Origin of the sequence: Paramesorhizobium salinisoli (assembly GCF_003335045.1) — a bacterium.
Taxonomy (GTDB): domain Bacteria; phylum Pseudomonadota; class Alphaproteobacteria; order Rhizobiales; family Rhizobiaceae; genus Paramesorhizobium; species Paramesorhizobium salinisoli.
In genome coordinates this window covers 170,437-228,107 of the sequence record NZ_QOZG01000003.1, presented here as the reverse complement: position 1 = coordinate 228,107, position 57,671 = coordinate 170,437, and the positions used below count along the sequence as shown (strand labels likewise).

Annotated in this window: 47 protein-coding genes, 2 tRNA genes and 2 pseudogenes (2 of these 51 only partly in view); 21 read left to right on the top strand and 30 right to left on the bottom strand. The window is 60.7% G+C overall.

Annotation, left to right across the window (positions count from 1 at the left end):
- A protein-coding gene (gene gyrA / locus DUT91_RS08070; protein WP_114439870.1) for a DNA gyrase subunit A crosses the window boundary here: on the bottom strand, positions 1–2,694 show its 5' portion. Its footprint begins 105 nt before the window's first position; only the first 2,694 of its 2,799 coding nucleotides appear in the window; it begins with the start codon at positions 2,692–2,694; its stop codon lies beyond the left edge, outside the window.
- A gap of 385 nt (positions 2,695–3,079) precedes the next feature.
- On the opposite strand from gyrA, the gene DUT91_RS08065 reads away from it, so the two are divergent.
- Positions 3,080–3,709 carry a MarC family protein gene (locus tag DUT91_RS08065; RefSeq protein ID WP_114439869.1) on the top strand — a complete coding sequence of 210 codons (630 nt, stop codon included), beginning with the start codon at positions 3,080–3,082 and terminating at the stop codon, positions 3,707–3,709.
- A gap of 33 nt (positions 3,710–3,742) precedes the next feature.
- Here DUT91_RS08065 and DUT91_RS08060 read toward each other — a convergent pair whose 3' ends face one another.
- On the bottom strand, positions 3,743–4,273 hold the full coding sequence (locus DUT91_RS08060) for a single-stranded DNA-binding protein (protein WP_114439868.1): 531 nt from the start codon (positions 4,271–4,273) through the stop codon (positions 3,743–3,745).
- A gap of 876 nt (positions 4,274–5,149) precedes the next feature.
- On the opposite strand from DUT91_RS08060, the gene uvrA reads away from it, so the two are divergent.
- Positions 5,150–8,071, top strand: coding sequence for an excinuclease ABC subunit UvrA (uvrA, locus tag DUT91_RS08055; RefSeq protein ID WP_114439867.1), 2,922 nt, complete (start codon positions 5,150–5,152; stop codon positions 8,069–8,071).
- A 64-nt stretch (positions 8,072–8,135) separates the two neighbouring features.
- Positions 8,136–8,945 (top strand): DUF72 domain-containing protein, encoded by an 810-nt coding sequence (locus DUT91_RS08050; protein ID WP_114439866.1) that lies wholly within the window; start codon positions 8,136–8,138, stop codon positions 8,943–8,945.
- A 277-nt stretch (positions 8,946–9,222) separates the two neighbouring features.
- Here the strand turns inward: DUT91_RS08050 and DUT91_RS08040 are convergent, their stop codons facing one another.
- On the bottom strand, positions 9,223–10,725 hold the full coding sequence (locus DUT91_RS08040; protein WP_114439865.1) for an NAD(P)H-hydrate dehydratase: 1,503 nt from the start codon (positions 10,723–10,725) through the stop codon (positions 9,223–9,225).
- A gap of 302 nt (positions 10,726–11,027) precedes the next feature.
- Between DUT91_RS08040 and DUT91_RS08035 the strand changes: the two genes are divergently transcribed.
- Both DUT91_RS08035 and glnA read left to right on the top strand, forming a co-directional pair.
- Positions 11,028–11,366, top strand: coding sequence for a P-II family nitrogen regulator (locus DUT91_RS08035; RefSeq protein ID WP_105744332.1), 339 nt, complete (start codon positions 11,028–11,030; stop codon positions 11,364–11,366).
- Positions 11,367–11,422: 56 nt separating this feature from the next.
- Positions 11,423–12,832 (top strand): type I glutamate--ammonia ligase, encoded by a 1,410-nt coding sequence (gene glnA / locus DUT91_RS08030; RefSeq protein ID WP_114439864.1) that lies wholly within the window; start codon positions 11,423–11,425, stop codon positions 12,830–12,832.
- 149 nt (positions 12,833–12,981) lie between these two features.
- Here the strand turns inward: glnA and DUT91_RS08025 are convergent, their stop codons facing one another.
- The 13 genes from DUT91_RS08025 to DUT91_RS07965 form a co-directional block, all read right to left on the bottom strand.
- A complete protein-coding gene (locus tag DUT91_RS08025; protein WP_425373762.1) occupies positions 12,982–14,514 on the bottom strand; it encodes a peptidoglycan DD-metalloendopeptidase family protein in 1,533 nt (510 codons plus the stop codon).
- Between the two features lie 106 nt (positions 14,515–14,620).
- Positions 14,621–15,274 (bottom strand): protein-L-isoaspartate(D-aspartate) O-methyltransferase, encoded by a 654-nt coding sequence (locus tag DUT91_RS08020; protein WP_114439862.1) that lies wholly within the window; start codon positions 15,272–15,274, stop codon positions 14,621–14,623.
- The gene (gene surE / locus DUT91_RS08015) at positions 15,271–16,041 is read right to left on the bottom strand and encodes a 5'/3'-nucleotidase SurE (RefSeq protein ID WP_114439861.1); all 771 of its coding nucleotides are present in this window, start codon (positions 16,039–16,041) and stop codon (positions 15,271–15,273) included. The genes DUT91_RS08020 and surE overlap by 4 nt, the downstream gene beginning before the upstream one ends.
- Positions 16,042–16,074: 33 nt before the next feature.
- The gene (serS, locus tag DUT91_RS08010) at positions 16,075–17,358 is read right to left on the bottom strand and encodes a serine--tRNA ligase (RefSeq protein WP_114439860.1); all 1,284 of its coding nucleotides are present in this window, start codon (positions 17,356–17,358) and stop codon (positions 16,075–16,077) included.
- 78 nt (positions 17,359–17,436) lie between these two features.
- Positions 17,437–18,264: a twin-arginine translocase subunit TatC gene (gene tatC, locus DUT91_RS08005; protein WP_114439859.1), complete on the bottom strand. Its 828-nt coding sequence runs from the start codon at positions 18,262–18,264 to the stop codon at positions 17,437–17,439.
- The gene (gene tatB / locus DUT91_RS08000) at positions 18,261–18,854 is read right to left on the bottom strand and encodes a Sec-independent protein translocase protein TatB (protein WP_114439858.1); all 594 of its coding nucleotides are present in this window, start codon (positions 18,852–18,854) and stop codon (positions 18,261–18,263) included. Before tatB ends, tatC begins: the two co-directional genes overlap by 4 nt.
- Before the next feature lie 48 nt (positions 18,855–18,902).
- Positions 18,903–19,148, bottom strand: coding sequence for a twin-arginine translocase TatA/TatE family subunit (locus DUT91_RS07995; RefSeq protein WP_114440165.1), 246 nt, complete (start codon positions 19,146–19,148; stop codon positions 18,903–18,905).
- Positions 19,149–19,334: 186 nt separating this feature from the next.
- Positions 19,335–20,054: an SMC-Scp complex subunit ScpB gene (gene scpB / locus DUT91_RS07990; RefSeq protein WP_114439857.1), complete on the bottom strand. Its 720-nt coding sequence runs from the start codon at positions 20,052–20,054 to the stop codon at positions 19,335–19,337.
- Positions 20,047–20,913 (bottom strand): segregation and condensation protein A, encoded by an 867-nt coding sequence (locus DUT91_RS07985; RefSeq protein ID WP_425373761.1) that lies wholly within the window; start codon positions 20,911–20,913, stop codon positions 20,047–20,049. Before DUT91_RS07985 ends, scpB begins: the two co-directional genes overlap by 8 nt.
- A 22-nt stretch (positions 20,914–20,935) precedes the next feature.
- A complete protein-coding gene (gene nagZ, locus DUT91_RS07980; RefSeq protein WP_114440163.1) occupies positions 20,936–21,955 on the bottom strand; it encodes a beta-N-acetylhexosaminidase in 1,020 nt (339 codons plus the stop codon).
- A 127-nt stretch (positions 21,956–22,082) separates the two neighbouring features.
- On the bottom strand, positions 22,083–24,749 hold the full coding sequence (locus DUT91_RS07975; RefSeq protein ID WP_114439856.1) for an SPOR domain-containing protein: 2,667 nt from the start codon (positions 24,747–24,749) through the stop codon (positions 22,083–22,085).
- 101 nt (positions 24,750–24,850) lie between these two features.
- A complete protein-coding gene (gene argS, locus DUT91_RS07970) occupies positions 24,851–26,608 on the bottom strand; it encodes an arginine--tRNA ligase (RefSeq protein WP_114440162.1) in 1,758 nt (585 codons plus the stop codon).
- A gap of 30 nt (positions 26,609–26,638) precedes the next feature.
- Positions 26,639–27,841 carry a deoxyguanosinetriphosphate triphosphohydrolase gene (locus DUT91_RS07965; protein WP_114439855.1) on the bottom strand — a complete coding sequence of 401 codons (1,203 nt, stop codon included), beginning with the start codon at positions 27,839–27,841 and terminating at the stop codon, positions 26,639–26,641.
- A gap of 147 nt (positions 27,842–27,988) precedes the next feature.
- Here DUT91_RS07965 and erpA point away from each other — a divergent pair, with 147 nt between their 5' ends.
- Both erpA and xth read left to right on the top strand, forming a co-directional pair.
- The gene (gene erpA, locus DUT91_RS07960) at positions 27,989–28,324 is read left to right on the top strand and encodes an iron-sulfur cluster insertion protein ErpA (RefSeq protein ID WP_114440161.1); all 336 of its coding nucleotides are present in this window, start codon (positions 27,989–27,991) and stop codon (positions 28,322–28,324) included.
- A 66-nt stretch (positions 28,325–28,390) separates the two neighbouring features.
- Positions 28,391–29,173 (top strand): exodeoxyribonuclease III, encoded by a 783-nt coding sequence (xth, locus tag DUT91_RS07955; protein WP_114439854.1) that lies wholly within the window; start codon positions 28,391–28,393, stop codon positions 29,171–29,173.
- 136 nt (positions 29,174–29,309) lie between these two features.
- On the opposite strand, the gene DUT91_RS07950 is transcribed toward xth, so the two are convergent.
- The 9 genes from DUT91_RS07950 to DUT91_RS07915 form a co-directional block, all read right to left on the bottom strand.
- A complete protein-coding gene (locus DUT91_RS07950; protein ID WP_425373771.1) occupies positions 29,310–30,044 on the bottom strand; it encodes a tetratricopeptide repeat protein in 735 nt (244 codons plus the stop codon).
- A gap of 136 nt (positions 30,045–30,180) precedes the next feature.
- Positions 30,181–30,642 (bottom strand): hypothetical protein, encoded by a 462-nt coding sequence (locus tag DUT91_RS25765; RefSeq protein ID WP_160113634.1) that lies wholly within the window; start codon positions 30,640–30,642, stop codon positions 30,181–30,183.
- A gap of 16 nt (positions 30,643–30,658) precedes the next feature.
- The gene (locus tag DUT91_RS07945) at positions 30,659–31,915 is read right to left on the bottom strand and encodes an OmpP1/FadL family transporter (RefSeq protein ID WP_114439852.1); all 1,257 of its coding nucleotides are present in this window, start codon (positions 31,913–31,915) and stop codon (positions 30,659–30,661) included.
- A gap of 355 nt (positions 31,916–32,270) precedes the next feature.
- Positions 32,271–35,003 carry a valine--tRNA ligase gene (locus tag DUT91_RS07940; protein WP_114439851.1) on the bottom strand — a complete coding sequence of 911 codons (2,733 nt, stop codon included), beginning with the start codon at positions 35,001–35,003 and terminating at the stop codon, positions 32,271–32,273.
- 156 nt (positions 35,004–35,159) lie between these two features.
- Positions 35,160–36,098: a PopZ family protein gene (locus tag DUT91_RS27270; protein WP_114439850.1), complete on the bottom strand. Its 939-nt coding sequence runs from the start codon at positions 36,096–36,098 to the stop codon at positions 35,160–35,162.
- Between the two features lie 291 nt (positions 36,099–36,389).
- Positions 36,390–37,763 (bottom strand): TolC family outer membrane protein, encoded by a 1,374-nt coding sequence (locus DUT91_RS07930; protein WP_114439849.1) that lies wholly within the window; start codon positions 37,761–37,763, stop codon positions 36,390–36,392.
- A 142-nt stretch (positions 37,764–37,905) separates the two neighbouring features.
- Positions 37,906–38,580 carry a protein-L-isoaspartate O-methyltransferase family protein gene (locus DUT91_RS07925; protein WP_114439848.1) on the bottom strand — a complete coding sequence of 225 codons (675 nt, stop codon included), beginning with the start codon at positions 38,578–38,580 and terminating at the stop codon, positions 37,906–37,908.
- Positions 38,581–38,660: 80 nt separating this feature from the next.
- Positions 38,661–38,734, bottom strand: a tRNA-Cys gene (locus tag DUT91_RS07920).
- 162 nt (positions 38,735–38,896) lie between these two features.
- Positions 38,897–39,172: a hypothetical protein gene (locus tag DUT91_RS07915; protein ID WP_114439847.1), complete on the bottom strand. Its 276-nt coding sequence runs from the start codon at positions 39,170–39,172 to the stop codon at positions 38,897–38,899.
- Between the two features lie 187 nt (positions 39,173–39,359).
- Between DUT91_RS07915 and DUT91_RS07910 the strand changes: the two genes are divergently transcribed.
- Positions 39,360–39,434 (top strand) — tRNA-Asn (locus DUT91_RS07910).
- Positions 39,435–39,944: 510 nt separating this feature from the next.
- Here the strand turns inward: DUT91_RS07910 and DUT91_RS07900 are convergent.
- Complete coding sequence (locus tag DUT91_RS07900; protein ID WP_245419631.1) at positions 39,945–40,733, bottom strand: GIY-YIG nuclease family protein; 789 nt, start codon at positions 40,731–40,733, stop codon at positions 39,945–39,947.
- A gap of 260 nt (positions 40,734–40,993) precedes the next feature.
- Between DUT91_RS07900 and DUT91_RS07895 the strand changes: the two genes are divergently transcribed.
- From DUT91_RS07895 to DUT91_RS07850, 10 genes and pseudogenes are all read left to right on the top strand, one after another.
- A complete protein-coding gene (locus DUT91_RS07895; protein ID WP_114439845.1) occupies positions 40,994–41,761 on the top strand; it encodes an alpha/beta fold hydrolase in 768 nt (255 codons plus the stop codon).
- A gap of 90 nt (positions 41,762–41,851) precedes the next feature.
- Positions 41,852–42,103 (top strand): DUF1427 family protein, encoded by a 252-nt coding sequence (locus DUT91_RS07890; protein ID WP_114439844.1) that lies wholly within the window; start codon positions 41,852–41,854, stop codon positions 42,101–42,103.
- 43 nt (positions 42,104–42,146) lie between these two features.
- Positions 42,147–42,836: a hydrolase gene (locus tag DUT91_RS07885; protein ID WP_114439843.1), complete on the top strand. Its 690-nt coding sequence runs from the start codon at positions 42,147–42,149 to the stop codon at positions 42,834–42,836.
- A 51-nt stretch (positions 42,837–42,887) separates the two neighbouring features.
- Positions 42,888–44,856: pseudogene (locus DUT91_RS07880) on the top strand (amidohydrolase).
- Between the two features lie 109 nt (positions 44,857–44,965).
- A complete protein-coding gene (locus DUT91_RS07875; protein WP_114440159.1) occupies positions 44,966–46,558 on the top strand; it encodes an MFS transporter in 1,593 nt (530 codons plus the stop codon).
- 434 nt (positions 46,559–46,992) lie between these two features.
- Positions 46,993–47,559: a nuclear transport factor 2 family protein gene (locus DUT91_RS07870; RefSeq protein ID WP_245419629.1), complete on the top strand. Its 567-nt coding sequence runs from the start codon at positions 46,993–46,995 to the stop codon at positions 47,557–47,559.
- Positions 47,560–47,655: 96 nt separating this feature from the next.
- Complete coding sequence (locus DUT91_RS27400; protein ID WP_200834923.1) at positions 47,656–47,805, top strand: MFS transporter; 150 nt, start codon at positions 47,656–47,658, stop codon at positions 47,803–47,805.
- A gap of 241 nt (positions 47,806–48,046) precedes the next feature.
- Positions 48,047–48,877, top strand: a complete 831-nt coding sequence (locus DUT91_RS07860; RefSeq protein ID WP_114439841.1) for an alpha/beta fold hydrolase — start codon at positions 48,047–48,049, stop codon at positions 48,875–48,877.
- 195 nt (positions 48,878–49,072) lie between these two features.
- Complete coding sequence (locus DUT91_RS07855; protein ID WP_114439840.1) at positions 49,073–50,101, top strand: homoserine dehydrogenase; 1,029 nt, start codon at positions 49,073–49,075, stop codon at positions 50,099–50,101.
- A complete protein-coding gene (locus tag DUT91_RS07850; RefSeq protein WP_114439839.1) occupies positions 50,098–50,802 on the top strand; it encodes a glutamine amidotransferase in 705 nt (234 codons plus the stop codon). The genes DUT91_RS07855 and DUT91_RS07850 overlap by 4 nt, the downstream gene beginning before the upstream one ends.
- 43 nt (positions 50,803–50,845) lie before the next feature.
- Here the strand turns inward: DUT91_RS07850 and DUT91_RS07845 are convergent, their stop codons facing one another.
- The gene (locus DUT91_RS07845; RefSeq protein WP_114439838.1) at positions 50,846–51,757 is read right to left on the bottom strand and encodes an AraC family transcriptional regulator; all 912 of its coding nucleotides are present in this window, start codon (positions 51,755–51,757) and stop codon (positions 50,846–50,848) included.
- Complete coding sequence (locus tag DUT91_RS07840) at positions 51,754–52,596, bottom strand: helix-turn-helix domain-containing protein (protein ID WP_245419627.1); 843 nt, start codon at positions 52,594–52,596, stop codon at positions 51,754–51,756. Before DUT91_RS07840 ends, DUT91_RS07845 begins: the two co-directional genes overlap by 4 nt.
- A 342-nt stretch (positions 52,597–52,938) precedes the next feature.
- Here DUT91_RS07840 and DUT91_RS07835 point away from each other — a divergent pair, with 342 nt between their 5' ends.
- The 3 genes and pseudogenes from DUT91_RS07835 to DUT91_RS07825 all read left to right on the top strand — a co-directional run bounded on the left by DUT91_RS07835 (position 52,939) and on the right by DUT91_RS07825 (position 55,695).
- Positions 52,939–53,550 (top strand): TetR-like C-terminal domain-containing protein, encoded by a 612-nt coding sequence (locus tag DUT91_RS07835; RefSeq protein WP_114439836.1) that lies wholly within the window; start codon positions 52,939–52,941, stop codon positions 53,548–53,550.
- A gap of 190 nt (positions 53,551–53,740) precedes the next feature.
- A pseudogene (locus tag DUT91_RS07830) lies at positions 53,741–54,087 on the top strand (catalase-related domain-containing protein); the annotation flags it as partial.
- Between the two features lie 78 nt (positions 54,088–54,165).
- The gene (locus DUT91_RS07825) at positions 54,166–55,695 is read left to right on the top strand and encodes a VOC family protein (protein WP_114439835.1); all 1,530 of its coding nucleotides are present in this window, start codon (positions 54,166–54,168) and stop codon (positions 55,693–55,695) included.
- Positions 55,696–55,805: 110 nt separating this feature from the next.
- On the opposite strand, the gene DUT91_RS07820 is transcribed toward DUT91_RS07825, so the two are convergent.
- Both DUT91_RS07820 and DUT91_RS07815 read right to left on the bottom strand, forming a co-directional pair.
- Positions 55,806–57,188 carry an aldehyde dehydrogenase family protein gene (locus tag DUT91_RS07820; RefSeq protein ID WP_114439834.1) on the bottom strand — a complete coding sequence of 461 codons (1,383 nt, stop codon included), beginning with the start codon at positions 57,186–57,188 and terminating at the stop codon, positions 55,806–55,808.
- A gap of 22 nt (positions 57,189–57,210) precedes the next feature.
- Positions 57,211–57,671, bottom strand: the 3' portion of a protein-coding gene (locus DUT91_RS07815) for an acetolactate synthase large subunit (protein WP_114439833.1). The gene runs 1,195 nt beyond the window's last position; only the last 461 of its 1,656 coding nucleotides appear in the window; its start codon lies beyond the right edge, outside the window; it ends in the stop codon at positions 57,211–57,213.

Here is a 57,671-nt window from a genome sequence, read left to right as displayed (position 1 = left end):
GCGTTCGACGGAGACGACCTTCTCGCCCTCGGCAGTGTTGAAGATCGTCACGCCCTTGGTCGAACGGCCCGCAATGCGGATGCCGCCGACAGGCACGCGGATCAGTTGCCCGCCATCCGAGACCAGCAGGATCTGGTCCTTCGGCTCGACCGGGAACAGAGCGATGAGCTTGCCGATCTCATCGGTCTTCGACGTATCGGTCGCCCGGATACCCTTGCCGCCACGGCCGGAAATGCGGAACTCATAGGAGGATGATCGCTTGCCGTAGCCATATTCGCTGACGGTGAGAACAGTCTGCTCGAGCGCCTTCAGCTCCTGATAGCGCTCCTCCCGCAGCTCGGTTTCCGCGCCGACTTCCTCGCCGACCACGGTAATATCCTCGGCATCCTCCCCAAGTTGCATGCGCCGCTCGGCGATGGAACGCTTGAGGTAGGCGGCGCGCTCGGCCGGAGGCGCATCCACATGGCGCAGGATCGCCATGGAGATGATGCGATCGCCCTCGGCCAGATTGATGCCGCGCACACCGATCGAATTGCGCCCGGCGAACACGCGCACATCCGTCACGGGGAAGCGGATGCACTGACCGCCCGCCGCCGTCAGCAGAACGTCGTCATGCACGGTGCAGGTATCGACGGACAGGATCTCGTCGCCCTCCTCCTCGAGCTTCATCGCGATCTTGCCGTTGCGATTTACCTGAACGAAGTCGGAGAGCTTGTTTCGGCGCACCGTGCCGCGCGTCGTGGCGAACATGACGTCGAGTTCCGCCCAGCTCGCCTCATCCTCCGGCAATGGCATGATGGTGGTGATGCGCTCACCCTGTTCGAGCGGCAGCATGTTGATCAGCGCCTTGCCGCGCGACTGCGGCGTGCCAATGGGCAGGCGCCAGACCTTTTCCTTGTAGACGATGCCGCGCGAGGAAAAGAACAGGACCGGCGCATGCGTATTGGCCACGAACAGGCGGGTGACGAAATCCTCCTCCCGCGTGGCCATGCCGGATCGGCCCTTGCCGCCGCGACGCTGGGCGCGGTAGGTGGCAAGCGGCACGCGCTTGATATAGCCCGCATGGCTGACGGTGACGACCATGTCCTCACGGGCGATCAGGTCCTCGTCGTCCATATCCGGCCCGCCCTCGGCAAGCTCGGTGCGGCGCGGGGTGCCGAACTCGTCACGAATGGCTATGAGCTCATTCTTGACGATATCCATGATCCGGATGCGCGATCCCAGAATATCGAGATAATCGCGAATTTCCTCGCCGATCTTGTTCAATTCGTCGGCGATTTCGTCGCGTCCGAGCGCCGTCAGGCGCTGCAGGCGAAGATCGAGAATGGCGCGCGCCTGCTCCTCGGAGAGGTAATAGGTGTTATCGTCATTCAGCTTGTGGCGCGGATCGTCGATGAGGGCGATCAGGGGCGCCACATCCATTGCCGGCCAGCGGCGCTCCATCAACTGCTCGCGCGCCGTCGCCGGATCGGGAGCATGGCGGATGAGGTTGATGATCTCATCGATATTAGCGACGGCAATCGCCAGGCCGACCAAGACATGCGCCCTGTCGCGCGCCTTGCGCAGCAGGAACTTGGTGCGGCGGCTGACGACTTCCTCGCGGAAGGAGACGAACGCGCGCAGCATGTCGAGCAGCGTCATCTGCTCCGGCTTGCCGCCATTCAGCGCCACCATGTTGACGCCGAACGAGCTTTGAAGCGGGGTAAAGCGATAGAGCTGGTTGAGCACGACATCGGCGACCGCGTCGCGCTTCAGCTCGATCACGACGCGGTAGCCATCGCGGTCGGACTCATCGCGCAGATCGGAAATGCCCTCGATGCGCTTGTCGCGCACCAACTCGGCCATTTTTTCGATCATCGTCGCCTTGTTCACCTGGTACGGGACCTCAGTGATGACGATGGCCTCGCGATCGCCCCGCATGGGTTCGATGTTGACGCGACCACGCATGACGACCGAGCCGCGCCCGGTGCTATAGGCGGAATGGATGCCGGAGCGACCGAGCACGATACCGCCGGTCGGGAAATCCGGACCCGGGATGATCTCCATCAGTTCAGGCAGCTCGATCGCCGGATTGTCGATCAGCGCCATGCAGCCGTCGATGATCTCGCGCAAATTATGCGGCGGGATGTTCGTCGCCATGCCGACGGCGATACCGCCCGAGCCGTTGACCAGAAGGTTCGGGAAACGGGCCGGCAGAACCGTCGGCTCCATCTCGCGCCCATCATAATTTTCCTGGAAATCGACCGTATCCTTGTCGATATCCTCGAGCAGCGCCTCTGTTACCTTCTCAAGACGGCACTCGGTGTAACGCATGGCCGCCGGCGGATCGCCATCGATGGAGCCGAAATTGCCCTGCCCGTCGACCAGCGGATCACGCAGCGAGAAATCCTGCGCCATGCGCACGAGCGCGTCATAGATCGAGGCGTCGCCATGGGGATGGAATTTACCCATGACTTCACCGACGACACCGGCGGACTTACGGTAGGATCGGTTCCAGGCGAGGCCCATTTCGTTCATGGCGTGAAGGATACGCCGGTGAACCGGCTTGAGGCCGTCGCGCACATCGGGAAGCGCGCGGCTCACGATCACGCTCATCGCATAAGCGAGATAGGAGCTCTGCATCTCCTCGACAATGGAAATCGGCTCAATACCGGTAGGATCGCGGGGACCGGGCGGTGGAGTTTGATCTGACACTGTTCAAAGGTCTTTCATGCAAGAATCGATGCTGCCCTTATAGCGGAAACCACCCGAAAATGCCAATTTGGAGAGGCTTTAACGGGGGATAATTACCCTTACATTTCAATGCGATAGAAATATTGTTATAAAGCCGGCGAATCACAGGACACAATCACGCCACGATTGGGCAGGCGAGCAGCGGCGCAACTCCTCTCCGACACCTATCGGCGGACACCGGAAACGCTGGGCAGAGACCCCGGCACGTCACAAAGCTTGGCTGCGGTGCCGAGCATTCTTCAGGACGCCGCAAGCTGTTGAATCTGCATATCTGCTTTTGAAACCGATTCCGGTTTTCGGGCCGATGGCCTAAGATCACCCAACCCGACACGAGAAAGCGGCACCGATGAGCTTTTACGACAATCTCTCCAGCGCTTTCGTCACGCTGCTTGTCACCATCGACCCCCCGGGCCTCGCACCGCTGTTCCTGGCTCTGACGACCGGGATGGACCGGCAGGAGCGCGGCCAGGTGGCGATGCGCGCGAGCATCATAGCTTTCTGCGTGCTGACGTTGTTCGCCATCGCCGGCGCGCAGATACTGGGCGTATTCGGCATCACCATCGGCGCGTTCCGCGTCGCGGGCGGCATGCTGCTTTTCTGGATCGCCTTCGAGATGATCTTCGAGCGCCGTCAGGAACGGCACGAAAAAAGTGCGGAGGTAGCGATCACCCGGGATCATATCCGCAACATCGCGGCTTTTCCGCTGGCGATCCCGCTGATTGCCGGCCCCGGCGCGATTTCCGCCACGATCCTGCTCGGCGGCTCCTTCTACGATACGGGGCCGCGGCTGGTGCTGATTCTCATCATCCTTGCCTGTATCGTGCTTTCCTACCTGGTTTTCCTGCTTGCGGAGAGGATCGACAAGTTTCTCGGTGAAACCGGCCGCTCCATCCTCACCCGCCTCCTCGGCGTTATCCTGGCGGCTCTCGCCGTCCAGTTCGTCGCAGATGGCATAAAGGCGCTGATCACAGGCTGACCAGCGCCTTCATCTATCTCGAATAGGTTATGCTCAAAATGGAATCTCGTCATCGAGATCGCGGGAGAAGCCACCGCCGCCACCGCTGCTGCCACCGCCCGATGACGGGCTGGAGCGGCCGAAGTCGGAACCGTTGTCGGGATAATCGGACACCTGATTGCCCCCGCGTCCACCACCGCCCTCGAAGGACCGTCCGCTGCCGCCGCCTTCGCCACGGGTATCGAGCATCTGCAATTCGCCGCGGAACTTCTGCAGCACGATTTCAGTCGTGTAGCGTTCATTGCCGGTCTGGTCCTGCCACTTACGCGTCTGCAGCGAGCCTTCGATATAGACCTTGGCACCCTTCTTCAAATACTGCTCGGCCACCTTGGCCAGATTGTCGTTGAAGATGACGACACTATGCCATTCGGTCTTTTCCTTGCGCTCGCCGGACTGCTTGTCGCGCCAGGTTTCAGAGGTGGCGATGCGCAGATTGACGACCGGATCGCCGGAATTCAGGCGCCGGATTTCCGGGTCTGCTCCGAGATTGCCGACGAGAATGACCTTGTTGACGCTGCCTGCCATGAAACGCACTCCAAATTACTGTGTTGTCGGACACCATACAGAAGCGATGCGCATGGCGCGCATCCGTATGGGAAATTAGTCGCAACTATCCACAGGAGTTGTTGTTCTCTCTTTGTTCTAGATGATATCGGACAAATTGCAAGCGCAATATCCGTTGCGCGGCCGTAAGGCTCTCATTATGTGGATAAAACATGTGGCAATATGCTGATTTACCGACATGAAATAGCCCCGCCGCTCTTCAATCCGTGGCGCGCGGGGCTGGTTTGGGGATCACCCTTTTTGCCGGCATTGATTCACCGGCAAACAACAGGAAACCTTTGCGCATTCAGCGCTTGTTTCCTCGTGCGTAATATTCGAAATTTTCGGCAATCGGCTGACGACCGTCACTGACGATATACGACAACCGGTTGTGGCCTCACTCAGGAGGCCTCAGGCGAACTATCAGGTGGACTCATGCTCCTCTCCCTGCCAGTTGGCTGTTTCGTACGATCGGTGGGCTTCTTACGATGTTTGCTCGTCCGTACAATCATCCTTCGTTGCCCTACCGTCGGACAAGAAAATACTGCGCTTGTCAGGAGCATTCGTCAACAATCTTGTCATCACATTTACGATCGCTTATTTGAAGGGTGGTTGTTCGATGTTTGTTCCGGTGCTAAGAAGCGACATCTCCAAGATGGCGGCGACCCCGCTTCATCTGGCGATAGCGGTTTCCACTGGAACGTCATGTGCACAGGGACGTTGCGACAATAAGATTCATATATGATCCCGCGAAGAAATATTCTCCGTGTGGATCATGCCTCTATACGAAGCGGCTCCGGGGTTCGAACCGGATGCCGTGGTTGAATTTTTCGCCGATGACAGGATGGCAGGGCGCGAATGAGCGATCAGAAATATATTTCCATACGCGGTGCGCGCGAACACAACCTGAAAAATGTCGATCTCGACCTGCCCCGCGACAAGCTTATCGTCATGACGGGCCTGTCGGGTTCGGGCAAGTCCTCGCTCGCCTTCGACACGATCTATGCGGAGGGCCAGCGTCGTTATGTCGAAAGCCTTTCGGCCTATGCGCGCCAGTTCCTGGAGATGATGCAGAAGCCGGATGTCGACCAGATCGACGGGCTTTCTCCTGCCATATCCATCGAACAGAAGACCACAAGCCGCAATCCCCGCTCGACCGTCGGCACCGTCACCGAGATCTACGATTACATGCGCCTGCTTTTCGCGCGCGTGGGCATTCCCTATTCGCCGGCGACGGGCCTGCCTATCGAGAGCCAGACGATCAGCCAGATGGTCGATCGCGTCATGGCGGTCGAGGAAGGCACGCGGCTCTATATCACGGCACCGATGGTGCGCGGGCGCAAGGGCGAATACCGCAAGGAACTGGCGGAGCTTCAAAAGAAGGGCTTTCAGCGCGTCAAGGTGGACGGCGTCTTCTATGAGATCGGCGAGGTGCCGGCGCTCGACAAGAAATACAAGCATGACATCGACGTGGTGGTCGACCGCGTCGTGGTGCGCCCCGATCTCGCCTCGCGACTGGCTGACAGTCTGGAGACCTGCCTGAAGCTGGCCGATGGCCTGGCAATCGCCGAATTTGCCGACAAGCCGCTTCCCGCCAGCGAGACGGCGAGCGAATCCGCCAACAAGTCCAAGAACGAAACGCATGAGCGCCTGCTGTTCTCGGAGAAATTCGCCTGCCCCGTCTCAGGCTTCACGATTTCAGAGATCGAGCCGCGGCTGTTCTCCTTCAACAATCCCTTCGGCGCCTGCCCTACCTGCGACGGCCTCGGCACGCAGCAGGCGATCGATCCTAATCTGATCATCCCCGACGAAGGCGTGACGCTGCGCGAAGGCGCGATTGCGCCATGGGCTCGGTCAAGCTCACCCTATTACAATCAGACGCTGGAAGCGCTGGGCGCTACCTACGGCTTCAAGCTTGGCGACCGCTGGCGCGACTTGGCGGAGGATGCCCAGCAGGCAATCCTGCAGGGCACCGGCTCGAAGGAAATCGTCTTTTCCTATGATGACGGCTTGCGCGCCTACAAGACCACCAAGACGTTCGAGGGAGTCATTCCCAATCTGGAGCGGCGCTGGAAAGAGACAGACTCCGCATGGTCGCGCGAGGAAATCGAACGCTTCATGTCGTCGACGCCCTGCCCCGCCTGCAACGGCTACCGCCTCAAGCCCGAAGCGCTCGCCGTCAAGATCGGCGCGCTGCATATCGGGCAGATCACGGAGATGTCGATCCGCAAAGCGGATGCCTGGTTCCGTGATATCGACGCCACGCTCAACGACAAGCACCGGGAAATCGCAGCGCGCATTCTCAAGGAAATCCGCGAGCGCCTGCGCTTTCTCAACGATGTCGGCCTCGATTACCTGACCTTGTCACGTAATTCCGGCACGCTTTCGGGCGGCGAGAGCCAGCGCATCCGGCTTGCCTCGCAGATCGGCTCCGGGCTGACCGGCGTGCTCTACGTCCTGGACGAGCCGTCGATCGGCCTGCATCAGCGCGACAATGCGCGGCTTCTCGACACGTTGCGCCATCTGCGCGATCTCGGCAACACGGTCATTGTGGTCGAGCATGACGAGGATGCGATCCTGACGGCCGATTACGTGGTCGATATCGGACCGGCCGCCGGCATTCATGGTGGGCACATCATCGCCGAGGGCACGCCCGACGAAATCATGGCGAGCCCTAAATCGCTGACGGGGCAATATCTCTCAGGCGCGCGCGAAGTTGCCGTTCCTGCCGAGCGGCGCGCCATTTCCAAGTCAAAGCGTATCAAGGTGGTCGGCGCGCGCGGCAACAATCTGAAAAATGTCTCCGCCGATATCCCGCTCGGGACGTTTACCTGCGTGACCGGCGTTTCCGGCGGCGGCAAATCGACCTTCCTGATCGAGACGCTGTTCAAGGCCGCTTCACGCCGCATCATGGGTTCGCGCGAGCATGCCGCCGAGCACGACCGGATCGACGGGTTGGAATATCTCGATAAAGTCATCGATATCGACCAGTCCCCGATCGGGCGCACGCCGCGCTCGAACCCGGCCACCTATACCGGCGCCTTCACCCCGATCCGCGACTGGTTCGCCGGATTGCCGGAGGCGAAGGCGCGCGGCTACCAGCCGGGGCGCTTCTCCTTCAACGTCAAGGGCGGACGCTGCGAGGCCTGCCAGGGCGACGGCGTCATCAAGATCGAGATGCACTTCCTGCCCGATGTCTACGTGACCTGCGATGTCTGCCACGGCAAGCGCTACAATCGCGAGACACTCGACGTGCTGTTCAAGGGCAAGTCGATCGCCGACGTGCTCGACATGACGGTGGAGGAAGGCGCGGAATTCTTCGCCGCCGTTCCCGCCGTGCGCGACAAGCTCGAAACGCTCAACAAGGTCGGTCTCGGCTATGTCAAGGTCGGCCAGCAGGCAACGACGCTTTCCGGCGGCGAGGCGCAACGCGTCAAGCTCGCCAAGGAACTGTCGCGCAAGGCGACCGGCCGCACGCTCTATATCCTCGACGAGCCGACGACCGGCCTGCATTTCCACGACGTGGCCAAGCTTCTCGAAGTGCTCCATGAACTTGTCGACCAGGGCAACACGGTGGTGGTCATCGAGCATAATCTGGAAGTCATCAAGACCGCCGACTGGGTGATCGATCTCGGCCCCGAAGGCGGCGATGGCGGCGGCGAGATCGTTGCCGTCGGCAGGCCGGAAGACATCGCCGGGGCGGCGAGATCCTATACGGGACAGTTTCTCAAGGAGCTTCTGGAGCGGCGCCCCAAGCGCAAGGCGGAAGCAGCGGAGTAGAGTATGCTTCCGGAGAGTTCAGACTCTTTGGACAGTATGATGCGGCTGAACAGGGAGGTCTCCCATGACAAAGAGCGGCTCGATACGGGCAGGCATCGGCGGCTGGATATTTGAGCCGTGGCGCGGCACGTTTTATCCCGAGGGGCTGGCGAAGACGAAAGAGCTTCACTATGCCAGCCGGCAACTGGCGACGATCGAGATCAATGGCACCTATTACGGCTCGCAGAAGCCTGCGACCTTTGCCAAATGGGCGAGCGACGTGCCGGAGGGCTTCGTCTTCTCACTCAAGGGAAACCGCTTCGTCACCAATCGCCGTGTCCTGGCGGAAGCGGGTGAATCGATCGAACGTTTCGTGACGCAGGGCATAATCGAACTCGGACCGCATCTCGGGCCGATCCTCTGGCAGTTCGCACCGACGAAGAAGTTCGACGCGCAAGATTTCGGTGCTTTTCTGGCCCTCCTGCCGGAGAAGCAGGATGGCGTGAAGCTTCGTCATACGGTCGAGGTCCGCCATCCCTCGTTCGCTACGCCGGAGTTCGTCGCGCTTGCCCGCAAGCATGGCGTGGCGATCACCTATGCGGAGCATTTCGAATATCCCGAAATTGCCGACGTCACCGCCGACTTCGTCTATGCGCGGCTGCAGAAGGGCAAGGACGAGATCGCCACCGCCTATACGGCAGATGCGCTTGACCGGTGGGCGGAGCGGGCACGGCTCTGGGCCGAGGGCGGCCAACCGGACGATCTTCGCTATGCCGACCCCGAGCAAGCCGCGCCGAAAGAGCCGCGCGATGTCTTCGTCTATTTCATCCACGAGGGCAAGGTGCGGGCACCCAATGCCGCACGGGCGTTGATGGAGCGGGTTGAGGTAGTGTGACAGGTTGCTGTTCGGTTGAATCAGATAACCGGTATAAGCCTTTGCAAAGAGTAACAGACCACATCTACGATATTCGCGCTTGATACCCCCTCTGGCCTGCCGGCCATCTCCCCCACAGGGGGAGATTGGTTGACACAAATTTCGGCATTCATCCCTTCGGCGTCTGCGATTTGTGGCGATGTCGATGAAGGCGTAATCTCCACCCTTGTGGGGGAGATGGCCGGCAGGCCAGAGGGGGTGTGGAGAGACGCGCAATTTCCAAAGAATGGAAAGCGCTTCAATTCAATCCCAAACCGACAAGCACCTCGGGCAGCATTTCCGGCAGGTCTTCCGCGATAAGGCCGGGGCCGAACCGTTTTGCCGCATCGGCATGCAGCCATACGGCAGCGGTGGCGGCCTCGAAAGCGGGCATGCCCTGCGCGAGCATTCCGGCAACCATCCCCGCCAGCACGTCGCCCGATCCGGCCGTCGCCAGAAGCGGGGTGGCATTGGTGTTTATCGCTACCCGGCCATCGGGCGCGGCAATCACGGTGTCGGGTCCCTTATAGATAATCACCGCATTGGCGCGCCGTGCTGCCGCCCTTGCCTTCTCCAGCTTGGACAATGTCGGGTCCACGCCGATGGAGCCGAACAGGCGCTGGAACTCACCTTCATGCGGCGTCAGAACCAGCGCATCGACATGCTTTCCGGCGGCGTCGAACAGCATGTGTGGATTGTCCTCGAATGCCGTCAGCGCATCAGCATCGAGCACCAGCCCCTTGAATGCTTCGCCGGTCTGATGGCGGTCCAGCAATGCCGGGACGAGCGCGCAGATGCGCGCCGCATCGCCAAAACCTGGACCGAGCACGGCTGAGAAGACCTTGCGATCCCTGATGAAATCCACGGCATCGGCGACGCTTTCCGTCTTGCGCAGCATGATGCTGGTGAGATGCGCCGCATTGACGAGAAGTGCGTCCGGTGGCGACAGGACGGTGACCGCCCCTGCCCCGATGCGCGCCGCGGCCCTTGCGGAAAGTCGCGCAGCGCCCGTCGCTGTGGGGCCGCCGGAGAATACGGCAACGTGCCCGCGCCTATATTTATGGGTATCGTTGGACAGCGTCGGAAACGCCCGAAGCCAGAGGTACGGCGTGTTCTCGAAACATTGCGGCGTAATCGCATCGAGCACATTTTCCCGGATGCCGATATCCGCCACGACAATTTCGCCGCAGCGATCCCGCCCCGGCTGCAGGACATGACCCGGCTTCTTGCGGAAGAAGGTCACGGTCAGCATCGCCTCGAAGGCCGCTCCAAGCACGGCCCCGCTCGCTCCGGAAACGCCGCTCGGCAGATCGACGGCGACGACGGGCATGCCCGAGGCATTCACCGCTTCGACGATCAACCGCTCGATGCCATCGATTGGACGCGACAGGCCTGCGCCATAGAGCGCATCGATGACGAGTTCGAAATCGCCAGGCGTAAAATTGTCCAGGAGATGAACAGGGCCGTGATAGTCGGCCGCAGCCAGTAAGGCATCGCTCCCCTCGCGCGGCGCGTGGTTGCGGAAACAGGCAACGTCCAGTCCCGCCTCTTCCAAAAGCTTCGCAACGACATATCCGTCTCCGCCATTGTTGCCCGGTCCACAGAGAATGGCGATCCTGCCGGCATCGGGAAACCGGCTCAGCACCGCCTGGGCGATGACCGCACCGGCATTCCTCATCAGCGCATATCCGTCGCAGGGCCCCGCGGCGATCGCAAGCCTGTCTGCCTCGCCCATCTCCATTGGTGTCAGAAGCTCGTGCATCATGTTTTGCCTTTTGTCGCCAGATGCCGCCGGGAAAAACGGCGAACAAGCTCATTCTTTACTCATACTGCCCATATTTTCACCATATAGACACCACAGGCTCGCTCGGGGCCATACTGCGGGTTTAGACAGGCCATCGGCAGCATGGCGCATTTCTAACCCTTTTTTGGCACCGACCCAGATAAATCGCCGAGCGGGGGAAATCTTCCCGACTTGGCCCAGATTTGGCACAGTTCGTGCTTGCAGTAAGGCGAAACGGGCACGAGGTCCGTTTCCTAAGGGAAAGCGGAGTCCGTTCTCTGATGAAAAAGATCGAAGCCATCATCAAACCATTCAAGCTCGATGAAGTGAAGGAAGCACTTCAGGAAGTCGGGCTTCAGGGCATCACAGTCACCGAGGCCAAGGGCTTCGGACGGCAAAAAGGTCATACGGAGCTTTATCGCGGGGCTGAATATGTCGTGGACTTTCTGCCGAAGGTGAAGGTGGAAGTTGTTCTGGGCGACGAATCCGTCGAAGCGGCGATCGAAGCGATTCGCAAAGCCGCGCAGACCGGCCGGATCGGCGACGGAAAGATCTTTGTCTCCAACATTGAGGAAGTCGTCCGCATCCGTACCGGTGAATCCGGTATCGATGCTATCTGACGACTTGACCACGCCTCACGCACACCATCCATCGTCGTGTAATAGGGAAATTTGATATGACGACTGCTAATGACATTCTCAAACAGATCAAGGACAATGACGTAAAGTTCGTTGATCTCCGCTTCACGGATCCAAGGGGCAAGCTGCAACATGTGACGATGGACGTCGGCATGGTCGACGAAGAAATGTTTGCCGATGGCGTGATGTTCGACGGCTCCTCGATCGGCGGATGGAAGGCCATCAACGAGTCCGACATGGTGCTGATGCCCGATGTCGAGACGGCCCATATCGATCCGTTCTTCGCCCAGTCCACACTGGTGGTGATGTGCGACATTCTCGACCCGATCTCCGGCGAATCCTACAATCGCGATCCGCGCGGCACGGCCAAGAAGGCTGAAGCCTATCTGAAGTCGCTGGGTATCGGCGATACCATCTTCGTCGGTCCGGAAGCCGAATTCTTCGTCTTCGACGACGTCAAGTACAAGGCCGATCCGTACAATACCGGCTTCAAGCTCGACTCGACCGAACTGCCGTCGAACGACGACACCGATTACGAGACGGGCAATCTCGGCCACCGTCCGCGCATCAAGGGCGGCTACTTCCCGGTTCCCCCGATCGATTCCGCCCAGGACATGCGCTCGGAAATGCTCACCGTCCTCACCGAAATGGGCGTGACGGTCGAAAAGCACCACCACGAGGTGGCGGCTGCCCAGCATGAACTCGGCCTCAAGTTCGACACGCTGGTCCGCAACGCCGACAAGATGCAGATCTACAAGTATGTCGTGCATCAGGTTGCCAATGCCTATGGCAAGACGGCGACCTTCATGCCGAAGCCGGTCTTCGGCGACAATGGCTCGGGCATGCACGTCCACATGTCGATCTGGAAGGATGGCAAGCCGACCTTCGCCGGAAACGAATATGCAGGCCTTTCAGAATCCTGCCTGTTCTTCATCGGCGGCATCATCAAGCACGCCAAGGCGGTCAACGCCTTCACCAACCCGTCGACCAACTCCTACAAGCGGCTGGTTCCCGGTTATGAAGCACCCGTGCTGCTCGCCTACTCCGCGCGCAACCGTTCGGCTTCCTGCCGTATTCCCTTCGGTACTTCGCCGAAGGCAAAGCGCGTCGAAGTCCGCTTCCCAGATCCGGCAGCGAACCCCTATCTCGGCTTCGCTGCCCTGCTGATGGCCGGCCTCGACGGCATCAAGAACAAGATCCATCCCGGCCAGGCCATGGACAAGGATCTCTACGACCTGCCTGCGAAGGAGCTCAAGAAGATCCCGACCGTCTGCGGTTCGCTGCGCGAAGCGCTGCAGAGCCTCGACAAGGATCGCGGCTTCCTGAAGGCCGGCGGCGTCTTCGACGACGACCAGATCGACGCCTTCATCGAGCTGAAGATGGCCGAAACGCTGCGTTACGAAACGACGCCGCATCCGGTCGAATACGACATGTACTACTCGGTCTGATCACGTCATATCGATAAGGAAAACCCCGGCTTTTGCCGGGGTTTTTTGTTTTCTGAATGAAAAGCACATCGCCTTTCCCAAGATGAATGCCTTAAAAAAACAAAAAGCCCGCTTTTCAGCGGGCTTTTTGTTCATCCGTTATTTGGGAATTACGATTCCAGATACTTCGTCGGATTGACCGGCGAGGAATTCTTGCGCACCTCGAAATGCAGCTTCGGCGATTTGGCGTTGCCGCTCATGCCGGAGCGAGCGATTTCCTCGCCGCGGCGCACCTTCTGTCCGCGCTGTACGAGGATCTTGCTGTTGTGCCCATAGACGGTCACCAGCCCGTTTTCATGGCGCACCAGCACCGTATTGCCGAACTCCTTGAGCCCGTCACCGGCATAGATCACCACGCCGTTTTCGGCCGCCTTCACCGGCGTGCCTTCGGGCACCATGATGTCGATGCCGTCATTGACCGTGCCGCCGTCACGCTGGCCGAAACTGCTCAGCACGCGGCCGCGCGCCGGCCAACGCATTTGCGAAATGCCGGTGGACGTGGGCGCCGATGCCACGTTCTTCTCCGCGTCCTCGATAACCTTGTTGTTTGCCTGCGGCGGCGTGTATGGCTTGGCCCCTGAAGCGACGGGTTGCGTTGCCGGAGGTGTCGAGCCGGTCTTCACCTGATCGACCTTGGGAGCGCTGGCGACCTGCGTTGCCCGGCCTGCCGCACCTGGAATGACCAGGTTCTGGCCGACGCGGATCGCGCCATTGGCTAACCCGTTGGCTTTCTTGATCGCTTCGACCGGCGCGCCCGTCTTCTGCGAGATCGAATAGAGCGAATCGCCGCTCTGCACCGTATAGCTGCCGCCGGGTGCGGGAGGCGTCGTCGTGGTCGATGTCGTCGCTGCCGACGCTATTGCACCGTGCTGCTTTTCCTTGACCGCCGGCGTCTGCGGCAGGATGGCAACGTCACTGTTGGCGGGACGCTGGGTCGGCGCGTGCGGATTTTGCGGCAACTGCCCCAGAACCTTCTCGGGCTGCCCCTGGCCGGTTACCTGTCCCGCTGTTCTCGTCCCGTTGGCGGCGACAACCCCGCCTCCGGCAGTTACCTGTCCCTGTCCGGGAACCTTGAGCTTCTGCCCGGCTTGAATTCGATTGGCGTCGGTTATGCCGTTGGCCTGCATGATAGCATTGGGTGAAACGCCCGTACGGCGTGCAATGCCGAAGAGCGATTCGCCCGGCTGCACCACGACATGGCTCACGCCGCCGGGCGCTACCGGCGTTGCAGATGCGATCTGCTGCTCTGCCGCCACCGGACGAACGACCTTGGGCTCGGCTGCCACTGGTACAGGCTGGCTGGAGGCGCTTGCTACTGGCGCTGACGACACCGGCGGCAGGCTGTTGCGCTGAACAGCGGCGCTCTGCGTCACGGGGGTGACCGCGCCACGATTGACGGAGCCGGTATAGCCTCCATCTACGGGAGCAGCGCTGGCGGCAGCCTGCGGATATGGCTGAGCCGTCGGACGACTGAGCATCGACCGCTGGTTGGATGTAGACCCTGTATAGATCCCGTCGGTGAAGCGCATCGTATCGGCGCTGCAGCCGGCGCCGAATCCGGCGATTAAAATGATTGCGGCATTCCGCAAAAGCCGCTGGGACGTCTGGTCCAAAACCCTGAAACGCATGTTCAACCCGTCCATACTCAATACAAGAAGTATGCTGATTAAACCGCGTTAATCTTACTTGCCGGTTAAAATGGCTGGATTTTATCGAAAAGATTCACCAACGGATACCATAGGAACAAAATCACAGTACCGAAGCCACTCCCTCGACGAAGGGCTGATAGCGCACCAGCAACAAATCCTCGCGCTCGAAGCGGCTGCCGATCTTGGCAAGGCGTGACACTGTCTGCTGTCCATCACCCGGCCCGATCGGCGCGATCATCACGCCATTGCTGGCCAGGAGATCGATGAAATGGCGCGGCAGGCTCTCGAAAGCCGGCCAGACGATGATGCGGTCGAATGGACCGCCACCTGGAGGGCCATGCCGCCCGTCCGCATGCTTGACGACGACATTCTCGATCTTGAGCGCCTGGAGCCGCTGGCGGGTCAGTTCCACCAATGTCTTATATCGCTCGATCGTCGTGACACGGCCCCCTAGCCTGCCCATCACGCAAGCGGTGAAGCCCGAGCCGGTGCCGATCTCCAGCACCCGATGCCCTTCCTCGATGTTCAGCGAGGAGATCAGCCGCGCCTGATCGTCCAGTCCTTCGATATATTCCCCGCAATCGAGCGGAATGGTGCGATTCTTGTAAGCGACATCAGCCCACAGGCCGTTGACGAAGCCACGCCGCGGCGTCGTCTCGATGGCGGTGAAGAGACGCGGATCGTTCAGCCCGCGCCCGCGCATCCTGAGCACGAAAGCGGCAAAATCCTCCCGCTCCGAAAGCTTTGGCGTCATAGGGTTTCGACACCCAGAACTTCAGCCAGCGCAGCCCGGCTCTTGTGCGCGGTCAGGTCGAGTTGCAGCGGCGTGATCGAGATGGCATCCGAGCGGATCGCCGCCACGTCGCTGTCCGCGGCGACATCCGCCTTGCCGCGACCGAAGCGCAGCCAGAAATATGGAAAGCCGCGCGCATCCCGACGCTCGTCGATGGACGCGTCGTGCGAAAGCTTGCCCTGCACCGTCACGCGTGTCCCCGTGACGTCATCCGGCGCGCAATTGGGGAAATTGACGTTCAGGAGAACGTCTTTCGGGAGATCTGCCTTGATCAGCTTGCGAATGAGATCGGGAGCGCAGACCTCCGCAGTCGCCCATGGAACGATGCGATTGCCGTCCTCGAAATCATATTCCTGCGAAAGGGCGATGGCGCGGATGCCGAGAAGCGTGCCCTCGATGGCACCGGCGACAGTGCCGGAATAGGTCACGTCATCGGCGATATTCGCGCCGGAATTGACGCCCGACAGTATGAGATCGGGCGCTTCGGGGAGTATCTTTCGCACGCCCATGATGACGCAATCGGTCGGCGTGCCGCGCAACGCATAATGGCGGTCGTCGATCCTGCGCAGGCGCAGCGGCTCGGAAAGCGTCAGGGAATGCGCCAGGCCGCTCTGGTCTGTCTCCGGGGCGACGACCCAGATATCATCCGAAAGCTGCCTTGCGATCCGCTCCAGAACCGCCAGCCCTTCCGCGTGGATTCCATCGTCATTGGTCAGGAGAATACGCAAATCCCAGTTCCTTCCTGTGGCTCAAGACGGTCTTTATTCCGGCTTTTCGATCCTTGTCAGGCCGCCCATGTAAGGAAGAAGAACTTCAGGAATGGTTACGCTGCCGTCCTCCTCCTGATAGTTTTCGAGCACCGCGACCAGCGCTCGCCCGACAGCCACGCCCGAACCGTTCAGCGTATGGACGAATCGCGTCGCCTTCGAGCCTTCGGGGCGATACCGCGCATTCATGCGGCGCCCCTGGAAATCGCCGCAGACCGAGCAGCTCGAAATCTCGCGATAGGCATTCTGGCCGGGCAGCCAGACCTCGATGTCATAGGTCTTCTGTGCGCCGAAGCCCATGTCGCCGGTGCACAGCACCACGGTGCGGAAGGGCAGGCCAAGGCGCTTCAGCACTTCCTCGGCGCAGGCGGTCATCCGCTCATGCTCGGCGATCGAGCTTTCCGCGTCGGTGATCGACACCATCTCGACCTTGTAGAATTGGTGCTGGCGCAGCATGCCGCGCGTATCCCGCCCCGCCGAGCCTGCTTCCGAACGGAAGCACGGCGTCAGCGCCGTCATGCGGATCGGCAACTCTTTCAGGTCGAGGATTTCCTCGCGCACCAGATTGGTCAGTGGGACTTCGGCGGTGGGGATTAGCCAGCGTCCGTCGGTGGTGCGGAACAGATCGTCAGAAAATTTAGGTAGTTGGCCGGTTCCGAACATCGTCGCGTCATTGACCAAGAGTGGCGGCATGACCTCCATATAGCCATGCTCTGACGTATGCAGGTCGAGCATGAATTGGCCGAGTGCGCGTTCAAGCCGCGCGAGCTGGCCTTTCAGCACAGTGAACCGGCTGCCCGAAAGCTTGGCGGCGCGTTCGAAATCCATAAAACCAAGGGCTTCGCCGATCTCGAAATGCTCCTTCGGCTGAAAGGCGAAATTGCGCTGGTTGCCTATACGTCGAACTTCGACATTGTCAGCTTCGTCCTTGCCTAGAGGCACATCGTCGAGCGGCAGGTTCGGGATGATTGCAAGCGCATCCGCCAGTTCCTTGTCGAGACGGCGCTCCTCTTCCTCGGCGCCCTGCAGGAAGCTCTTGATCTCGGCGACCTCGGCCTTCAGCTTCTCCGCAGTGGCGGCGTCCTTCTGCGCCATCGCCTTGCCAATTTCCTTGGATGCGGCGTTGCGGCGCTCCTGCGCCTCCTGCACCCGGCCGACATGCTGACGCCGCTTCTCGTCGAGCGCGACCAGCCCGGCGGACAATGGCTCCATGCCGCGCCTGGCAAGCGCGCCGTCGAAAGCTTCAGGGTTCTCGCGTATCCATTTGATATCAAGCATGGGATTGGCCGTGGATAAGAATTGAACGGGCGGATGCCGGCAGGCCGGCGTCCGGAACTGGCAGCACGGAACGAAGGGTCAGGACGCGGACGGGATATTGCCTGCCGAATTCTTCTCGGCTTCGGCGAGTGCCCGCTTTCGCTCGATCATTCGCGCCGTCCAGATGGAAATCTCGTAGAGAAGGATGGTCGGCAAGGCAAGGCCGATCTGGCTCACCGGATCGGGCGGCGTCAGGATCGCCGCCGCGACGAAGGCAATGACGATGGCGTATTTGCGCTTCTCCCTCAGCGTTTCCGAACTGACGAGCCCGGCGCGCGCCAGAAGCGAAGTGACGACGGGAAGCTGGAAGACAAGGCCGAAAGCGAAGATCAGCGTCATGATCAGGCTGAGATATTCCGATACGCGCGGCAGAAGCGATATCTGCACCTCGCCCGCCCCGCCCGTCTGCTGCATGGCGAGGAAGAACCACATCACCATCGGCGTGAAGAAGAAATACACCAATGCGCCGCCTAGAATGAAAAGCAGCGGCGACGCCACCAGAAACGGCAAGAAGGCCATGCGCTCGTGCTTGTAGAGCCCCGGCGCTACAAATTTATAGATCTGCGCCGCTATAATCGGAAAGGCTAGGACTATTCCGCCGAACATCGCCACCTTCACCTGCGTGAAGAAGAATTCCTGTGGCGCCGTGTAAATGAGCTCGGCCTTGGAACTGTCCATGCCCGCCCAGGCGATTGCCCATTGATAAGGGACGACAAGAAAGTTGAAAAGCTGCTTTGCGAAGGCGAAGCAGAGCACGAACGCGATGAAAAACGCCACGATCGCCCAGATCAGCCGGCGGCGCAGTTCGATCAGATGCTCGATCAGCGGTGCCGAGCTTTGCTCGATTTCGTCCTGTTCGATGCTCACGCTTTCGATCCTGTCTCGTCCGCTTTTGTTTTTGCTCTTGCCGTTTTCGTGCGAGGCTTTGCAGCCGTCACCGCATCAGGCCCGGCCGCCGGTTTGGAAGTATTCGAGGCTTTTGGCTTTGTGGTCTTGGCCGGCGCGGCCCTCTTCGGGGTCATTTTGGTCGGTTTTTCCGTCACCGCCGCGATTGATTTCGAGGCAGAAACCACGGCTGGCGCTACCTCGACAGGCGCGTCAACGGAAGGCACCGGCTCCGGCGGTGGCGGCGGAACAGGCGTCGCTTCCGGCTGAACATTCGTCTTGTTGAGGCTGGAGCGCAGTTCCTCCCCGACGGAACGGATCGGATCGAATACTTTCTTGATATCCGTACGCGGATCGAGGCTGCGGGCATCATTGACCACGTTTTTCACGTCATCGAGCTCAGCTTCCCTCAGCGCCTCGTCGAACTGACGGCGAAATTCGTTCGCCGTCTTGCGCATTCTGGAAGACGCCTTGCCGAATGCGCGCAGCATTTTCGGCAAGTCTTTCGGTCCGACGACCACGATCAAGACAACCGCGATCACCAGGATCTCGGACCAACCGATGTCAAGCATGATACGTGGACTCCATCCGCATCAGATGCCGCAGCATCTGAGGTATTATCAGGACTTCGAGGTCTTCTTTGCCCGGGAAACCGGCGGATTTACCGGGGAAGCCGGCACATCAGGATTGTTGTCGATGGTCTTGGCCGTATTGACTTCGTCCTCGTCCTGATCCGCCATGCCCTTCTTGAAGCTCTTGATGCCCTTGGCCACATCGCCCATCAGCTCGGGAATCTTGCCACGGCCGAACAGCAGCAGCACGACGGCGAGCACGATCAACCAGTGCCAAATTGAAAAACTACCCATAACGTTCCTCTTGTTGCCGGATCCGCCCAAAGCGAAAATCAAAACCAGTCGGGTGTGATTTAAGCTTTTTCTCCGCATGTTTCAAACGGAACTATACCCCGGTCGGCAATGCGCAGGAAACTTTTTCGGAAGATTGTACGGATTGACCGCAGATTGCCCCCATTGCCCAAGCAAAAGGCAGCCCTCCTAGTCCTGCTCCACCTTCGGCGTCAGCAGTCCCAGCTCTTCCAGATCGATATCCGTGAGCGGATCCTCGTCGTCCGCCAGTTCGTCGGGATCGACCCTCGGCACAGGAATGGAAAAATGCGCCGGCATGCGCGCCGACAGGAGCCCGGCCCCGCGCAATTCCTCCATCCCAGGCAGATCGCGGATGTCAGGCAGGCCAAAATGGTCGAGAAAGCTTTCCGTCGTGCCGTAGGTGACAGGGCGTCCGGGCACGCGGCGGCGACCGCGCATTTTAATCCACCCTGTTTCCATCAGCACGTCCAGCGTGCCTCTCGAGGTCTCGACGCCGCGAATATCTTCCAGCTCCGCGCGGGTGACCGGCTGGTGATAGGCGACGATGGCGAGAACCTCAAGTGCCGCCCGCGACAGCTTCCTCTGCTGGACCGCCTCGCGGCTCATCAGGAACGTCAGGTCCGGTGCGGTCCTGAATGCCCAGGCGTCGCCCGAGCGCACGAGATTGACGCCGCGCCTGTGGTAGTCCGCCTGCAGCATCTTCAGCACAGCGGGAACATCGACATTCGACGGCAGGCGTTCGGCCAGAGCCCGTTCAGACACCGGTTCCGCCGAAGCAAAGATCAACGCCTCGGCCATACGCACGGCTTCCGCCATCGCCAGCCGTGCTGCGGAGCCTTCCGCATCGGCTGGAAACGACACGATCTGAGCTTTGCCTGCTTCAGACATCGCCTGTCTCCTCAACCCTCGTGTCATCGACCGATGAGCGGCCCGGCCTGGTGCGCACGTATAGCGGCTTGAAGGGCGATTCCTGGCGGATCTCCATTTTTCCTTCCCTGACAAGCTCAAGACTTGCGGCAAAGGAACTCGCAAGCGCGGTGGCTCGGTCGCGCGGCGACGGGATGAATTCGATCAGGAACTGGTCGAGCGCCGTCCAGTCGCTCATCTCGCCCAAAAGCCTCGTCAGGATCGTGCGGGCTTCCTTCAACGACCAGACGGACCGCTGCGCGATCTCCACATGCGAGACGGCCTGCCGCTGGCGCTGCGTCGCATATGCGGTCAGAAGATCGTAAAGCGAAGCGGAAAACTGATTCTTCCTCTCGACCACCACCATTTCGGGCATTCCACGGGCGAATACGTCGCGTCCCAGCCGGTTGCGGTTGATGAGCTTGACGGCCGCATCGCGCATCGCCTCGAGGCGCTTCAGCCGGAATTGCAGAACGGCTGCCAGTTCCTCGCCGGTTTCCCCGTCATCGCCGGGCGATTTCGGTATCAACAGCTTCGATTTGAGATAGGCCAGCCAAGCCGCCATGACGAGGTAATCGGCGGCCAGTTCCAGCCGCAGGACCCGTGCCTGCTCGACGAACAGCAGATATTGTTCGGCAAGCGCCAGCACCGAAATACGCGCCATGTCGACACGCTGGTTACGCGCCAGATGAAGCAGCAGGTCGAGCGGGCCTTCAAAGCCCTGCACGTCGATGACGAGTGCCGGTTCGCTTGCGCCGCGATCGGCATCCGTCTGCCACAACGCCTCCATCGGCGCCGCCGCATCGTCCTTGCCTGTGGTTTTCGCGCCCGTCGCAGCCAATCCCGCTAATCCCCTGAAATATTTACGCTACAGCCTCGAACATGCGTTGGAATTCCTTACGCAACTCGGCCTCATCGGACAGATCCGGCTCACCGGCAAAGACTTCCGCCAAATCGGTCCGTTCGCGCGCCTTTCCGACGAGGATGGGCGCGCGTGCCGCGACTTTCGACAGTTCCTCCATGAGGCCATTGCAGTGAAGCACGACATCGCAGCCCGCGGCAAAGATTGCGTCGGTCAAATCCCCGAAATCCCCAGAAAGTGCTTTCATGGAGATATCGTCGCTCATCAAAAGCCCGTCGAAACCGATGAAACCACGGATGATCGTCTCCACCACGGTTGGCGACAGTGTAGCCGGTCGGGCAGGATCGATAGAGGTGAAGACGACATGCGCCGTCATCGCCGCAGGCAAATTCGCCAGAGCCTTGAACGGCAGGAAATCGCGCGCTTCGAGTTCGGAAAGCGGCGCATCGACTCTCGCCAGTTCCTTGTGGGTATCGGCGAAGGCGCGGCCATGACCGGGAATATGTTTCATGACTGGAAGAACGCCGCCCGAAAGCAGGCCTTCGGCGGCAGCGCGTCCCATGGCTGCCACGATTTGCGGGTCGCTGGCATAGGCCCGCGTGCCGATCACGTCATGCGCGCCCTCCACCGGAACATCGAGAACCGGAAGGCAATCGGCGTTGATGCCGAGCTTGAAAAGATCGAATGCATGCAGCCGTGACATCAGCCAGGCCGCGCGCAAACCGGCCTCCTCGTCGTTGCGATAGAGCGCGCCGAGCGCCGATGCCGGCGGATAGTTCGGCGCGAGCGGCGGACGAAGCCGCTGAACGCGCCCGCCCTCCTGATCGATGAAGACCAGGGTTCGCGTCCGCCCCGTCAGATCGCGCAGATGCGCCGTCAGGTCGGAGACTTGCGCCGCTTCGGCAATATTGCGGGCAAACAGGATAAAGCCCCAGGGCTGTTCGTCGCGAATGATCGCGATCTCGTCCGCTGTCAAATGGGTTCCGGATACGCCCGCAATCAGTGCCTTCGATTCGCTCATGATCAAACTCTATTCGGAAAAACGGGGGATAGCATGGCTTTCGTCATATCGGCGGCTCGCCATGGCAGAACCAAATGGCAAAGGGCGGCTGTTACGCCGCCCTTGATGTCTCGGAGAAAAACCGGCCTCACTGCGTCACGAAGCAGCTGCCGCCGGCGGATTTGTACTTCGTGCACAGATTAACGGCGTCGCTCTTCGATCCGGCATTGATGCGCACCCGGTAGTAAGTGCCCTTCCCTGCGATATCTGCGCGGCGGATATCGACCCCGTGCCCACCAATGACATTGGCGTAGCGCCGGGCCAGGTTGGCATAGCTCTGCTGGGCTGCTTCCGCCGAAGGCTGCGATGCGATCTGGATCGCATAGCCTCCGGCGCTTGCCGCTGCCGCTGCCGCGGTATTTGCCGCGGAGGCGACCTGCGTGTTCTCAGCAGGCGCACGCGTTGTGCTGCTGACGATCGTCACCGGCTGCTCGGCAGGACGGGAAGGCACCACCGGCACATTCTTCGGCTTGGCAGTATTGTCCGGGGTGAAAGTCTGCGTCTTCACCACCCGCGCCGGCGCATTCGCCGCTGGCTCAGGGGTCTCCCGCGTGGGAAGGGCTGATGTCTGCGTCGGTTCTGCTGCGTCGGCAGCGCCGCCCAGTGCGGGAAGCGCAGGGGCGTTATCCAGCGCGGCTGTTTCCGTTTCATCCGGGCGCGGCTCAGGCGTTGCGACATGAGCGCTTGCCGGCGCCGCCGGCGCGGCCTCCTGCGCAACGATCGTCCCGTCCGGCCTGACAATCATCGTCTGGACCCTGCGCGGAGCGAGCACATTTGCCTGCGCGCCATTGGCGACGATACTGTCGAGCGTGGTGGGTTCGACACGATCATTGACTGCCGTATCGTCCATGCTGCCGTCATCGTCCTCGGCCATCGCGATATCGACGGGCTTCTCATCATCGCTGACCAGGGTCTTCTGCTCAGGGGCTTGAGGCGCGGTTCCCGCGACGCGATCATAAACCGCCTTGTCCTGGTTTGGCACCACGTTGCCGCCGGGGTTCTGCGGCTGGACCTTGATCGGCTGATTGTCGGCCTGGATGATCACGGGCGTCGCAACGCCGCCGTCTGATCCAAGCCCGTAATAGCCAATGCCGCCAATCAACAATGCTGCGCCGGCCACCGATGCCAGGACCAGATTGCGCCGTCCGTGGGCCGGCTGACGTTCATAGGCTTGAGCCGGGATATCGAGATCATCCGTCGATTGTGAATCATAATCGAAATCCTCGCGGCTTTCGCCCGCGCTCGCCCAGTGATTGTAATAGTCGTTCGGAGTACCCGACGGGGCCGCGCGCGCGCCTGCTTGGCTCGCCGGGTAAGCCGCGTCGGATCCGGCTTGCGATGCATTTGCGGCCATATAGCTGCCGACCGCCGCAGCGGCATAGCCTGCGCGGGCCACCTGCGATGGCTCCGTGCCATAGGTACCGTAGGTATCTCTGACGATATCGTCGAATACGTGGTCTGCGGACGTCTGGGGCTCCTGCTGCGGTGCGAGTTCCTCCACCTCGATCGAGGTGAAGACTTCCGCAAATTCGCTCTCCAGGGCGCTCAAGCCGTCGTTTGCCGCAGGCTCCCCCGCATATTCCACGTCTGGCAGATCGAGCATATCCGTCTGATCGACCTTGGACTCGGATACCGTGATGGTCTCCACGTCGGGCGCGGAACCCGCAGTTCCCCCCCTGTAGCCGGATTGAGCCCCATAGGCGGGATAGATCGGGGGTGCCGATGGCTGGGACATGAGCGAATCGTCGGCCTCCGCCTCCGCATACTGGCCATCATCTTCGCCCCCGAAGAAATCCTCGTCCAACTGCGGCTCTTCGCCATCCCAGCTATTGGGCGCCACTTCGGCTGGCGACGATTCGTAGCCACGAGCCTCTTCGGAATAAGTCGGCTCAGCGTCAGCGGCAGCCTGCAACACAGGCTCGAAGCTTTGCTCGTCTGGGAACAAAGCCGGTTCGGCATGGGTTTGCGAGGGATAAAAGGGATAGCGGGTCGCGACAGGCTCTGCCTGCGCCGCAGAATATTGCGGGGCGAACGCCTGAACGGGCTCGGAAACCTCGTGGTCGCTGACGAGCAGCATTTCCAGCTCTTCTTCAAGACTGGGAGCGGAAACGTAATTTGCGGGGGACGCGGCTTCTTCGTCTACCGGTTCATACGCAGGCTGCTCATAAGCAGGTTCGTAAATGGCGGGATCGTAACCGTCATCCTGCTGCGCGGCGGAATGGTCGCCCGGGTAGTCCTCCGGATCGAGCGCCGGCGCAAATTTCAATGGATAGCCCTGAGATTCGTCCTCTGCTGCCGGCTCGAACGCGTCATCCAGGGAGAAATCCCCCGATGGCTCCACATTGGCCTCGTTCAGCGACAGGCCCAGTTCGCTCTCCAGAGAAGCGGAAAAATCGAAATCGCCATCGTCAGATTGGGCATCAGACCGGACATCGGGAGACGAAGCAACGGGTTGGGACGGCGAGGGAAATGCCTCCGCTCCCGCCAGTTGGCGTGGCACGGACCAGTTGAGATGCGTTGCCGGCGCAGGCCGATAAGTCTGAGGTTCGACCCGCACTTCGGAACCAAGCTCCGCTTCCAGGCCGCCGATCAGTTCCTGTTCGAGATCGAACGAAAAATCGTCCGCCTCTTCCTTGGAAGCAGCGTCCTTAACCGGCTCATCGAAGCCGATGATCCGTGACAGCTCCATCAGCGGATCGTCCTCTTGCGAGGAACGACCCGCATAATCACGGTATTTCACATTGCTGTCCGTCATGGCGTGTTCCTGCACTCATACTCGGGGCGCCAGCCGACGTCACCCATCATTGCCGATTACCAGTGCAATGTGGGCAAAAGTTGACAGTTATTTCCTGCGCTTTAGCGCATTTCCGTCGGGGCGTCCGCTCCTATAATCGATAATCCGGACGCCAGGACATCAGAAACGACCTGAACCAGCCCTAGCCTGGCAAGAGACAAGTCTGGATCGTTAACCTTAATAAAACGTAAGTCCGGATTTTCGGTCCCTTTGTTCCACTGCGCATGGAAGGCGCTGGCGAGGTCATAGAGGTAGAAAGCAAGCCTGTGCGGCTCCTGGTGAAGCGCCGCGCTTTCGATCAGTCGCGGATATTCCGCAAGCTTGCGGACAAGCGCGATTTCGCTCTCGTCAGTAAGCTTTTCCAGGTGCCGCCCCAGGGTTTGCCGGTCGAGTTTCTCGAACCCTGCCTGATCCTTCGCCTGCCGGAATACCGAATGGCAGCGCGCCGAGGCATATTGCACGTAGAATACCGGATTGTCCTTGGAGTGCTCCGTGACCTTGGCGAAATCGAAATCGAGCGGCGCGTCATTCTTGCGGTAAAGCATCATGAAGCGCACGGGATCGCGCCCGACCTCATCGACCACCTCGCGCAGCGTCACGAAATCGCCAGATCGTTTCGACATGCGTACCGGCTCGCCCGCCCGGAACAAACGAACCAACTGGCAAAGTATGGCCGTCAGCTCCGCCTTGCCTCCGGAAACGGCCCGCGCCAGGGCTTCCAGCCGCTTGACGTAGCCGCCATGATCGGCGCCGAGCACATAGATCATCTCCTCGAAGCCGCGATCGTACTTGTTCTTGAAATAGGCGACGTCAGCCGCGAAATAGGTGAACGCGCCGTCCGACTTCATCAGCGGGCGGTCCATGTCGTCGCCGACATCGGTCGAGCGGAACAGGGTCTGCTCGCGATCTTCCCAATCATCGGGCAACTGCCCCTTCGGCGGCGGGAGCTTGCCCTTATAGACATGCCCCTTCAGCGTCAGATCGTTGATCGCCGAGCGAATCGCCCGCGCATTGTCGGCGTGCAGCGAGCGTTCGGAGAAAAACACGTCATGGCGCACGTTCAACGAGGCGAGATCGGCCCGGATCATCTCCATCATGGCGTCGATCGTGCGATCCTTGACGATGGCAAGCGCCTCCTCGTCCGGCATCTGCAGCAATTCGCGACCATATTGCGCGGCAAGCGCCTTACCGACCGGAACAAGATAATCGCCGGGATAGAGCCCTGAGGGTATCTCGCCGATCTCGTCGCCAAGCGCCTCGCGATAGCGCAGCATCACCGAGCGCGCGAGAACATCGATCTGCGCGCCGGCGTCGTTGATGTAATATTCCTTGGTGACGTCATATCCCGCAAATTGCAGTAGATTGGCCAGCGCGTCGCCCACGACCGCACCGCGGCAATGACCGACATGCATCGGGCCCGTTGGATTGGCGGAGACATATTCGACATTGACCTTGCGCCCGCCGCCAACCGTCGAGCGGCCGTAATCGGTTCCTGCCTCGACCATGGAAGCCAGTTGCCGATGCCAGTAGCTATCCTTCAGCTGCAGGTTGATGAAACCGGGGCCGGCGACATTGACCGACGCCACATCCACGTCCCTCTCCAGCGCCGCGGCGATGCGCTGCGCGAGATCACGCGGCGCCTCTCCAACCGCCTTCGAAAGAACCATCGCCGCATTGGTTGCGATATCGCCATGGGATGGATCGCGCGGCGGTTCTACGCCAACGCGGGACAAATCCAGCGCAACGCCATCTTTTGGTGTTAAATCAATTCCCTGCAGCGTTTTTTTGATCCGCTGGTCGAAATCTGCGAAGATATTCATGGTCTGTCCCGGATTGATGTTGGGCACGGATTAAGCCAATTCGGGTGTATGGTCAAACAGGCGCCTGTGCTCGCGTATCGCATAGTTGTCGGTCATCCCTGCGAGAAAGTCGGCTATGCGGCGCGCCTGCACAGGCAACGCGCATGTTTCGAGCCCGGCGCGCCACTCTTCGGGCAGTGTACTCGGATCATGCATATAGACCTCAAAGAGATCGCGCACGATCCTGTCGGCAGCCTGCCTGACGGAAACCACGCTCTCATGAAAATAGAGGTTTTTATAGAGAAAGCGCTTGAGCGTCTTTTCCGCCTCGCGCATCTCGGCGGAAAACGCCACCACGGCCGAATGCGCCTCTCGCACCGCCTCGGCCGAAGGGGGATTGAGAGCGGCGAGATTGTTCTGCGACTGCCCTATAACGTCTTCGACCATGATGGTGATCTGCCGCCGGACCAATTCATGCCCTGTCCGCACCGCGTCGAGCGAGGGATATCGGCCACGCACCTGATCCAGCAATTGCCGCGTCAAAGGCACCTCATCCAGAATCTCAAGGGTCAACAGGCCCGAACGCAGCCCGTCATCGATATCATGCGCATTATAGGCGATGTCGTCGGCAATTGCCGCGCATTGCGCCTCCAGGCTGGGGAAGCTCGAGAGCTCAAGGTCATGCTGCCTGCTATAGTCGAGGATCGGCTGCGGCACGCTCTCGTCGCCTGCCAAGGGGCCGAGCAAGGGTCCGTTATGCTTGACCAGCCCTTCCAGCGTTTCCCAGGTCAGGTTGAGGCCATCGAAATCGGCATAGCGCCGCTCAAGCCTGGTAACGATCCGCAGGGACTGAGCATTGTGGTCGAACCCGCCAAAATCGCTCATCTTTTCGTTGAGCGCATCTTCGCCCGTGTGACCGAAAGGCGTATGCCCGAAGTCATGCACCAACGCGATGGCCTCCGCCAGATCCTCGTCAAGCCGCAAAGCACGCGCCAGCGCACGGGCGATCTGCGCCACCTCGATCGTATGCGTCAGGCGGGTTCTGTAGTGGTCGCCCTCATGGGCGATGAAGACCTGCGTCTTGTGCTTCAGGCGGCGAAAGGCCGTGGAATGGATGATGCGATCGCGGTCACGCTGGAACGGCGTGCGCGTCGGGCTTTCGCTTTCCGGAAAGAGGCGTCCACGACTTTTCGAGGGATCGCACGCATAGACAGCCCTCTCCCGGTAGCCGAAACCGATACCTTGCAAACTCATTGCATCATCACCGTAATATGATTACACGCGCCGGCGGCCAACTGTCGGCAGCATTGACTTCGGGGCCGCCAATTCATAGCTATGCATGGAGCTAATTCATAGTCGGGAGTGAATTCTTCCCGGAGAGAATTGACCATGGATGCGATCATGAGCGAAACGACGAGCATTTCCGTATCCGATGCCGCTGCAAAGCGCATCGCTGCGATTCTCCAGTCCGAACCCGGCAAGACCGCGCTTCGCGTTTCCGTCGAGGGTGGCGGTTGCTCTGGTTTTTCCTATAAATACGATCTGGTCGATACGCAGACCGAGGATGATATCGTCATCGAAAAGCATGGCGCGCGCGTTCTCATCGATACGATTTCGCTTCCCTACATGGATGGTTCGGAAATCGATTTTGTCGATGATCTGATGGGGCAGTCCTTCCAGATCAGAAATCCCCATGCCGTCGCCTCCTGCGGCTGCGGCACCAGCTTCGCCATTTGATATCAAGGCCGGGGACATCGCCATCGCGCTCTTGCCCTCCACGGCTTGTCGGCCTATGCCTAGACGATGAAAATCGCTACCTGGAACATCAACGGCATCAAGGCCCGGATCGATAACCTTCTGCATTGGCTGAAGGAATCGGACCCGGATGTAGTCTGCCTCCAGGAAATCAAATCCGTGGACGAGCAATTCCCGCGGCTGGAGATCGAGGCGCTGGGCTATCATGTGGAGACACATGGCCAGAAAGGTTTCAACGGCGTCGCCATCCTTTCCAAGAATACGCCTGACGAAGTCTCGCGTGGTTTGCCCGGCGAAGATACGGACGAGCAAGCCCGCTTCATCGAAGCCGTATTCTCGCGAGCGTCCGGCGTCATCCGCGTCGTCTCGCTTTATCTGCCGAACGGCAATCCGGTGAACACGGAGAAGTATCTCTACAAGCTCGCCTGGATGGAAAGGCTGGAGCGCTGGGCAGAACAGCGCCTAGCACTGGAGGAGCCGCTGGTGCTTGCCGGCGACTACAATGTCATTTCACAGCCGGAGGATGCCAAGCATCCCGAGCAATGGCTCAATGACGCGCTTTTCCTACCCGCCACCCGTCAGGCATTCCGCCGGCTTGAAAACCTGGGGTTCAGCGACGCGATCCGCTCCGTCACCGATGCGCCGGGAGTCTACTCGTTCTGGGATTACCAGGCCGGCGCCTGGCAGAAGAACAACGGGATCCGCATCGATCATCTGATGCTATCGCCGGAAGCCGCCAGCCACCTCGTTTCCGCCAATATCGAGAAGCATGTGCGTGCTTGGGAAAAGCCCTCGGATCACGTGCCGGTTACGATCGAGCTGGCGCTTTAGGACGTTCCGTAACAGTTGAGGCAGCGTTGAGGAATGGATTCCAGTGACAAGCACTTGAATCCATTCCTCGCCCTCTACGCTTCCGCAAAGATGCAGAATACCTCGTGGCCGAACAATTCTTAAAATCAGGAATACGCTAAAAATCACCTGTCCGGACTATATCGCCCGCGAGTGAAATGGCTGTCCGGCGATCGGCTTCGCCGGCAACAGAGAAAGCCCGCTCCTGCATGTCGCGGATCCACTCGCAATCGTTCGATGGACAGCGCTCGAAAGCCGCGGTGAGCATGGCCAGGCCGCGTACGGTCTTGCCTGCCTGGAACAGCATGTTGCCAAGCATGGCCTGCGCGCTTGCATTGCCCTTCTGGGCGGCGAGCCGGAACCAGCGAGCGGCCTGCACGGGATTGGGCGCACCGCCCTCGCCTTTCAGCAGCATCTTGCCAAGTTCGAACTGCGCTGCCGGATCGCCGAAATTCGAGGCGGCCTGGACATAGAGATCGCGAGCAATGTTCGGATTAGCCTCCACAGGGGATCCAGGAATGCCGCGTCTCACATATCCGGCCAATGCGACGAGCGCGTCGGCAACGTAGCTTTCGTTCGGCGAGCCGGGCTCGGCCCCATCGCGTACGATCTTCTCGAACATCTGATAGGCTTCGAAATCGTTTTCCTTGACGCCGTCGCCCTCCGCATACATGCGGGCAAGCTTCCATTTGGCGCCCTGATGTCCTTTTTCCGCGGCATAGCGCAATACCTTGAGCGCTTCGTCCTTATGACCACTCTTATAAGCGGAAAAGCCGAACTTGAAGAGTTCGAAGGGGCTGCGGCTCTTTTCGGTGTCGTCGGCCACGTCGAAGGCGTGAGCATGTCCGCACATAACGGCGAGCGACACAGCCAAACCGACTATCGGACCGAATATCGGATATGTGAGGTGTTTAACGACTCGCATTACAACGCTTTTCTTTCGACGCTAGCGGACAACACTTCGGAGGAGCCAGTTCCCGTCTGTCTTGTCAGCCACAGTGCTGAATTGTCCGACTGGAAAAGATGACCGATGTTTTCGGCAAGAGTACGGCTGCGGCACGGCGCCATTTCGTCCCCGGCGGTTCCGACACCCGCAGACGACCGCCCCATCCACGCGCGATGGGACGAAAACAGCAAATTCTCCTTCGGAATAACAATCGTATCCATTCCAACTCACCCCGACATTGCAGCACGACTACCGGCTGGACTTTTGTCCTGCACTCGGTCGTAGCCCCCGTTCCTTTCGGGTGCTCCGGGTTTGTGGCGGGAAATGGGCAAAACCGTCCACCCATCTTCAACTGCAATTCATGGCGAAGGAACTGTTGCTGAATCGACACAAAATTGGAGGTAGATTTGCTCATAAAGCGATTTGCGAGCAATTTGGAGATCATACCCCAATATTGAACTTCCCTAAAAAAGCCCGGCAAAAAGCCGGGCTTTTCCAGATTCATACTCGGAAATCCGTCTCTAGAACTTCAGCTTTGCCGAAACCGAGAGAGCACCAACGAAATCGTTGCCGAAATCGGCGATAGAGCCGGTGGGATTGGGTCTGCCATCGATAGTGGTATTATCTTTTGTTCCCGACGTCAGCAGGCCCACAACACCGGCGAGGCGAATCTCGATCCGGTCGTTCGGGGAATAGGTTGTACCGAGGCCGAGCGTCCAGGTATCCGTCTGGGACTGCAGGCCCGTCGACGTGCCGCGATCCCAGGTGAGGCTTGACGCCACCGACCATTGATCGTTGAGCTTATGCCCGACACCGCCGGTAACGGTCCAGCCATCCCGGTAGTACAGATCAAGACCGGTAATCCGGGCGCCTACTGGAATTGCGCCAAATGGCCCAGGAAGACTTGCACTGGTATTCAGGAAATTAACCGCATCCTGATTCGACCAGTTGGTCCATTTGACCGAACCGAATGCGAGCCAGTTCGGCGCGATGCCGGTCTGGAACTTGAACTCGACCGAGTCCGGGACTTCTGCCTCGCCCTCAACGGGAATGGTGATGGGAAACAGGCCGGTGATCGTCCCTGCCAGATTGTATTTCACCTTCGACTGATAGACCAGCGAGGCGCGCAAGGCATATTCAGGAATCTCATAGGCCGCGCCGAGACGCCAACCCCAGCCCTTGTCTTCTACATTGAGATAGCCGGTCCGGAACGGCAGCGTTGCGCCAAAAGGAGTGGGAAAGCCGGCGGGCAGGTAGCGGGACTGATAGCCCTCGACTTCCTGATAGGAAACGCCGCCCAGGATACGCACAAAGCCCTTCTCGCCAGCCGCGAAGCGGTAGGAGCAGTTGAGCCCGTAATCACGCGATGTGATTTTCTGCTCGATGGCGGTGTACATCTCCACCGTGTTCGTGCCGACATCGGTATGGATGCCGACCGGCTCGCGATATTGCGCGGCGCAGGCAAGGTCGTCGGTAAGATCGACCTTGGCCGAGAATTTCGGCACCGCATAGCCCCGGGTTTCACTGGTGCTCGTCTCATAGGGACGGCCGGTTGTCGGATTGATACCACCAGTCGCGGCCCCTACCGCTGATCCGCGAATGTTCTTCAGCTTCCGCCCAGGCTTGACATAGGTGACGCCGCTTTCGATGCGCGTACCCGGTTCAAACAGAATATCGAAATCCTGTGAGGTGCGTTCCAGGCCCCCCGCCTGTGCGCTGGCAACGGTTCCGGCTGCAATGAGAGCCGCTCCGATTATTGTGGTTGTTCCCCTGTTCATTTGTCCTCCCCGGATCAACGATTGATTTGAATTTTGACGAAAACGTAACATGAAAGTGTTGCCCGGCAAGTAGCGATTGAAACCCCTCTCGATCAGCGAAAAAGCACATCCCCGAAAATCGCGCGTTTTTCACCTAGAGCGATAATTTATAAGAAGATTCTCATGCAAAGCGAACAAGGAAACCACCAATATCGATGATTTTAGACCAATCTGGAGCTGCTGTTGCCAAGGCGCAACAATGGCAAAAAAATGTTTAAAGCTGGGCGGAAGAGGCTGCCGCTACCCAAACGCATGCGGCCCGACACAAAGGTCGGGCCGGCAGCTGTAGGTCGAATCGAGTAGCTGGATAGATCAGCTATTCCGCGCTTTCGATGCGCGTCAGCGCGACGGAAATCTTTTCCGCCGCCTCGCGGAATTCGTTGAGCTTTTCCCGCTCTGCCTCCACGATATCTTCACGCGCATTGGCGACAAACTTCTCGTTGGAGAGCTTCTTTTCGATGCGCTCGATCTCAATCGTGATCTTGCCTGCTTCCTTGGAGAGCCGCGCTGCTTCAGCCTTGAGATCGATCAGGCTGCCGAGCGGGAGGCATGCGGTTGCCTCGCCGACAACGATCTGTGCCGATGCTTTCGGCGCCTCCGAGGCCAGCGCGATCGATTCGACGCGCGCGAGGCGCTTGATCGCCGCATCGTGACGTTCGATCCTGTCGCTGGTCATGCCATTCGCACCCAGGACGATGAGGGGAGCGAGAGCAGAAGGCGGTACGTTCATCTCCGCGCGCACCGAACGGATGCCGGTGACGAGTTCGATCAGCCAGTTGATGTCGGCAGCGGCAGCGCCGTCCTCGAAATCGAGGACCGGCCATTCCGCATGGGCGAGCAAAGTCGCGCGCACCTGCCCTTCACCGGCGGTATGCGCCCACAATTCTTCCGTCATGAACGGCATAAACGGATGAAGCAGCTTATAGATCTGGTCGAGACAATAGGCGGCACAGGCCTGCGCCTCCTTCTTGGCAGCTTCGTCCTCGCCCATGAAGATCGGCTTGAGCAGTTCCAGATACCAGTCGCAGAACTGGTTCCAGACGAATTTATAGGCCGCGCCCGCCGCTTCGTTGAAGCGGTAGGTGGTGATCCCGTCTGTAACGGCGCGTGTCGCCTGCGTCAGTTCCGTCAGAATCCAGCGATTGACGGCAAGCTTCGTCGCGCCGGGATCGAAGGCTTCGTCGCGCGCGACTCCGTTCATCTCGGCAAAGCGGGTGGCGTTCCAGAGCTTGGTCCCGAAATTGCGATAGCCGGAGATACGCGCCGGGTCGAGCTTCACGTCGCGCCCCTGCGCCGCCATGATGGCGAGCGTGAAGCGCAGCGCATCGGCGCCATATTCGTCGATCAGTTCCAGGGGGTCGATAACATTGCCCTTCGACTTCGACATCTTGGCGCCGTTCTTGTCGCGCACCAACGCGTGCATATAGACGGTGTGGAATGGCTCCTCATCCATGAAGTGCAGACCCATCATCATCATGCGGGCGACCCAGAAGAAGATCAGGTCGAAACCGGTGACGAGAACATCGGTCTGGTAATAGGTCGCCAGCTCCGGTGTCTTGTCCGGCCAACCGAGCGTCGAGAACGGCCACAGCGCCGAGGAAAACCAGGTATCCAGTACGTCAGGGTCACGCTGCAGTTCCGTCGGCGCACCATAATGCGCTGCGGCGGCGGCAAGCGCTTCCTGCTCACTCTTTTCAACAAAAATCGTGCCGTCCGGTCCATACCAGGCCGGGATCTGGTGGCCCCACCAGAGCTGGCGCGAGATACACCAGGGCTGGATGTTTTCCATCCACTGGAAATAGGTCTTTTCCCAATTGGCGGGAACGATCTGCGTCCGCCCCTCGCGCACGCTGGCGATCGCCGGCTTTGCGAGTTCGGCGGCGTTGACATACCATTGCTCGGTCAGGAACGGCTCGATCGGCACCCCGCCGCGATCGCCATGCGGCACCGCATGGGTATGATCCTCTATTCTCTCGAGGTAGCCGCCCTCCTCCATCATCTCGACGATACGCTTGCGCGCGGCGAAGCGATCGAGGCCATCGAGATCACGGATCAACTGATCGAGACCGCTCGATTTCTCCAGACCTTCCAGGAAGTCATTGTTCTCCCTGAGGATTATCGCCGCATTGACAGTCAGGATATTGATCTGGCGAAGGTCGTTTCGCCGGCCAACCTCGAAATCGTTAAAATCATGGGCAGGCGTGATCTTGACCGCGCCGGACCCTGATTCCGGATCGGCATAATCATCGGCAACGATCGGGATGTGACGTCCGACCAGCGGCAGCACGACATTGTTGCCCACCAGCGCATGATAACGCGCATCGCCGGGATTGACCGCCACGCCCGTATCGCCAAGCATGGTTTCCGGCCGTGTCGTGGCGACGACGATAAAGGTATGCGGGTTTTCCGGATCGAAGGGCACGTTTTCCAAGGGATAACGGAAATGCCAGAGATGCCCTTTGACCTCGCGCGATTCCACCTCGACATCGGAGATGGCGGTCAGAAGCTTGGGATCCCAGTTCACAAGGCGCTTGTCCTTGTAGATGAGGCCTTGCTTGTACAGCGTGACGAAGACCTCAAGAACTGCCTTGGACAGTCCCTCATCCATCGTGAAGCGTTCGCGCGACCAGTCGCATGACGCGCCGAGGCGCCGCAATTGATTGGCGATCATGCCGCCGGATTCGGCCTTCCACTGCCAGATGCGTTCAATGAACTTCTCGCGCCCCATGGCGTGCCGGTTCGGCTCCTGCCGCTCCATGAGCTGTCGCTCGACAACCATTTGCGTGGCAATACCGGCATGATCCATGCCCGGCTGCCAGAGGACATTCTTTCCGCGCATGCGCTCAAAACGGATGAGAATATCCTGGATCGTGTTGTTGAGAGCATGGCCCATATGCAGCGAGCCGGTGACGTTCGGCGGCGGAATGACGATTGAGAATGGATCGGCGCCCGGCTTCGCTCCGGCTCCGGCCTTGAAGGCGCCTGCCTTTTCCCAGAGTTCGGCGATCTTCGGCTCGGTGGCCGCGGCGTCATATGTCTTCTCAAGCATGAAAATGTCCGTCTCTGTGCGGAAACAAAGCTGATTAAAGCGGATGCCGGTTCAAATCACTTTTAAAGGGATTTTGAAAGGGAAAATACCGCGAAAGAACGAAATCCCGCCTCCGGAGAAGCGGGATTTGGCAATTCCGGCCGTACTGTGGAAATATCAGGCGCGGCCTGCGCGCACGACACGTTCAATTTCCTCGCGCACCAGACGCTCGACAAGGCCTGGAAGATTGTTGTCCAGCCAGTCCTGCAGCATCGGGCGCAGCATTTCCTCCGCCATCTCATCAAACGAACGACGCTGCTCGGCGCGCAATACAGTCGAGAGATCCTCGAAGGCCGCGGCCACCTGGCGGCCTGTCGCCTGTGAAATGATCGGGTTCGCAGCAGCCGCAATATTGGACATCAGTTCCTCGCGTGCAGCCTCGGCACGTCCGTCAGCCGCCACTGAAGCCCTGGGCAGTTCAACTGTGTCTGAGGATTTGTCGGTCGGCTCCATCGCCGCAGGCTCATCTCCATGTGCGTCGTCTTCTGCCGCCTGGGCGAGCCCCGTCATCCGGGCTGCGGCAGACTGCCGATCGTCGTTGCTGGCATCGAGGATGGGCTCATAATCGTCATCGGCATCATCGGCCGCATCGACATGTGCAAGACCTGCGTCGAAACGCGGCTGAACGCCAGCCGGCGCGGAGCCGCTGTCACCTGCCCGAGCGGTGACTTCATCATCTACGCGCGGCGAATGCGCCGTCTCAGCGCCGACATCGAGGGAACCGCGCAAGCCGATGCGCGCCGCAAGCGCATGCATCGCCTCTTCCGCATGCTGTGTCCGCCGCTCATCATCCGCATCTTCAGCCTCGTCGCGATTCGACGAGGGCTGTATAGGCTTCAACACGGGTTCCGGTTCACGGCGAAACTCAGCAATTTCGCTACGTCCCTGGACGGGCAAGGGCGTCACGCCAGCCGCCACACCGGATGCGACATTGACGCGCTCCGGTCGGGGCGGCACGCTCTGCCGCACCACATCACTGTCTTCGATGATCCGACGAATGGAAGCAAGAATTTCTTCCATGGAGGGTTCACGCGCCGCGCTTGATGTCTGTGCCATATTCCTGTGCCGATTGTCTTCTTCGCCGCCTCGTACGGCGAATCCCTATGCACAGGGTATCGGACGAAACGCCATTTGAGAATCCCTGCCGGAGCGATGGGGGAGCCAACCCACAGGATTATCAAATCGTCAGCCGGAAATCGCATATCCGCCGCAGAAACGTCTGCAGATTCAAATAATTGCAAAGCCAATTGAACTTCGCGCGTCAATTCCGGGCATGACGCGGATCGTCATAAAAGAAAACGGCACCTCGCGGTGCCGTTTTTGATTCTAATGGAGCTGAACAGAGCCTCAGCGGCCGTCGGGGGTCCGCAGGCCGATCCACTTGTCCTTTACGGCCTCATAATGCTCTTCCGGCCTGTGCTCGGCGACCCGCAGGCCCAACTGGCTCACCGTCAGACGGCCAGTCGCCTGCAACAGCGCATAACTTGCAACCACCACATCGTGCTCCGCCTGGACGAGCGCGATCTGGACGGCCACCAGATCATTCTGCGCGTTCAATACGTCGAGCGTAGTGCGCTGGCCGACCTTGCGCTCCTCCATGACGCCTTCGAGCGCGAGCTGCGCAGCCCGAATACCGTCGCGATTGGCGCGGACCGACGCGCGCGCGCCTTCGAGTTGCGACCATGCCGAACCGATCGCAGCCCGAACAGAATCTCGTGTCACATCGACCTCGATGCGCGCCTGCCCCAACTGTTCCTTGGATTGGCGCACCTGCGCCGACGTCCGGCCGCCTTGGTAGATCGGGACCGTAACGCCCAAGCCGACGGAGGCAGCATTGCCGTCTCCCTGCGACAGGCCGGCATAGGTATCGGTATGGCTGACGCTGGCACTGAGCCCGACTGTCGGCAGCAGCGCGCCTTCCCTCGCCTTGACGGTATAGCCGGCCGCATCGACCGCATATTTCGTGGCGAGTATCGCAGGGTGGCTGGCGGCCGCGATCTGATAAGCCTGATCGATCGAGCGCGGCAGCGCCTTCGAAGCAGCGGAGGCAGTTCTCAGGCTGCCCGGCGAAGTGCCGATCACCTGGCGATAGACCGCCTCGGCCGATTTAACGTTGGCGCGCGCCTGGTTGAGTTGCGCGATGGCAGTAGATCGGGTTGCCTCAGCCTGCGCCACATCCGTCCGCGTTCCCTCGCCTACGTCAAGACGGGCCCGCGCGGCGCGCACCTGCTCGTTCATGGCGGCGAGATTGCGTTCGCGCAAAACCACGATCTGGCGGTTCTGGTAGACATCCATGTAGGCCTGAGCCGCCTGGAACAGGGTGTTCACTTCGTCGTTGCGAAGGTTTTCGCGCTGGGCATAGACCATGGCTTCAGCGGACGCGACATTGTTCCTGGTCTGAAATCCGTCGAAAAGCGTCTGGTTGAGCGTGATGCCGTAAGTGCCTGCCGTCGTATAGCGGTTGCTCTGACCCGAACGGCTGCGACCCACATCCACCGTGCCACTGATCGTCGGGCGGTAGCCGGATTTAGCGATGGCTACATCCTCGTCCCTGACCCGGACCCCGGACCGCGAGGAATTGAGCGTTGCATTGTTCTGATAGGCCTTGGCCAGCGCGCCGGAGAGCGTTTCGGCAAGGACCGGATTACCCGTCAAAACCGTGCCCGAAAGTAATGCCGCAGCCAACCATCCCTTGCATACTTTGAACACCGTGAACCTCATATGATCAGTCGAATCTCTTGACCGAACCAGTCGGTTCGGGCCCGCATTAATAACCGGTAAATTTCACCTTTTCTATCTGTGCCATAGCTGCAAGCACAAACAAAGTCAGAAGCGTTGCAGATATGTAACCATTTCGGAAAAATCAGAATTGGAACTGCGGTGCGCGTGCAAAACCCGGTAGTGGCTTCACCGCCAGATTGAACGCCCGACGCCCTGAAGCGATGCCGTCATCCTTCACATAAAGCTTGGCCACCCCGGCATTTCCGAGGCCTTCGACGGCAACGAGACGCCCGCCGTCTTTCAACTGGTCGAAAAGCGCATCGGGAACGAAGTCGACCGCACCTTCGAGAATAATCACATCATAAGGCGCCTCTGAAGGGTAGCCTCCGATCATCGGCGCCGTCACCATCACGACATTGTCATAGCCGAGTTCCGAGAGTTTCGCCGTTGCCTGGTCCGCCAGATCGGAATCACCTTCGACGGCAATGATGGAACTTGCGAGCCGCGACAGCACCGCCGCTGAATATCCCGTGGCCGTGCCGATATCGAGAACCACATCGCCGGGTTCGATGGCGGCGAGTTGAACGAGCTTGGCAAAAGGCGAAGGCTCCATCAGATAACGCGCCGCCTCGCCGGCCTCGCCCGGCTTCACCTGGATATCCTCGTCGATATAGGCAAGCCCGCGCCACGCGGCCGGAACGAACTCTTCGCGCGGAACGGCCAAAAAGGCATCGAGGACGGCGACATTGGTCACATCCGTGGTGCGGATCTGGTTGTCGACCATTTTGATACGAAGATCTTGGAAATCGGCTGTCATCGTCCCAGGCTTTCTTTTCGCGCGATACGCGGGATCAAGACGCGCTGGATAATATGAACACCCGCGGGAACCGGTTGCGCTGGAGGCCTCGCCCGGAATCGAACCGGGGTGCAAGGATTTGCAGTCCTCTGCGTAACCACTCCGCCACGAGGCCTTCGCACAAGCGTTTGTGAGGGCTCAATAGGTTATGGCTTTTCACCCGTCAAGCGGTTCCGGCTGTTGAAATGGAATTGTCTCCAGCATTTCGTATCGCCATGGCTGCCTTGTATCGACGAAGCAGCTTCCCCTGGCGGTTTCGCGGCGAAATCGCTGGAAATCATTTCTTTTGTCGCTTTCGCCCCCAACGCACTTCAAGTTTGCGGCGCCATCGGCGGATCATCGCGGAATCATGCGAAAGCACCAGCAGCCCCAGCGGCACCATCCAGAAGCCGAGTACAGGCAGAAAGCCCAGAAAACCGCAGATGACGAGCACGACACCAAGAACCCGGCGCATCAGCACCGACTGGGGAATCGGTATCCGCCATCTCAGAACGCGTACGCTTCTCCTGCTTCGGGGTGAAGATTCCGATTCGTTTGTTTCATCCACGCCCATTTTTCCAACACAACTTTGTTTCGCAGCGATAGCGGTGTCCGCCCCCCCCTTTTAAAGGAGCGGGCGACGCCCGGGAATACAGATAGCTGTCATCTCTGTGCCAAAAAGATGAAAAAAACCGAACAGGCCCTTTGCAAATGCGCAACCCTTTTGCTATAGGCCACTTCGCTGATGAATGAGCACCTGTTCCCCGGTAGCTCAGTGGTAGAGCAACCGGCTGTTAACCGGTTGGTCGCTGGTTCGAATCCGGCCCGGGGAGCCAATATTTTCAATCACTTAGTGATTGCGCCAGAGTCGGCAAAATCGAGGGATCTAAGGGACAACAGTGTTGCCTCCCCTTCTTTCGCCGCACAACAATCCTGCGGCAAGAAGCCTATTGCTTGAAAACGGAGCGCTGCCCCTCTCCCAAACGGAGCACGGTGCCCCTCCTCCCCAGCGACCACGCAATCATTGAAAAGATCGACCTCGCCAGTGTAGCATCGCATGCTATGAGCGAAACCGGTGTTGAGGGGCGAACCCTTGCGCCGCATTTGACGGGGCCAATGTTCGCCTGATTGGATGTCGGGAGAGCGGCTGCCTGCAGTCTCGATCTACCCGAGGACATTTAGGATGGAGGAGAAAAGCGTAAACGCAGTTTTCCGTTTCGTCGTTCTCGGGCCGCCTTCCTGTTTCACCACTCCCTGGGACATGATCCGCGTACGCAAGTCTCCTTTCTTTGTTTCGCCTCCAGAAGCGGCCATCCGGCCCCGTTTCTGAATCCCGCTCGTCGCAACTAAATTGCCTCCGGTAGTTGATAGTCTTTCTCCATATGGAGTGCCGCCAATGCAGCGTTCCGTCTGGCGAGGGTTTCACGATAATCCTGGGCTTCTACGTCCCGGAAGAATGGAGCACCTGGCGCAAGTCTTGTAACCGCGGCCTCAACGTCTTCGATGCGCGCACGGAAGAATTCTTTCCGGAAATTCTGCGCGTTAATCCGAACCCCCTCAAATTCCCTATGAAGGGCTCGTTCCAACGCCGGCGCGTCATCACTGTAAATGATAGCGTGAGTATCGAATGTGAATGGAACGCTCGCGTCACCAAGCTCACGTACACGGTCGGCCGGATCTAGCCGCCGCGTGAGCCCAATCTTTACGACATCGTCGCCGAACGATCCGATATTCGAGATGATGTATACATAGCCGGACTTGGTCTTCTCGGCCATGGCTTGCGCACGCTCGAACTTCGCGTGCGCTTCCTCGAGGTCCCGCTCCAGCATCGCAATTTGCGCATTGAAGGCCTCGAGCCTCGGTCCGACTGCACGTTCGGCTTCCGCCCTCGCCTTGTCCAGGAGGCGCTGATAACGCGCCTCCTCTTCCTCGGCACGTTCCATGTCGCGAACGAGCTTTTGTTCCTCCTTCTGCGCCCTCGCAAGCTCCGCTCGCTCCTCCCTCTCTACTTTGAGCTTCTCGCGGTACTCATGTGTTAGGAAAAGTTCCTGCAAGCGAAGTTTCAAATAGCCGTCCGTGATGAAGACCTGGGTGGACCCGTTCAACTTGTTGATCTGGGTGAAGGCATGGAGCACGACGCTACATCATCAGGCGCATTGTCACTCGCTTCCGGATGAGGAACCAGCAAGATCGGCACCTCGACGGCAATCCCGGTGCCGCACGGCATTCAATCGATCTCTAAAATCAAGCCTCTCAACGCTGCTTCTCCTGTGCGCACCCGGGCAGGCGGTGGGCCAAATTGGACTCGGGATGGCAGCAATTTGGAGCAGCATACATACAATCCTGGCGTCTTTATCCCTGCACCCCTCGAACCAAAACAGAGATAGGAGTTCTCATGGCCAAGCTTGCTGCAACTGCTGCTATTGCAACCGCACTTCTAACGGGCACCGCCATTGCCGAACCGGCCAAGCCAACGATCGTCCTCGTCCACGGTGCGTTCGCCGACTCCTCCAGCTGGAATGGCGTCGTCGCCAGCCTCAAGAAAGGCGGCTACACGACAGTTGCGGTTGCGAACCCGTTGCGGAGTGTTTCCAACGATGCACGCGTGGTCTCGGACGTCGTGGCAAGCATCGCTGGGCCGGTGGTCCTCGTCGGCCACTCCTATGGTGGCCAGGTCATCTCGAACGCTGCGCAAGGGCGCGAAAACATCAGGTCTCTGGTCTATGTGGCGGCCTTCGCACCGGATGCCGGGGAAGCTGCGGCAGAACTGGCCAACAAGTTCCCTGGCGGGACGCTCGGTGAAGCACTTGCGCCGCCCGTCAAGCTCTCGGACGGCGGGGTCGATCTGTACATCGATCAGGCGAAGTTCCACGATCAGTTCGCACACGACGTTCCGGCCGAAATAACTGTTCTGATGGCAGCCGGCCAACGGCCGATCACCGAAGCCGCGCTGACGGAAAAGTCCGGCGAACCTGCCTGGAAGTCCCTGCCGTCGTACTTCGTTTATGGCGGCGGCGACAAGAACATCCCGACCGAGGCGCTCGGGTTCATGGCCGACCGCGCCGACTCCAGGAACACGGTGGTTGTGGAGGGTGCGTCGCATGTCGTGATGGTCTCGAACCCGCAGGTCGTCGCAGACCTGATCGAGGAAGCAGCAAAGTAATCCCGCACGATTGGCCGAAACCAGACCACGGTGTTGGACAGGACTGCTGGCAAGCTCGAACTTCGTCAAACATCACTATGGAGTCCATATATGGCTCAGCTTCAACCATATCTCGTCTCGCTATTCGTTGGTCTGGCTATTGGCGTGATCTACGGCCTTGTCTCGGTCCGTTCGCCAGCCCCTCCTATCGTCGCCTTGCTCGGACTTCTGGGCATGCTCGCAGGCGAGGCCGGCGTCCAGTGGCTGAAGGGCCATACGAACCTCGTCCAGGCGGTCCTGCACGAAAAATCCTTCGCTCATCACGGCACCGACGAGGCAGCGAAGAAAGGCGACGTCGCCTGAGGCGCGTCGATCATTGTTCACATCATCCAGAAAGCGAGAGCCGATGTCCAACAAACTGGAAGTCCTAACCCCTCAGAACAGCCAGCTTATCTTCATCGATCAGCAGCCGCAGATGGCCTTCGGTGTCCAGTCCATCGATCGGCAGACCCTGAAGAACAACGTTGTAGGCCTCGCCAAGGCGGCGAAGGCCTTCGGGATTCCGACGACGATCACGACGGTTGAGACCGAAAGCTTTTCGGGGCCGACCTTTCCCGAGCTGCTTTCGGTGTTTCCCGAGGCTCCCATCCTGGAGCGTACATCGATGAACTCCTGGGATGATCTGAAGGTCCGTGAGTCTTTGGCGGCCAATGCCGCCGACGGGCGCAAGAAGATCGTTGTGTCAGGTCTCTGGACCGAGGTCTGCAACCTGACCTTCGCGCTCTCCTGTCTCGCCGACACCGACTATGAAATCTACATGGTGGCCGACGCCTCGGGGGGAACCTCCGTCGACGCGCACAACCACGCCATGGACCGCATGGTTCAGGTCGGGATCGTCCCGGTGACCTGGCAGCAGGTCCTCCTCGAATGGCAACGCGACTGGGCGCGGCGCGACACCTACGACGCCGTTATGGCCATCGTGCAGGAGCATTCCGGGGCCTACGGCATGGGCGTCGATTACGCCTACACCACGGTCCACAAGGCTCCCGAGCGCGCGGCGCACGGCCCGGTCGTCGCGCCCAAACCGGTGGCCTGAATGATGTGATTCGGGCTGGACCGGCCGTCCCGCCTTGATCAGCCGCCGGGTCTGCGTACACGGCGCAGCCCTGTTCACGCGCCATCCGTCTCATCGCCGTCGCGTTTTCTCGGCGATGCGGCTGAGGCTCGTTGCTCGCGGATTCGATGTGCTGCGAAGGAGAAAACCATGACCACCAACGATCTGATCATCGTCAACGCCAAGGTGACGACTCTCGATCGGCAGAATCCCTCTGCTGAGGCAGTGGCTATCCGAGACGGCAGGTTCCTTGCCGTGGGCCTGGAAGCCGAGGTCCGCGCCTCTGCGCCGGACGCCGAAATCATCGACGCGAAAGGGCGACGGCTGATCCCCGGGGCTGATCGACAGCCACACCCATGTCATTCGCGGCGGCCTGAACTACAATATGGAGCTGCGGTGGGACGGCGTCCCATCGCTTTCCGATGCGATGACGATGCTGAAGCGGCAGGTCGACCGCACTCCCGCGCCGCAATGGGTGCGGGTCGTGGGTGGCTTCACCGAGTACCAGTTCGCGGAAAAACGCCTGCCGACGCTCGATGAAATCAACGCGGTCGCGCCCGATACGCCCGTCTTCATTTTGCACCTGTACGATCGCGCACTGCTCAACGCGGCCGCCTTGCGTGTGGTTGGCTACACAAAAGACACCCCCAATCCTCCCGGCGGCGAGATCGTCAGGGATGGCGCCGGCAATCCCACCGGCCTGCTGCTGGCGCAGCCCAATGCAACGATCCTCTATTCGACACTGGCCAAGGGACCGAAGCTGGATCCCGACTACCAGATCAATTCGTCGCGCCATTTCATGCGCGAGTTGAACAGTCTCGGAGTGACCAGCGTGATCGATGCCGGCGGGGGCTTCCAGAACTATCCTGACGACTATGAGGTCATCGAAAAACTTCACGCTGACGGCCAGATGACTGTCCGCGTCAGCTATAACCTCTTCACCCAGAAGCCCAAGGAGGAGCTCGCGGACTTCTCCTCCTGGGTAAAACAGGTCTCACCGGGACAAGGCGACGACATCTATCGCCACAACGGCGCTGGCGAGATGCTCGTCTATTCCGCGGCCGATTTTGAGGATTTCCGCGTTGAGCGTCCAGACATGCCACCAAACATGGAAGCCGACTTGGAGCCGGTCGTTCGTCTCCTGGCAGAAAACCGCTGGCCCTGGCGGCTGCACGCCACCTACAATGAAACGATCGATTGTGCGCTCGACGTGTTCGAGAAGGTCAACTGCGACGTTCCAATGCAAGGAATCAACTGGTTTTTCGACCACGCCGAGACGATCAGCGACCGCAACATCGACCGTATCGCCGCGCTTGGCGGTGGCATAGCGGTACAGCATCGCATGGCCTTCCAGGGCGAGTACTTTGTCGAACGCTACGGGGCGAAAGCCGCCGAGCGCTCGCCGCCGATCCGCCGGATCATGGAAGCAGGCGTTCCGGTTGGGGCCGGGACTGACGCCACCCGCGTCGCCAGCTACAATCCATGGGTCTCGCTGTCGTGGCTCGTGACTTCGAAAACAGTTGGAGGCCTCGCACTCTATCCGCAGCACAATCGCCTCGACCGCGAGACCGCGTTGCGGTTGTGGACCGAAGCGAACACCTGGTTTTCCAATGAGGAAGGCAGGAAAGGCCAGATCAAGGCCGGGCAGCTCGCCGACCTCGCCGTGCTGTCCGACGACTACTTCTCCGTCCAGGAAAGCGACATTGTCCACCTGCGATCGGTCCTTACCATACTTGGCGGCAAGGTCGTGCATGGAGACGGCGAATACGAGCGCCTCGCACCGGATCTTCCCGCTCCGATGCCGGACTGGTCGCCGGTCGCCACCTTTGGCGGCTATCACAAGACGAAAGAAGCCCGCACCAAGCTGATGATGAATTGCGGTTGCAGCAATTTCTGCTCGGTGCATGGCCATGACCATGCCGCCGCTCTTGGCACGCAGCTCCCAGTCTCCGACACCCGCACTTTCTGGGGTGCCCTCGGATGCGGCTGCTGGGCCGTCTGACCTCGGCAGCCACTTCGACGCGCGCCAATGCGATCTGCGCCGTCTGCCACGCGCCTGACAGGAACAATGCGCTGAGATTTCCCACCAAAGGTGGATGAAGGGAATGGTCATGAGCGAACGACGGCAAGAGATTGCAGCTGGAACATCCGGACCGCTGAGTTTCCCGGTTTTCCGGGCACTGTGGATAGCGACCATCGTCTCCAATGTCGGCACATGGATGCACGATGTCGGCGCTGGCTGGCTGATGACCTCGCTGTCGCCAAGCCCGTTGCTGGTTGCGTTGGTTCAGGCGGCGACGACGCTGCCGATGTTCCTGCTTGCCCTGCCGGCCGGAGCGCTGGCCGACATCATCGACCGGCGCAAGATGCTGCTGACGGCTCAGCTGCTCGGCCTGTTCGCAGCGGCTATGCTGGCCTTCCTGACATTCTACAACCTCGCTACGCCCGAAGTGCTGCTGGCCGGAACCTTCATGCTCGGCATCGCCGCGGCGTTCAGTGCCCCGGTGTTCCAGGCAATCGTGCCCGAACTGGTGGACAAGCAGGCATTGCCGGACGCCATTGCGCTGAACAGTCTCGGGGTCAACATCTCGCGCGCGATCGGGCCGGCGCTCGGCGGCGTCGTCGTCGCGCTTGCCGGCACCCCGGCGGTGTTCGCGTTGAACGCGCTTTCGGTCGTGGCCGTGCTGGCCGTCCTCTACATCTGGAAGCGCCCTCGAATCGTTCACGCCCTGCCGCCCGAGCACTTCTTCGGTGCGCTGAAGGCGGGCTATCGCTACACGCGCCATTCGCCGGCGATGCGTCTCGTGTTGTTTCGGGCGGTGGGATTCTTCCTGTTCGGAAGCGCGCTCTGGGCGATGCTGCCGCTCATCGCGCGGCGCGGGCTCGGGCTCGACGCGGCCGGCTACGGTGCCCTGCTCGGCTGCATGGGCGCCGGCGCGGTTCTGGGCGCGATTCTGCTGAAGCGGCTGCGCCGGACGGTGTCCGCCAACACCATTTCCGTCGGGGCGACGCTGTTCTTCGCCCTGTCGACGCTGGCGCTTGCGCTTGCCACCAATGCCTGGATCGCCGGGGCGATCATGTTTTCGGCCGGCCTCGCCTGGATCGGGATGCTGACGTCGCTCAACGTCGCGGCGCAGATGGCTTCGCCAGGATGGGTGAAGGCGCGCGCGCTCGCCGTCTACATTCTCGTGTTTCAGGGAGCCATGACGGGCGGGAGCATCCTCTGGGGCTCGATCGCCGCCAGCACCAGCGTCCCCACCGCTCTGGTCGTGGCGGCTGTCGGGCAGGCGGCGGCGCTGATCCTGGCGTTTCGCTGGCGCTTGCCGCAGGATTCGGCCACCGATCTGTCGCCCTCGCACCATTGGGCCGAACCGGTGGTATCCGTGCAGCCGGCGGATGACCGCGGGCCGGCCCTCATCGAAATCGAGTATCGGGTCGAGCCTGCGCGACTTTCCGAATTTGTGTCCGCGCTGCGCGGATTCCGGTCCTCGAGACAGCGCGACGGCGCCATCCGCTGGGACGTCTGGGAGGATGTCGCGGAGCCTGGCCGGATCGTCGAAAGCTTCGTCGTCGAGAGCTGGGTCGAGCACCAGCGCCAGCACGCCCGCGTGACCCATGCCGACCAGCTCGATCAGCAACTGCTCCAGGCATTCCATGTCGGCGACCGGCCGCCCGTCGTGCGCCATCTCCTGAGACCTCTATGACCGAGCGATGGCACGGTACGCGCCTTGCCACTATGTTCCGGGGAAGGAACCTGTTTGCGGCGGCAATCGGCCCGCAAGATCGGCACTTGCATAGCAGCTTCCGCACCGCAGCACGTTCGCCAATCCGCTAGAACCATTACGCGAAAAGCAGGAGGCGAGCGTTGCGACCAGGGGAGATGCCGCTGCGAAAGACCCCTGCCATTTCTGATATCCGCTGGTTGAGGAGCGTGTTCTCCATCGAGTCTGACGCCTAAAAAGAGAAGGCTTGGCCACACTCCAAGATAGCGCGTCCGCGGATGGCTTCGGAGACCCCCATCGGCCATTCGAGGCCACCACTTTCGGGTCTTGGAAAGAATGCAAGAATGGAACCACCCCAGCAGCTTTGCGCCATGTGCAAGGCCAGTTCTCAGTGACGATCAACAAAGGAGCATATCATGTCTACAATCGCACGCACCCTTCGTAATGCCGCCGCTACCGTGACGTTGACCTCGCTGGCTAGCACCGCTTTTGCCCAGGATCCTTCCACGGCGGAGCCCGCGTCGCAAGCTTCGCCCTTGGCGGTACTGCAGACGATCTTGTCGAACCCGACCGATCTGGACTTCGTCAAGCAGTATACCACCGATGATTTCACCTATGTCTCGTTGAACTACGAAAATCCAGAACTGAAGCAGGTTCTGCCCTGGGCCGGGACGAACAAGGGCACGGAAGCTCTGGTCCAGACCTTTATCAATGTTAACCGCTACTGGACGGTCGATGATTTCCAGATCCAGGACAGTTTCGAAAACAAGGACGGCGCCGCGATCTTCGGCACATTTACCTATACCTCAAACACGCTGGGCAAGACCGTAACCTCGCCCTTCGCGGTTTTGGCGCGCGGCGAAAACGGCAAACTGTCCTATGTCCAGTTCATGGAAGACACCTTCGCCACCGTCCGCAGCTTCCGCGAAAGCGGCGAATACCACATCAAGGCAAACCCGGACGGATCGGAAGACGACGTCTGAATATCCCACAAATATTTCGCCGCGCGCCGAAGTGATCGTTCGCGCGGCGGACTCGATGCCAGGTATCGTTCCACCCATTCACGAACCAAATCGGGGTTGGCGATTACCGACGGTCCTGGCTGGAATAAGCATCAACGGCAGCATGCTCGGGTAACGCGTACCGATCAGCAGGATCAGGCAACGCTCAACGCGTTCCATGTTGGTGAGCGGCCGCCCGTCGTGCGCCATCTCCTGAGACCTCTATGACCGAGCGATGGCACGGTACGCGCCTTGCCACTATGTTCCGGGGCAAGAATCTGTCTGCGGCGGCAATCGGCCCGCAAGATCGGCACTTGCATAGCAGCTTCCGCACCGCAGCACGATCGCCAATCCGCTAGAACCATCATGCGAAAAGCAGGAGGCGAGCGTTGCGACCAGGTGAGATGCCGCTGCGAAAGACCCCTGCCATTTCTGATATCCGCTCAACCTGGTTTGGAAGGAACTTGCAATGGCAACCATCACCACATCCGACGGGACTACCCTCTTCTACAAGGATTGGGGGCCGAAAGACGCGCAGCCTATCGTATTTCACCATGGCTGGCCGCTGAGTGCCGACGACTGGGACAACCAGATGCTGTTCTTCCTGTCCGAAGGCTACCGTGTGATCGCGCATGATCGCCGCGGCCATGGCCGGTCCGACCAGACCGACACCGGCAACGACATGGACACATATGCCGCGGACGTGGCCGAGATCGCCAAGGCGCTCGATCTGCGCGACGCGGTCCACATAGGCCATTCGACCGGCGGCGGCGAAGTCACGCGTTATGCGGCGCGCGCCGAACGCGGCCGTGTGGCCAAGGCCATTCTGATCGCCGCGATCCCGCCGGTGATGGCTCAGTCCGACGCCAACCCGGACGGCGTTCCGATGGAGGTCTTCGACGGGTTGCGCTCCGCCCTGGAGGCAAACCGCGCGCAGTTCTACCGTGATCTGCCGAGCGGACCCTTCTATGGCTTCAACCGGGAGGGCGCGAAGGTCGGCCAGGGCATGATCGACAATTGGTGGCGCCAGGGCATGAGCGGCGGCACCAAGGCGCATCATGACTGCATCGAAGTGTTTTCGGAGACCGACTTCACGGAGGATCTGAAGGCACTCACCGTTCCTGTGCTGATCATCCATGGCGAGGACGATCAGATCGTGCCGATCGAGAACTCGGCCTATAAGGCGATCAAGCTCGTCAGGGACGGCACGCTGAAGACCTATCCCGGCCTTTCTCACGGCCTGTTCGCCACGCATCCGGATGTGGTGAACCCGGATATGCTGGCCTTTATCCGCGCCTGAGACGGCTTCGCCGAAGGCGATCGGCGGCCGCGCCGTGCGCGACCGCCGCAAGCGCGCCTTCGTGCACGCACTGCTCGCCGTCGCTGGCGCCAGGATACACTGCCGGGTAGTGTCGGCTTTCAGCGGGAGTGTGTTCGGCGCTGTTGGAAGCGTTGGCAATCCGTGCTCGACGCTTGAAGATAAGGCATTGAGACCATGAATGTCGGCAGGATCGCGATTGCCGGTTTCGGGGGCGTGGGCCGCGCCACGGCCAACCTCCTCCTGGCCCGCCGCGAGCGCTACCGGCAGGTCTATAGGGCCGACATTCGCCTCGTCGCCGTCTGCGGATCGCGATCCGGTTTGGCCGACGCAGGCGGTCTCGAAGCCGGGCGCCTGGATGCGCTCGAGCCGGGCCTGTCGGGCCCGGCATTCATCGAGGCGAGCGGCTCCGACATTCTCATCGAAGCGGGTCCAAGCGATTTTCGCACCGGTGGCCCAGGCCTCGCCTATATCCGTTCCGCCCTTTCGGCGGGGCGCAATGCCATCGTCATATCCAAGGGCGCACTGGTCCACAGCGGCCCGGAATTGCGGACCCTGGCGCGTTCCTCGGGCGCGATGCTGAAACTCAGCGGCGCCGCCGCGGCCGCGCTGCCGACCATAGACCTTCTCGAGCACAGCCTGAGAGGCTGCGAAGTGCTCGAAATCGAGGGCATTCTGAACGCCACCACCAACTACCTGCTCGACGCGATGATGAACCAAAACCTCGGCTTCGACGAGGCGCTGGGGCGCGCCCAGGCGGGCGGTTTCGCAGAAGCCGACCCGCGCAATGATATCGAGGGCTGGGACACCGCCAGCAAGCTCATCCTCATCGCCAATTTCGGCTTGGATGCCGACCTGACGATGGACGATCTGGTCATCGAGGGCATTCAGTCGGTTGCGGCGCACGATATCGAGACGTGGCGAAAGCAGCGTCTCGTTCCCAAGCTCGTGGGGAGCCTCATCCGGACGGACGGCGCGACGCGGGCGGCCGTCGGCGTCCGGACCTACCCGCCGACCGATCCGCTCGCGCATGTGTCGGGAAAGAATAAGGCGATCCGCATCACCACGGACGCGATGGGCGGGACGATCGCGATAGGATCCGGAACCGAGCCTCTCGCCACCGCGGCCGCCGCGCTGAAGGATCTCGAACATATCCTCACGGCAAGAGCGGCGCGGGCCACTCAAGGTTCAGGAGGAGAAGCATGACAGGCAGGACCGCGCAGGTCATCCGGCACATAGGCTTCGAGGACCTGGGCAGCTTCGCGGACCCCTTGCGAGAGGCCGGCTACGACATCGAATACATCGATGTGGCCGAGCGCGATCTTGCGACGCTCGACCCCCTCGGGGCCGATCTCCTCGTGGTCCTGGGCGGTCCGATCGGCGTCTACGATTACGACGCCTATCCGGTCGTCACCGACGAGACAAGGCTACTGCGGGTACGGCTCGCGGCCGACCGGCCGACGCTTGGCATATGCCTCGGCGCGCAACTGATGGCGGCAGCCCTCGGTGCGCGTGTCTATCCGGGTCCGGCCAAGGAGATCGGCTGGTTGGCACTCGATCTGTTGGATACGGCCGCGCCCAATCCTCTCGCCGTGCTGCAAGACGTGTCCGTGCTCCACTGGCATGGCGACACGTTCGACCTGCCGGAAGGCGGCACTCTGCTCGCATCCACCGCGCTCTGCACAAACCAGGCCTTCTCGCGTGGACCGAATGTGCTCGGCCTCCAGTTCCACCCGGAGGTCCTTGGCGCGCGGTTCGAGCACTGGCTTCTGGGGCATGCAAATGAACTGGCAACGGCAGGCATCGACCCCGTCACGCTGCGCCGCGATACCGGGCGGCATGCCAGCCGGCTTGAACAAGCCGGCGCCGCGCTCCTCACCGATTGGCTAGCGCGCCTGACGCGGTAGTTCCTTGGCAAGCCTTCGCCTGCAGGGCGCCGCCCGTGACCAATCACTGCAACGCGATAACACGTAGCGGATCGCGCATTGCCCGGCGATAATCGGTCGGGCTCATGCGTTGATGCTTGACGAACACCCGGGCCAGCACCTGGTTCGACGAATATCCCACCTCCTGCGCGATCTCGGTGACCGGAAGGTCCGTCGTCTCGAGGAGCTCGCAGGCCTTCTCCATCCTCAGTCGCGTCAGATAGACCCGAGGCGGCAGGCCGACGCTCTGTTTGAACATCCGCGCGAAATGAAAAGGCGACAGCCGCGCTTCAGCTGCCAATTCGTCGAGGCTGATGTCTTCCGAAAGCCGCGCCCGCATAAGCTCCAAACACCGCCGCTGAGCCCACGGAGCAAGGCCGCCCTTTGCAGTCGCCAACGGTGCTCCGCCCAACCGGCACAACTCGGCCAGAATCTCCAAACCTGCGGCACGCGCCAGCAGACGCGACGGCGCGCCCTCTTCTTCACACAGAGCCCACAGGTTTCGGAGCGCTGATCGGATGGCCGGTGAGTCGAACATTCGGCCGTAGATGCAGGAGCTGTCGAACGAGAACCGGCCATCGGCGGCTTCGTCAAGCACGCCTTGCCATTGCGCCATAGGGAACGCCAGGCTGCGGAGCCGATGGCTTTCGTCATTGATCACCGTGGTCGCGAAGTTCGGCGCGGCGACGGCGAGGATGCCTTTCTCGGTCATCATATCGAAGCGGCCTCCTCCCAGGTCTCCCCTGACACGACTGCAGCCAAGCATGTCCTCCATCAGGACGATGTCCGGCAAGGCCGGGCGGGACATGTCCCCGGCTGGTCGCTGGATCTCAAGAAGGTCGAGAATTGCGCCCGGGGATTTCATCGTGCGCAAGTAGGACGCATGTCGGCCTTTGCTGTGCCACTGGGCGAATGACGAATGGGCATGGACGGTCATTGCCGTCCCTCCAGAGCCGGACGCGCGTGAAGCGAGATCGATGGGCGAACCGGGTCGCGGACTGCCCGGCGATAGTCGGATGGGCTCATGCGTTGATGCTTGATGAAAATCCGGGCGAGGACCTGGTTGGACGAATATCCCACCTCCTGGGCGATCTCGGTGACCGGAAGGTCAGTCTGCGCAAGGAGTTCGCAGGCTTTCTCCATCCTCAGTCGCGTCAGATAGACCCGAGGCGGCACACCGACGCTCTGCTTGAACATGCGCGCGAAATGAAAAGGAGAGAGCCGCGCTTCGGCTGCCAGTTCGTCGAGGCTGATGTCTTCCGAAAGCCGCGCGTGCATAAACTCCAGGCAGCGCCGTTCCGCCCAGGGCGCGAGGCCGCCTCTGGCGGGAACGAGCGGCGAGCCGGCCGAGCGGCAGAGTTCGGCGAGGATCTCGCAGCCCGCAGCCCGTGCCAGCAAACGCGATGGGGCGCCTTCGTCCGCACTAAGAGACCACAGTTTCCTGAGCGCTGACCGGATGGTCGGCGTCGCGTGCGGCGCGCGGAAAATATCCAAGCCGTCGAACGAAAAACAGCCATAAATGGCTTCGTCCAATACGCTTTGCCACTGCGCCATGGGAAAGGCGAAGGAGCGGACGTGATGTGGTGTGGCAACTTTGGACGACAGTGCAAAGTTTGGTGCGACGGGATACACACCGCCCTTTGCTGTCGTGTCAAGAAAATGCCCGCCTCCGTGGTTGGCGCCGAATCGGGTGCCTCCAAGCAGATCCTCAAAAAGGATGAAATCCGGCACGGCGGGGATGGACATATCCCCGGGCGGTTGAGTTATCTCAAGCATGTTGAGGACCCCGCCCGAGGATTTTATCGTGCGCACATGGCGCGCGCGGGGGCCTCTACTATACCACTGGGCCAAAGACGGATATGCAGGCGCGGCCATGCTGTGTCTCCAATACTATCGCCGATCGGGCCGAGCTGGCGGCTGCTTCGGGCTTCGCAGATCGATCGGGCGCTGTTGGTCAAAGCAAACATTCTTCCTTCAGGTCGCACGCGAAAGGCACTGCGGCGATCCTCGTGTCCGGCCACCCGCAACGATTCAGAAATACCCGTTAAAGCTTGTTTCAACCCCTTCTCATCCAATGGTTGAAACGCTACCGTTCCATCCACAGTGGAGGATTTCTGGATGGAACGCAAGAATATCGACCGCAAAAAAAGACGGAAACCGAGTGGTGCGGCGGTCATCCGGCCCGAACTGACCACGGCGCTGTTCAGGGCATTGTTCGAGGAGTGGGCAAAGACCGGATATGCGGCAGTAAGCATGGAGCGCGTGGCGGCACGGGCGGGCGCAGGCAAGGCGGCCATATACCGGCGATGGCCGTCGAAACTGGAGTTCGCGTGCGAAGCGATCCGAAGCGTCGAGGTCATGCGGTTGGGTTCCACCGACCAGGGGTCTCTGCAGGCGGATATCAGTGAATATCTTCGAGCCACGCGCGCGGTCCTGAGACATCCTCTGGTCCGCCGGATAATCCCCGATCTGGTTGCCGAACGTTTACGATCGCACGAATTGTCGACGATGCTGGATGGCATTGCCGAGGCACGGCGACAGTTCGGACATCGATTGCTGGATCGCGCCATCGCCCGGAACGAACTGCGCGCGGACCTCCACAGGGAGCTGGCGCTCGATCTGCTCTTTGCCCCCCTCTACTCGCGCATAATCATCCGAGGGAAAAGTTTCACGAAGGCCGAACTCGACAGGCTGGGCAACGCTCTGCATACGGCCGTCAAGACCTGTTGAACCGGCACTTGCACCAGGGCATCGGGCACGCGGTTCGTCGTTCCAGCCACCATGGCGCGATCGTCCGTCCGTCTCCGACCCTCGGCAAATCATCGCAAGAACGGTATCGCCGCCGCAGGGGATACGACGCCCTGCCGGCGCAGTTCGTTAGCTTGTCCAGCGAATACGCTGCTAGACGGCGGTGTGGAACCAGATGCGCTTCTTCGGCAACATGCCGAATCCGGATGCCTACTACGAGCCGAACAGCTTCGGCGGCCCGGTGGAGGACGGATCGTTCACCGAACCACCGCTCCAGATCAAAGGTCCAACCGCCCGCTTCGATCATCGGGAGGGGAACGACGATTTCCGCCAGCCCCGCCGTTGTTCCTGCTGTTCGACGATGCGCAGAAGGCGCGACTGTTCGCCAACATCGCCGCCGCGATGAGCGGCGTTCCCGATGCCATCGCTGAACGGCGGATCGAGGTTTTTCAGCAGGTCCATCCCGATTTCGGCGCTGGGGTATGCGCCGTGCTAGACGCGCTGGACCCGCAGTTTTGATCGCGCCGGGTCGATGCGAAAACCCGTCTGAAGGTCTATAAGCATAAGGGGAGACCAGGCGCGGAAGGAATCACGGTAATGACCAACGGCATACACCACGTCACCGGCATCACCTCAAATGTGCAGGCCAACGTCGACTTCTATGTCGGCTTTCTCGGGCTGAGGCTTGTGAAGCGCACCGGAGGCTACGCGGACGCCGAGCAGTTGCATCTTGTCTATGGAGACGGCCTCGGCAGTCCCGGCTCGTTACTGACGTTCCTTGTCTGGGAGGCGGCGGGCCGCGGCCGTACGGGCATCGGCCAGGTATCGGAAGTGGCGTTGGCGGTGCCGCCAGCTTCGCTCGGTGATTGGATCACCAAGGCCCTCGCCGCCAACATTCCGCTCGACGGTCCATCTCGTGAGTTCGGGGAGCCGGTCCTCCGGCTGAAGGATCCGGACGGGCTGATCGTAAAGCTGGTCGGAGTGGACATGGCAACGCCGGCCCCACTTTCGAACGCACCCACCCGACTGCGGGGCGTCACGCTCCTGACGGACAAGGCGATTGAGACCGCAAGCTTTCTGACACTTTTCGGGTACACGGAAGACCGGCGCTCAGGCGTGACGCAGCGCATGGGTTCCGATACCGACATCGTCGATATCAGGGAGGTGTCTGGTTTCGTGCCTTCCGTATCCGGCGGCGGGGTGCCCGACCATGTCGCCTTTCGGGCGCGCGATATCGATGAGCTCCGCTCCATGCGGCTTTCGCTGAAGAGCCACGGGCCAACCGAGGTTCATGATCGGAAGTACTTCGTGTCCCTCTATGTTCGCGATCCCGCCGGCATACTCATGGAATACGCGACTGATGGGCCGGGCATGACCATTGACGAAGCGCCTGCCGAGCTTGGCCAGACACTGTTTCTGCCGCCGCATGATGCCGATCGCGCAGAGGATCTGAGGGCAATGCTTCCGCAATTCGCCCTTCCCGGCGAAGAGAGATTTCCGGCCCGCGACCTTCCTTTCATTCATCGTTTCAACCGGCCGCAGAATCCGGACGGCACGACCTTGGTGCTGCTGCATGGCACCGGCGGCAACGAAGCCGATCTAATGCCGATCGCACGTCGGATAGCTCCGCATTCGGCGCTGCTCGGTGTGCGTGGCCGAGCGACCGAGGAAGGAACCAATCGCTGGTTTCGCCGTCTCGATTCAACGACGTTCGATCAGCAGGATATCCGTGGCGAAGCAGAAGCCTTCGCGGCGTTTGTCGAAGGCGCCGTAGCCGGCTATGGCCTCGACCCCGACAAACTAGTCTTCCTCGGCTATTCCAACGGCGCCAACATGCTGGCGGCGGTCCTCCAACTTCATCCCGGCGTCGTGCGCTGCGCGATTCTGCTTCGTGGCATCCAGCCCCTGGAGAAACCACCGGCCGTGGATCTCTCGGACACGAGCGTACTGGTGCTAACCGGACATGATGATGCGTTTGCTCGCAATGCGCCAGCGCTGGCGGATGCTCTTATGGCTCATGGAGCGCGCGTCGACAGTCTGGAGCTCACAGCCAATCATGAACTGGTTGCTGCAGACGTCACTGAATCAACTGAGTGGATTCGGCGAAAACTCTCGGTGCATCGGTAATCCCATCTTCAAGAGCGGTCCTATTGGGCCGAATTGAACTGACCTGCCCCCAGGGTTTTCCGCGACCGCAGACAGGCTTGGCGATCACCTCGACCGACGGCCGCTGACGATCAGTTCCTGCGCATCAGGATCATCTTCTCCTGCGTCATGTCGCGCATCGTGTAGGGGATGCCGCCGGTGCCGTAGCCAGATTCCCTGCGGCCGGCGAAGGGCATCCAGTCGGTGCGGAAGGCGGTGGGATCGTTGATCATCACGGCCGAGGCATCGAGGCGGTCGGCGGCGCGCAGCGCGACATCTATGTCCTGCGCGAAGATGCTGGCCTGGAAGGCCGTCGGCAGCGCGTTGGCCTGGGCGATCGCCTCGTCCAGATCGCGGTAGCGGTAGACCGCGATCACGGGGCCGAACACCTCCAGCGTCGATAGTTTCGCATCGCCAGTGGGGTCGAGCAGAACCGCCGGCTGCAAGGTCGTCTCGGAGAGGCGCCTGCCGCCCGTCGCCAATATGGCCCCTCCGGCAACAGCCTCATCGATCCACTGCGCGACCCTGTCTGCCTCGCGCGGCAGGATCAGCGGCCCGACTTCGGTATCCTTCAGGGTGGGGTCGGCGGTGCGCAGTCTTTCCACGCGGGTGACGAGCCTCTGCGTGAAATCCTTGGCGATGTCGGCATGGACGAAGATGCGCTGCGTCGATACGCAGACCTGCCCGGCATGATAGTAGCCGCCCTTTACGATGGGCTCGATGACCTTGCCGAGATCGGCGCTGCGGTCGACGATGGCCGGCGCGGCGCCGCCATGCTCCAGCGCCGAGCGCGTACCGGGGGCGAGCTTGGCATGCAGCAACCAGCCGACCTTGGCCGAGCCGATGAAGCTGAGGAAGGCAACGCGGCCGTCGGTCGCCAGCTTTTCGGCCAGAGCGTTGTCGTCCGTGACGAAGGTCTGGCACCACGGCTCGGGCAGACCCGCCTCGCGGACCAGCGCCACGAATTCAAGACATGACAGCGGTGTCGTGGCTGCCGGCTTGACGATGACCGGGCAGCCCACCGCGATGGCCGGCGCGACCTGATGGACGATCAGGTTCAAAGGATGGTTGAAGGCGGAGATCGCCGCGACGACGCCGATGGGTTCCTTCGTGGTGAACGCCCAGCGGTTCTCTGCTGCGGTCGACAGTCCCATCGGGATCTCACGGCCGGCAAAATTGCGCAGTTCGTCGGCAGCGTTGTGGACCCCATCTATGGCGCGATTGGTCTCGACGATGGCATCGGGCAGCGGCTTGCCGCCCTCGCGCGCGATCTGCATCGCGAGATGATCGCGCCTGCCATCCATCAGTGTGGCCAGCCTGCGCAGGATGGCGATGCGCTGGTGAGGCTTGAGCCAGCCGTCGCGATCCCTGAAGGCGCGCTCGGCGGCTTGCAGCTTGCGCTCCAGCGCGGCGGCATTGTCGGTCTCGATCTCCGCGATCGGCGCGCGGTCAAACGCCTGAACGACCTTCAGCATTGTCGGTCTCCCTGAACTTCCGTTACTTGCACTCCACGTCCGGTGTGCGGTTGCGCAGCTCGTCGACCAGCACGCGCGTGTTCTCGGAATAGTCGATCGGCACATCGACCAGATGGACACCGCCGCCGGCGAACGCGGCCTCGAGCGTCGGCACGAGATCCTCGACCGCGCTCACCCGGGAACCCGTCGCGCCATACGCCTCGGCATAGCGCACGAAGTCGGGATTACCGAAGCTCATGCCGAAATCCGGAAAGCCGTCGACGGCCTGTTTCCAGCGGATCATGCCATACGCGCTGTCGTTCAGGATGACCACGACGAGGTTCAGCCCGAGCCGCACGGCGGTCTCCATCTCCTGCGAGTTCATCATGAAGCCGCCATCGCCGCAGACCGCCATGACGCGTCGGTCCGGATGAAGCATCGCCGCCATCATCGCCGAGGGAAGCCCCGCCCCCATTGTGGCGAGCGCGTTGTCGAGCAGCAGCG

Bases quoted from the DNA above. Each gene is read 5' to 3' on its own strand.
- DUT91_RS08065 (WP_114439869.1), top strand. From the start codon at position 3,080: ATGAGCTTTTACGACAATCTCTCCAGCGCTTTCGTCACGCTGCTTGTC.
- DUT91_RS08060 (WP_114439868.1), bottom strand. From the start codon at position 4,273: ATGGCAGGCAGCGTCAACAAGGTCATTCTCGTCGGCAATCTCGGAGCA.
- uvrA (WP_114439867.1), top strand. From the start codon at position 5,150: ATGAGCGATCAGAAATATATTTCCATACGCGGTGCGCGCGAACACAAC.
- DUT91_RS08050 (WP_114439866.1), top strand. From the start codon at position 8,136: ATGACAAAGAGCGGCTCGATACGGGCAGGCATCGGCGGCTGGATATTT.
- DUT91_RS08040 (WP_114439865.1), bottom strand. From the start codon at position 10,725: ATGCACGAGCTTCTGACACCAATGGAGATGGGCGAGGCAGACAGGCTT.
- DUT91_RS08035 (WP_105744332.1), top strand. From the start codon at position 11,028: ATGAAAAAGATCGAAGCCATCATCAAACCATTCAAGCTCGATGAAGTG.
- glnA (WP_114439864.1), top strand. From the start codon at position 11,423: ATGACGACTGCTAATGACATTCTCAAACAGATCAAGGACAATGACGTA.
- DUT91_RS08025 (WP_425373762.1), bottom strand. From the start codon at position 14,514: ATGGACGGGTTGAACATGCGTTTCAGGGTTTTGGACCAGACGTCCCAG.
- DUT91_RS08020 (WP_114439862.1), bottom strand. From the start codon at position 15,274: ATGACGCCAAAGCTTTCGGAGCGGGAGGATTTTGCCGCTTTCGTGCTC.
- serS (WP_114439860.1), bottom strand. From the start codon at position 17,358: ATGCTTGATATCAAATGGATACGCGAGAACCCTGAAGCTTTCGACGGC.
- tatB (WP_114439858.1), bottom strand. From the start codon at position 18,854: ATGCTTGACATCGGTTGGTCCGAGATCCTGGTGATCGCGGTTGTCTTG.
- DUT91_RS07995 (WP_114440165.1), bottom strand. From the start codon at position 19,148: ATGGGTAGTTTTTCAATTTGGCACTGGTTGATCGTGCTCGCCGTCGTG.
- scpB (WP_114439857.1), bottom strand. From the start codon at position 20,054: ATGTCTGAAGCAGGCAAAGCTCAGATCGTGTCGTTTCCAGCCGATGCG.
- nagZ (WP_114440163.1), bottom strand. From the start codon at position 21,955: ATGAGCGAATCGAAGGCACTGATTGCGGGCGTATCCGGAACCCATTTG.
- DUT91_RS07975 (WP_114439856.1), bottom strand. From the start codon at position 24,749: ATGACGGACAGCAATGTGAAATACCGTGATTATGCGGGTCGTTCCTCG.
- argS (WP_114440162.1), bottom strand. From the start codon at position 26,608: ATGAATATCTTCGCAGATTTCGACCAGCGGATCAAAAAAACGCTGCAG.
- DUT91_RS07965 (WP_114439855.1), bottom strand. From the start codon at position 27,841: ATGAGTTTGCAAGGTATCGGTTTCGGCTACCGGGAGAGGGCTGTCTAT.
- erpA (WP_114440161.1), top strand. From the start codon at position 27,989: ATGAGCGAAACGACGAGCATTTCCGTATCCGATGCCGCTGCAAAGCGC.
- xth (WP_114439854.1), top strand. From the start codon at position 28,391: ATGAAAATCGCTACCTGGAACATCAACGGCATCAAGGCCCGGATCGAT.
- DUT91_RS07950 (WP_425373771.1), bottom strand. From the start codon at position 30,044: ATGTGCGGACATGCTCACGCCTTCGACGTGGCCGACGACACCGAAAAG.
- DUT91_RS25765 (WP_160113634.1), bottom strand. From the start codon at position 30,642: ATGAATCTGGAAAAGCCCGGCTTTTTGCCGGGCTTTTTTAGGGAAGTT.
- DUT91_RS07945 (WP_114439852.1), bottom strand. From the start codon at position 31,915: ATGAACAGGGGAACAACCACAATAATCGGAGCGGCTCTCATTGCAGCC.
- DUT91_RS07940 (WP_114439851.1), bottom strand. From the start codon at position 35,003: ATGCTTGAGAAGACATATGACGCCGCGGCCACCGAGCCGAAGATCGCC.
- DUT91_RS27270 (WP_114439850.1), bottom strand. From the start codon at position 36,098: ATGGCACAGACATCAAGCGCGGCGCGTGAACCCTCCATGGAAGAAATT.
- DUT91_RS07930 (WP_114439849.1), bottom strand. From the start codon at position 37,763: ATGAGGTTCACGGTGTTCAAAGTATGCAAGGGATGGTTGGCTGCGGCA.
- DUT91_RS07925 (WP_114439848.1), bottom strand. From the start codon at position 38,580: ATGACAGCCGATTTCCAAGATCTTCGTATCAAAATGGTCGACAACCAG.
- DUT91_RS07915 (WP_114439847.1), bottom strand. From the start codon at position 39,172: ATGGGCGTGGATGAAACAAACGAATCGGAATCTTCACCCCGAAGCAGG.
- DUT91_RS07895 (WP_114439845.1), top strand. From the start codon at position 40,994: ATGGCCAAGCTTGCTGCAACTGCTGCTATTGCAACCGCACTTCTAACG.
- DUT91_RS07890 (WP_114439844.1), top strand. From the start codon at position 41,852: ATGGCTCAGCTTCAACCATATCTCGTCTCGCTATTCGTTGGTCTGGCT.
- DUT91_RS07885 (WP_114439843.1), top strand. From the start codon at position 42,147: ATGTCCAACAAACTGGAAGTCCTAACCCCTCAGAACAGCCAGCTTATC.
- DUT91_RS07875 (WP_114440159.1), top strand. From the start codon at position 44,966: ATGAGCGAACGACGGCAAGAGATTGCAGCTGGAACATCCGGACCGCTG.
- DUT91_RS07870 (WP_245419629.1), top strand. From the start codon at position 46,993: ATGTCTACAATCGCACGCACCCTTCGTAATGCCGCCGCTACCGTGACG.
- DUT91_RS07860 (WP_114439841.1), top strand. From the start codon at position 48,047: ATGGCAACCATCACCACATCCGACGGGACTACCCTCTTCTACAAGGAT.
- DUT91_RS07855 (WP_114439840.1), top strand. From the start codon at position 49,073: ATGAATGTCGGCAGGATCGCGATTGCCGGTTTCGGGGGCGTGGGCCGC.
- DUT91_RS07850 (WP_114439839.1), top strand. From the start codon at position 50,098: ATGACAGGCAGGACCGCGCAGGTCATCCGGCACATAGGCTTCGAGGAC.
- DUT91_RS07845 (WP_114439838.1), bottom strand. From the start codon at position 51,757: ATGACCGTCCATGCCCATTCGTCATTCGCCCAGTGGCACAGCAAAGGC.
- DUT91_RS07840 (WP_245419627.1), bottom strand. From the start codon at position 52,596: ATGCTTGAGATAACTCAACCGCCCGGGGATATGTCCATCCCCGCCGTG.
- DUT91_RS07835 (WP_114439836.1), top strand. From the start codon at position 52,939: ATGGAACGCAAGAATATCGACCGCAAAAAAAGACGGAAACCGAGTGGT.
- DUT91_RS07825 (WP_114439835.1), top strand. From the start codon at position 54,166: ATGACCAACGGCATACACCACGTCACCGGCATCACCTCAAATGTGCAG.
- DUT91_RS07820 (WP_114439834.1), bottom strand. From the start codon at position 57,188: ATGCTGAAGGTCGTTCAGGCGTTTGACCGCGCGCCGATCGCGGAGATC.